47 protein-coding genes (1 of these 47 running past the window's edge) are annotated in these 52,465 nt (G+C 68.2%); 27 read left to right on the forward strand and 20 right to left on the reverse strand.

Translation table 11 applies throughout. From position 1 onward, the window contains the following. Positions 1–656 carry the 3' portion of an amino acid aminotransferase gene (locus DN412_RS11395; RefSeq protein WP_115015137.1) on the forward strand. The gene continues 541 nt to the left of window position 1, outside the view, so only the last 656 of its 1,197 coding nucleotides appear in the window; the start codon falls outside the window, past its left edge; its stop codon occupies positions 654–656. A gap of 311 nt (positions 657–967) precedes the next feature. Continuing rightward, positions 968–2,227 (forward strand): polyhydroxyalkanoate depolymerase, encoded by a 1,260-nt coding sequence (locus tag DN412_RS11400; protein ID WP_078195808.1) that lies wholly within the window; start codon positions 968–970, stop codon positions 2,225–2,227. Positions 2,228–2,279: 52 nt separating this feature from the next. Here the strand turns inward: DN412_RS11400 and DN412_RS11405 are convergent, their stop codons facing one another. Further along, the gene (locus DN412_RS11405; protein ID WP_078195807.1) at positions 2,280–2,915 is read right to left on the reverse strand and encodes a TetR/AcrR family transcriptional regulator; all 636 of its coding nucleotides are present in this window, start codon (positions 2,913–2,915) and stop codon (positions 2,280–2,282) included. A 296-nt stretch (positions 2,916–3,211) separates the two neighbouring features. On the opposite strand from DN412_RS11405, the gene rsxB reads away from it, so the two are divergent. Together rsxB and nth are read left to right on the forward strand one after the other, a co-directional pair. Next, the gene (gene rsxB / locus DN412_RS11410) at positions 3,212–4,033 is read left to right on the forward strand and encodes an electron transport complex subunit RsxB (RefSeq protein ID WP_115015245.1); all 822 of its coding nucleotides are present in this window, start codon (positions 3,212–3,214) and stop codon (positions 4,031–4,033) included. After that, positions 4,030–4,674: an endonuclease III gene (gene nth, locus DN412_RS11415; RefSeq protein WP_115015139.1), complete on the forward strand. Its 645-nt coding sequence runs from the start codon at positions 4,030–4,032 to the stop codon at positions 4,672–4,674. The genes rsxB and nth overlap by 4 nt, the downstream gene beginning before the upstream one ends. Before the next feature lie 25 nt (positions 4,675–4,699). On the opposite strand, the gene DN412_RS11420 is transcribed toward nth, so the two are convergent. Beyond that, a complete protein-coding gene (locus tag DN412_RS11420) occupies positions 4,700–5,326 on the reverse strand; it encodes a TetR/AcrR family transcriptional regulator (RefSeq protein ID WP_115015143.1) in 627 nt (208 codons plus the stop codon). 88 nt (positions 5,327–5,414) lie between these two features. Between DN412_RS11420 and DN412_RS11425 the strand changes: the two genes are divergently transcribed. The 3 genes from DN412_RS11425 to DN412_RS11435 are packed head-to-tail and all read left to right on the forward strand — an operon-like array spanning position 5,415 to position 8,710. Beyond that, complete coding sequence (locus DN412_RS11425) at positions 5,415–6,989, forward strand: flavin-containing monooxygenase (RefSeq protein ID WP_115015146.1); 1,575 nt, start codon at positions 5,415–5,417, stop codon at positions 6,987–6,989. Further along, the gene (locus DN412_RS11430; protein ID WP_115015147.1) at positions 6,986–7,969 is read left to right on the forward strand and encodes an alpha/beta fold hydrolase; all 984 of its coding nucleotides are present in this window, start codon (positions 6,986–6,988) and stop codon (positions 7,967–7,969) included. The genes DN412_RS11425 and DN412_RS11430 overlap by 4 nt, the downstream gene beginning before the upstream one ends. 15 nt (positions 7,970–7,984) lie before the next feature. Then, complete coding sequence (locus tag DN412_RS11435) at positions 7,985–8,710, forward strand: Coq4 family protein (RefSeq protein WP_115015150.1); 726 nt, start codon at positions 7,985–7,987, stop codon at positions 8,708–8,710. Positions 8,711–8,786: 76 nt separating this feature from the next. On the opposite strand, the gene DN412_RS11440 is transcribed toward DN412_RS11435, so the two are convergent. Both DN412_RS11440 and DN412_RS11445 read right to left on the reverse strand, forming a co-directional pair. Then, entirely contained in the window at positions 8,787–9,374 is a 588-nt protein-coding gene (locus tag DN412_RS11440; protein WP_115015153.1) for a malonic semialdehyde reductase, read from the reverse strand. Positions 9,375–9,462: 88 nt separating this feature from the next. After that, the gene (locus DN412_RS11445) at positions 9,463–10,401 is read right to left on the reverse strand and encodes a DMT family transporter (RefSeq protein ID WP_115015157.1); all 939 of its coding nucleotides are present in this window, start codon (positions 10,399–10,401) and stop codon (positions 9,463–9,465) included. Positions 10,402–10,492: 91 nt separating this feature from the next. Between DN412_RS11445 and DN412_RS11450 the strand changes: the two genes are divergently transcribed. Further along, the gene (locus DN412_RS11450) at positions 10,493–10,924 is read left to right on the forward strand and encodes a DUF1841 family protein (RefSeq protein WP_078195798.1); all 432 of its coding nucleotides are present in this window, start codon (positions 10,493–10,495) and stop codon (positions 10,922–10,924) included. A 133-nt stretch (positions 10,925–11,057) separates the two neighbouring features. Beyond that, positions 11,058–12,368, forward strand: coding sequence for a phospholipase A (locus DN412_RS11455; protein WP_115015160.1), 1,311 nt, complete (start codon positions 11,058–11,060; stop codon positions 12,366–12,368). Positions 12,369–12,393: 25 nt separating this feature from the next. Here DN412_RS11455 and DN412_RS11460 read toward each other — a convergent pair whose 3' ends face one another. Further along, a complete protein-coding gene (locus DN412_RS11460) occupies positions 12,394–12,825 on the reverse strand; it encodes a thioredoxin family protein (protein ID WP_115015164.1) in 432 nt (143 codons plus the stop codon). A 103-nt stretch (positions 12,826–12,928) separates the two neighbouring features. Continuing rightward, complete coding sequence (gene grpE, locus DN412_RS11465; protein WP_115015166.1) at positions 12,929–13,498, reverse strand: nucleotide exchange factor GrpE; 570 nt, start codon at positions 13,496–13,498, stop codon at positions 12,929–12,931. Between the two features lie 274 nt (positions 13,499–13,772). Here grpE and DN412_RS43765 point away from each other — a divergent pair, with 274 nt between their 5' ends. Then, positions 13,773–13,946: a hypothetical protein gene (locus DN412_RS43765; protein ID WP_167471084.1), complete on the forward strand. Its 174-nt coding sequence runs from the start codon at positions 13,773–13,775 to the stop codon at positions 13,944–13,946. Positions 13,947–14,024: 78 nt separating this feature from the next. Here DN412_RS43765 and DN412_RS11475 read toward each other — a convergent pair whose 3' ends face one another. From DN412_RS11475 to hrcA, 3 genes are all read right to left on the reverse strand, one after another. Next, positions 14,025–14,420 carry an RNA-binding S4 domain-containing protein gene (locus DN412_RS11475; RefSeq protein ID WP_115015172.1) on the reverse strand — a complete coding sequence of 132 codons (396 nt, stop codon included), beginning with the start codon at positions 14,418–14,420 and terminating at the stop codon, positions 14,025–14,027. Next, positions 14,417–15,532 (reverse strand): ferrochelatase, encoded by a 1,116-nt coding sequence (hemH, locus tag DN412_RS11480; protein WP_115015174.1) that lies wholly within the window; start codon positions 15,530–15,532, stop codon positions 14,417–14,419. The genes DN412_RS11475 and hemH overlap by 4 nt, the downstream gene beginning before the upstream one ends. Before the next feature lie 118 nt (positions 15,533–15,650). Then, on the reverse strand, positions 15,651–16,685 hold the full coding sequence (gene hrcA / locus DN412_RS11485) for a heat-inducible transcriptional repressor HrcA (protein ID WP_115015176.1): 1,035 nt from the start codon (positions 16,683–16,685) through the stop codon (positions 15,651–15,653). Between the two features lie 102 nt (positions 16,686–16,787). Between hrcA and DN412_RS11490 the strand changes: the two genes are divergently transcribed. From DN412_RS11490 to mprA, 4 genes are all read left to right on the forward strand, one after another. Further along, positions 16,788–17,705 carry an NAD kinase gene (locus tag DN412_RS11490; protein WP_115015178.1) on the forward strand — a complete coding sequence of 306 codons (918 nt, stop codon included), beginning with the start codon at positions 16,788–16,790 and terminating at the stop codon, positions 17,703–17,705. A gap of 55 nt (positions 17,706–17,760) precedes the next feature. Then, positions 17,761–19,512: a DNA repair protein RecN gene (gene recN / locus DN412_RS11495; protein WP_078195791.1), complete on the forward strand. Its 1,752-nt coding sequence runs from the start codon at positions 17,761–17,763 to the stop codon at positions 19,510–19,512. A 59-nt stretch (positions 19,513–19,571) separates the two neighbouring features. Continuing rightward, on the forward strand, positions 19,572–20,024 hold the full coding sequence (locus tag DN412_RS11500) for a hypothetical protein (protein ID WP_115015181.1): 453 nt from the start codon (positions 19,572–19,574) through the stop codon (positions 20,022–20,024). Between the two features lie 149 nt (positions 20,025–20,173). After that, positions 20,174–21,811, forward strand: coding sequence for an MprA protease, GlyGly-CTERM protein-sorting domain-containing form (gene mprA / locus DN412_RS11505; RefSeq protein ID WP_115015182.1), 1,638 nt, complete (start codon positions 20,174–20,176; stop codon positions 21,809–21,811). Positions 21,812–21,828: 17 nt separating this feature from the next. On the opposite strand, the gene rrtA is transcribed toward mprA, so the two are convergent. Then, a complete protein-coding gene (rrtA, locus tag DN412_RS11510; RefSeq protein WP_115015185.1) occupies positions 21,829–22,476 on the reverse strand; it encodes a rhombosortase in 648 nt (215 codons plus the stop codon). After that, a complete protein-coding gene (glnE, locus tag DN412_RS11515; RefSeq protein WP_482764215.1) occupies positions 22,466–25,336 on the reverse strand; it encodes a bifunctional [glutamate--ammonia ligase]-adenylyl-L-tyrosine phosphorylase/[glutamate--ammonia-ligase] adenylyltransferase in 2,871 nt (956 codons plus the stop codon). The genes rrtA and glnE overlap by 11 nt, the downstream gene beginning before the upstream one ends. A gap of 305 nt (positions 25,337–25,641) precedes the next feature. Here glnE and DN412_RS11520 point away from each other — a divergent pair, with 305 nt between their 5' ends. The 3 genes from DN412_RS11520 (at position 25,642) to tldD (ending at position 32,350) form a co-directional block, all read left to right on the forward strand. Then, positions 25,642–29,940: a YhdP family protein gene (locus DN412_RS11520; RefSeq protein WP_115015190.1), complete on the forward strand. Its 4,299-nt coding sequence runs from the start codon at positions 25,642–25,644 to the stop codon at positions 29,938–29,940. A gap of 16 nt (positions 29,941–29,956) precedes the next feature. Next, positions 29,957–30,790 carry a carbon-nitrogen hydrolase family protein gene (locus tag DN412_RS11525; protein ID WP_115015192.1) on the forward strand — a complete coding sequence of 278 codons (834 nt, stop codon included), beginning with the start codon at positions 29,957–29,959 and terminating at the stop codon, positions 30,788–30,790. Between the two features lie 99 nt (positions 30,791–30,889). Continuing rightward, complete coding sequence (gene tldD / locus DN412_RS11530; protein ID WP_115015194.1) at positions 30,890–32,350, forward strand: metalloprotease TldD; 1,461 nt, start codon at positions 30,890–30,892, stop codon at positions 32,348–32,350. A gap of 65 nt (positions 32,351–32,415) precedes the next feature. On the opposite strand, the gene DN412_RS11535 is transcribed toward tldD, so the two are convergent. Next, the gene (locus DN412_RS11535) at positions 32,416–33,471 is read right to left on the reverse strand and encodes a class I SAM-dependent methyltransferase (protein WP_115015196.1); all 1,056 of its coding nucleotides are present in this window, start codon (positions 33,469–33,471) and stop codon (positions 32,416–32,418) included. Between the two features lie 512 nt (positions 33,472–33,983). On the opposite strand from DN412_RS11535, the gene aroG reads away from it, so the two are divergent. Then, on the forward strand, positions 33,984–35,063 hold the full coding sequence (aroG, locus tag DN412_RS11540; RefSeq protein ID WP_078195782.1) for a 3-deoxy-7-phosphoheptulonate synthase AroG: 1,080 nt from the start codon (positions 33,984–33,986) through the stop codon (positions 35,061–35,063). A gap of 88 nt (positions 35,064–35,151) precedes the next feature. On the opposite strand, the gene DN412_RS11545 is transcribed toward aroG, so the two are convergent. Then, positions 35,152–35,550, reverse strand: a complete 399-nt coding sequence (locus tag DN412_RS11545) for a c-type cytochrome (RefSeq protein ID WP_078195781.1) — start codon at positions 35,548–35,550, stop codon at positions 35,152–35,154. A gap of 10 nt (positions 35,551–35,560) precedes the next feature. After that, positions 35,561–35,908, reverse strand: a complete 348-nt coding sequence (locus DN412_RS11550) for a c-type cytochrome (protein WP_026201109.1) — start codon at positions 35,906–35,908, stop codon at positions 35,561–35,563. A gap of 538 nt (positions 35,909–36,446) precedes the next feature. Here DN412_RS11550 and DN412_RS11555 point away from each other — a divergent pair. From DN412_RS11555 to DN412_RS11565, 3 genes are read left to right on the forward strand one after another with little or no spacing between them, the layout of a single operon-like run. Beyond that, a complete protein-coding gene (locus DN412_RS11555) occupies positions 36,447–37,337 on the forward strand; it encodes an AAA family ATPase (protein WP_115015198.1) in 891 nt (296 codons plus the stop codon). Between the two features lie 13 nt (positions 37,338–37,350). Beyond that, a complete protein-coding gene (locus DN412_RS11560; protein ID WP_115015200.1) occupies positions 37,351–37,944 on the forward strand; it encodes a GNAT family N-acetyltransferase in 594 nt (197 codons plus the stop codon). Between the two features lie 28 nt (positions 37,945–37,972). Beyond that, positions 37,973–39,148 (forward strand): vWA domain-containing protein, encoded by a 1,176-nt coding sequence (locus DN412_RS11565; RefSeq protein WP_013956076.1) that lies wholly within the window; start codon positions 37,973–37,975, stop codon positions 39,146–39,148. A gap of 103 nt (positions 39,149–39,251) precedes the next feature. On the opposite strand, the gene DN412_RS11570 is transcribed toward DN412_RS11565, so the two are convergent. The 3 genes from DN412_RS11570 to mdlC are packed head-to-tail and all read right to left on the reverse strand — an operon-like array spanning position 39,252 to position 43,406. Next, positions 39,252–40,241, reverse strand: coding sequence for a Bug family tripartite tricarboxylate transporter substrate binding protein (locus DN412_RS11570; protein ID WP_115015202.1), 990 nt, complete (start codon positions 40,239–40,241; stop codon positions 39,252–39,254). A 59-nt stretch (positions 40,242–40,300) separates the two neighbouring features. Further along, positions 40,301–41,752, reverse strand: a complete 1,452-nt coding sequence (locus DN412_RS11575) for an aldehyde dehydrogenase (RefSeq protein WP_115015204.1) — start codon at positions 41,750–41,752, stop codon at positions 40,301–40,303. 49 nt (positions 41,753–41,801) lie between these two features. Further along, positions 41,802–43,406 carry a benzoylformate decarboxylase gene (mdlC, locus tag DN412_RS11580; protein ID WP_115015206.1) on the reverse strand — a complete coding sequence of 535 codons (1,605 nt, stop codon included), beginning with the start codon at positions 43,404–43,406 and terminating at the stop codon, positions 41,802–41,804. 109 nt (positions 43,407–43,515) lie between these two features. Between mdlC and DN412_RS11585 the strand changes: the two genes are divergently transcribed. Next, positions 43,516–44,424: a LysR family transcriptional regulator gene (locus DN412_RS11585; protein WP_115015208.1), complete on the forward strand. Its 909-nt coding sequence runs from the start codon at positions 43,516–43,518 to the stop codon at positions 44,422–44,424. 15 nt (positions 44,425–44,439) lie between these two features. Here the strand turns inward: DN412_RS11585 and DN412_RS11590 are convergent, their stop codons facing one another. Beyond that, positions 44,440–45,348, reverse strand: coding sequence for a LysR substrate-binding domain-containing protein (locus DN412_RS11590; RefSeq protein ID WP_115015211.1), 909 nt, complete (start codon positions 45,346–45,348; stop codon positions 44,440–44,442). A 124-nt stretch (positions 45,349–45,472) separates the two neighbouring features. Here DN412_RS11590 and DN412_RS11595 point away from each other — a divergent pair, with 124 nt between their 5' ends. The 3 genes from DN412_RS11595 (at position 45,473) to DN412_RS11605 (ending at position 48,391) form a co-directional block, all read left to right on the forward strand. Then, entirely contained in the window at positions 45,473–46,459 is a 987-nt protein-coding gene (locus DN412_RS11595) for a tripartite tricarboxylate transporter substrate binding protein BugE (RefSeq protein ID WP_115015214.1), read from the forward strand. Between the two features lie 12 nt (positions 46,460–46,471). After that, positions 46,472–47,359 (forward strand): N-formylglutamate amidohydrolase, encoded by an 888-nt coding sequence (locus tag DN412_RS11600; RefSeq protein ID WP_115015216.1) that lies wholly within the window; start codon positions 46,472–46,474, stop codon positions 47,357–47,359. A gap of 249 nt (positions 47,360–47,608) precedes the next feature. After that, positions 47,609–48,391 (forward strand): BspC domain-containing protein, encoded by a 783-nt coding sequence (locus DN412_RS11605; RefSeq protein WP_368013936.1) that lies wholly within the window; start codon positions 47,609–47,611, stop codon positions 48,389–48,391. A gap of 63 nt (positions 48,392–48,454) precedes the next feature. Here DN412_RS11605 and DN412_RS11610 read toward each other — a convergent pair whose 3' ends face one another. Together DN412_RS11610 and yaaA are read right to left on the reverse strand one after the other, a co-directional pair. Beyond that, entirely contained in the window at positions 48,455–49,597 is a 1,143-nt protein-coding gene (locus tag DN412_RS11610) for a M14 family metallopeptidase (RefSeq protein WP_115015220.1), read from the reverse strand. 26 nt (positions 49,598–49,623) lie between these two features. Then, positions 49,624–50,409: a peroxide stress protein YaaA gene (gene yaaA / locus DN412_RS11615; protein ID WP_115015251.1), complete on the reverse strand. Its 786-nt coding sequence runs from the start codon at positions 50,407–50,409 to the stop codon at positions 49,624–49,626. 49 nt (positions 50,410–50,458) lie between these two features. Here yaaA and DN412_RS11620 point away from each other — a divergent pair, with 49 nt between their 5' ends. Both DN412_RS11620 and DN412_RS11625 read left to right on the forward strand, forming a co-directional pair. Continuing rightward, the gene (locus DN412_RS11620) at positions 50,459–50,998 is read left to right on the forward strand and encodes a PIN domain-containing protein (protein ID WP_115015224.1); all 540 of its coding nucleotides are present in this window, start codon (positions 50,459–50,461) and stop codon (positions 50,996–50,998) included. A gap of 83 nt (positions 50,999–51,081) precedes the next feature. Continuing rightward, positions 51,082–52,254 (forward strand): pyridoxal phosphate-dependent aminotransferase, encoded by a 1,173-nt coding sequence (locus DN412_RS11625; protein WP_115015229.1) that lies wholly within the window; start codon positions 51,082–51,084, stop codon positions 52,252–52,254. The last annotated feature ends 211 nt before the right edge of the window (positions 52,255–52,465 follow it).

Here is a 52,465-nt window from a genome sequence, read left to right on the forward strand (position 1 = left end):
CGTGCTGCCACAACCCGACCGGCGTCGACCTGTCGCCCGAGCAGTGGAAGCAAGTGGTGGAACTGGTCAAGGAACGCAACCTGATCCCGTTCCTGGACATGGCCTACCAGGGCTTTGCCGACGGCATCGACGCGGACGGCGCCGCCGTGCGCCTGTTCGCCGATTCGGGCCTGCCCTTCTTCGTGTCGAGCTCGTTCTCGAAGAGCTTCTCGCTGTACGGCGAGCGCGTGGGCGCGCTGTCGATCGTCACCACCGGCAAGGAAGAAGCGCAACGCGTGATGTCGCAGGTCAAGCGCGTGATCCGCACCAACTACTCCAACCCGCCGACGCACGGCGGCACCGTGGTCGCCACCGTGCTGAACAGCCCGGAACTGCGCGCCATGTGGGAAGAAGAGCTGGCCGAAATGCGCGACCGCATCAAGCTGATGCGCCACGCGCTGGTGGACAAGCTGGCCGCCAAGGGCGTGCCGGGCGACTTCTCCTTCGTCAAGGCCCAGCGCGGCATGTTCTCGTACTCGGGCCTGACCTCGGCCCAGGTGGACCGCCTGCGCAACGAGCACGGCATCTATGCCGTCGGCACCGGCCGCATCTGCGTGGCCGCGCTGAACAGCCGCAATATCGACGCCGTGGTCGATGCCATCGCAGCTGTGATGTAAAAGGCCCTTGACCTCGCTATCTCGTCACAGGTGACGGCTGGCGCAAGCGTCACAAAGCAATGCACAAAAAGCGGCTTCGGCCGCTTTTTGCATTTGTTTACGATTTGTCAGCCAATGTCATCAAGAAATCAGCCATTAACCCTATTGTTTTCCGCACCTGAGGATGTACTTTACGGTATATGCTGCGGAGCAAGATCGTTAGCACGGTCGTTCGATTACAGGCATAATTGTCGACACGATTCACGGTGTATTGTCAGTACATTAGTACTTGGTGGTACGTATTTCCAAGCAAGACCCAGGCAGACAACGGCATGCTCTACCAATTGCATGAGTTCCAGCGCTCAATCCTGCACCCGCTGACCGCGTGGGCCCAGGCGACCGCGAAGACATTCACCAACCCCCTCAGCCCGCTCTCGCTGGTTCCCGGCGCACCCCGCCTGGCTGCCGGCTACGAGTTGCTGTACCGACTCGGCAAGGAATACGAGAAACCGGCGTTCGACATCAGGTCGGTGCGCTCCAACGGGCGCGACATCCCCATCGTCGAGCAGACCGTGCTGGAAAAGCCCTTCTGCAAGCTGGTGCGCTTCAAGCGCTATGCCGACGATCCGGAGACCATCAAGCTGCTCAAGGATGAGCCGGTGGTGCTGGTGGCCGCGCCGCTGTCGGGCCACCATGCCACGCTGCTGCGCGACACGGTGCGCACGCTGCTGCAGGACCACAAGGTCTACGTGACCGACTGGATCGACGCGCGCATGGTGCCGATCGAGGACGGCGAGTTCCACCTGTCCGACTACATCTACTACATCCAGGAATTCATCCGCCATATCGGCGCCGAGAACCTGCATGTGATCTCGGTGTGCCAGCCCACGGTACCGGTGCTGGCCGCGATCTCGCTGATGGCTTCGGCCGGCGAAAAGACGCCGCGCACCATGACCATGATGGGCGGCCCGATCGACGCGCGCAAGAGCCCTACCGCGGTCAACTCGCTGGCGATCAACAAGTCCTACGAGTGGTTCGAGAACAACGTCATCTACACCGTGCCGGCCAACTACCCCGGCCACGGCCGCCGCGTCTACCCGGGCTTTTTGCAGCATGCCGGTTTCGTGGCGATGAACCCGGACCGGCACCTTTCCTCGCACTATGACTACTACCTGAGCCTGGTCGAAGGCGATGCCGACGACGCCGAGGCCCACGTGCGCTTCTACGACGAATACAACGCGGTGCTGGACATGGCCGCCGAGTACTACCTGGACACCATCCGCGAGGTGTTCCAGGAATTCCGCCTGGCCAACGGCACCTGGGCCATCGACGGCAAGCCGGTGCGTCCGCAGGACATCAAGAGCACCGCGCTGATGACCATCGAGGGCGAGCTGGACGATATCTCGGGCGCGGGCCAGACCGCCGCGGCGCACGACCTGTGCGCCGGCATCCCGAAAAACCGCAAGCAGCACCTGAACGCGGAGCGTTGCGGCCACTACGGGATCTTCTCGGGCCGGCGCTGGCGCGACGACATCTACCCGCAGTTGCGCGACTTCATCCGCAAGTACCACCCGGCCTCGGCTACCAAGTAAAAAAATCGCCCGCAACTGCGGGCGATTCTTCTTGCGGCGTCGTGCCGGAAACTCAGGGCTTCTTCAGGTAGCTCAGCAGCATTTCGGTGTGCAGCTCGGCAAAGCGCTCATGCTCCTGCTGCGACGCCACGTCGCGCCCGATCACGGCGCTGATGGTGTAGCGGTTGGACAGCACGTAGTAGCCCAGCGCGGAGATCGTCAGGTAGAACTGCGGCACGTCGATATTGTCGCGGAACACGCCCTGCTGCTGGCCGCGCCGGATCACGTCGGCGAGCACGTCGACCACCGGGTTGATCAGTTGCTGCAGGTGGGCGGACTTCTTCAGGTGCCGGGCCTCGTGCAGGTTCTCGCTGTTGACCAGGCGGATAAACTCAGGGTGCTCGTAGTACCAGTCCCAGACAAAGCGGGCCAGCGTGCGCACGCCCTCGACCGGGTCTTCGTCGACCAGGTGCAACTGCTCCTCGTCGGCACGGAAATTCGCGTATTGCTTTTCAAGTACTGCCAGGAAGAGGCCTTCCTTGCTGCCGTAGTAGTAATACAGCATGCGTTCATTGGTTTCCGCGCGTCGGGCAATCTGGTCGACGCGGGCGCCGGCCAGACCCCCCTTGGCGAATTCCTCGGTAGCCGCAGCGAGGATGCGTCGGCGCGTCCCTTCCGGGTCGCGTTTGGTCTTAGGCTCAGTTGACATGGGGTGTGGTCGATCGTTGCGCGGATTATGGCACAGGCCGGAATGCGGCAATCCGGCCGTGCGACGCGCATCATCGCCGTTTCTGTCCGCCGGCGAAATCGGGGATAATCCTTGCGGCGGAAGGCTCGCAGGGGTCCGCAGAGACCCCGGTGCCGCAGGGGTCTCCGGCATATTGTCCGCCGCCGGGTGCGGCTGTTATGTCGCCAACCCCTCACAGCACCCCGCAAATTTCATGCTTTGCCCGTTCCGGTCCGGCTTTGGCCGCGGTTTTGTCCCCTGATTTCCTGTCCGTCGTCGTGAATCCCGCCGTCAAGTCCCTAGCCGACCGCATCGAGGCACTGCTGCCGCAAACCCAGTGCACCAAATGCGGTTTCAACGGTTGCCGCCCCTACGCCGAAGCCATGGCCAGCGGCGAAGCCGCCTGCAACCGCTGCCCGCCCGGCGGCGAGGAAGGGATCGTGCGCCTGGCCGCGGTACTGGGCACCGAGCCGCTGCCGCTCGATCCGGAACGCGGCATCGAGCAGCCGCGCGCGGTGGCCCGCATCGACGAGAGCCTGTGCATCGGCTGCACGCTCTGCATCCAGGCGTGCCCGGTCGATGCCATCGCCGGCGCCGCCAAGCAGATGCATACCGTGATCCCGGCGCTGTGCACCGGCTGCGACCTGTGCGTGGCGCCCTGCCCGGTCGACTGCATCGACATGGTCCCGGTCACGGGCGCGCGCACCGGCTGGGCCGCGTGGTCGCAGGCGCAGGCCGATGCCGCGCACGCGCGCTACCTGGCGCGCAATGCGCGGCTGGTGCGTGAGCGCGAGGAAAACGACGCGCGCCTGGCCGCCAAGGCCGCCGCCAAGCTGGCCGCGGTGCAGGCCGAAGCGCCGGAGAACGACGCCGAGCGCGCCGCGCAGGAACGCAAGCGCGCCATCATCCAGGCCGCGATCGAACGTGCCCGGCAGAAGCAGCAGGCCGCGCAGCCGCGCAATACGGAAAACGTGTCGGCCGCGGTGCAGGCCCAGATCGACGCCGCCGAAGCGCGGCGCGCGCGTGCGGGCCTGACGTCGCCAGCATCCGACCAGAAAGCCGGCCAGAACCCCGATACCGACCCAGCAGAAAAACAATGAACGCCGCCAAGTGCCGTGCCATCTTCGAAACGCTGCGCGAAGTCAATCCGGCCCCGACCACTGAACTGGAATACAGCTCGCCGTTCGAGCTGCTGATCGCCGTGCTGCTGTCGGCGCAGGCCACCGACGCGGGCGTGAACAAGGCCACGCGCCGGCTGTTCCCGGTTGCGCATACCCCGCAGCAGATGCTGGACCTGGGCGAAGCCGGCCTGAGCGAATACATCAAAACCATCGGCCTGTACAAGACCAAGGCCAGGCATGTGATGGAGACCTGCCGCATCCTGGTCGAGCGCCACGGCGGCAAGGTGCCGCCCGACCGCGAGGCGCTGGAAGCGCTGCCAGGCGTAGGCCGCAAGACCGCCAACGTGGTGCTCAACACGGCGTTCGGCGAGCCCACCATCGCGGTCGATACGCATATCTTCCGGGTCTCGAACCGCACCGGGCTGGCGCCGGGCAAGAACGTGCAGATCGTCGAGCAGAAGCTGCTCAAGTGCGTGCCGCACGAATTCCTGCACGATGCCCACCACTGGCTGATCCTGCACGGCCGCTATGTTTGCAAGGCGCGCAAGCCCGAATGCTGGCATTGCGCGATCGAGCCGCTGTGCGAGTTCAGGGAAAAAACGCCCGCGCCGCAACTGTAACCCCGGGGCGCGGCAGGCGGCCGCCTTAGTCCGGCTCGCGCGCCAGCACCATCGCCAGCTGTAGCGCAGTACGCGCGACCACCTCGACATCCGGGGTGTAGCCGTGGCGGATCCAGCGCACGGCGATGTGGACCACCCCGCCCGCCACGCCGGCCGTCAGCAACGGGTCGAGCCGGCGCGCCGGCGGCAGCAGGGCTTGCGCCAGCAGCCCGCCGAATGCATCCAGCGAATCCGCCAGCGCCCCGTCGACGTGCTTGCTGACGCCGCGAATTTCCACCAGGAACACCCGCGCCGAACGCGGCTCGCGCTGCAGCGCGCCGAAATAGGCACGCAACATGGCCAGCGCCCGTTGCTGGCCGTCGCCTCCAGCCCCCTCGCCCGCCAGCGCCAGCGTGTGCAGCAGCCGGTGGGTCACCGTTTGAAACGATGCCAGCAGCAAGGCCTCGCTGTTGGCGAACGACTCATAGAAATACCGTTCGGTCAGGCCCGCGGCCTCGCACACGGCCTTGACGGTGGCGTTCTGGTAGCCGCGCTCACCATAGACCTGCACGGCCGCGGTAATCAGTTGCGCACGGCGTTGGGCACGTCGTTCCTCGGCTTCGGCGCCACGGTATCGGCGCGCAGGGGTGAGCTCGGTCGTCATGGGCGCCATTATGACATTCCCTATTGTCAGATTACTTGCCGGATGGCTTCTGACAATCTATGTTGTCAGAAGCACCACTCGTCCGGATGCCCCTGCCATGACCGCCCCCAGTTCCGATGACGCCGTCCTTGATGTCCTGATCGTAGGCGCCGGCCTGTCCGGCATCGGCGCCGCGCGCCAGTTGCAAACGCGCTGTCCCGGCAAGCGCTACGCCATCCTGGAGGCCCGCGAGGCCATGGGCGGCACCTGGGACCTGTTCCGCTACCCGGGCATCCGCTCGGATTCGGACATGTACACCCTGGGCTACCGCTTCAAGCCCTGGCGCGGCGCCAAGGCCATCGCCGACGGGCCGTCGATTCGTGCCTACATCCGCGAAACCGCCGAGGAAGCCGGCATCACGTCACATATCCGCTTCGGCCATCGTGTCGTCAGCGCGGCATGGGACAGCGCGCAAGCCTGCTGGACGGTCGAAGCCGAGCGCACCGCGGACCGCAGCCGGCTGCGCCTGCGCTCGCGCCTTCTCTATGTGTGCGCGGGCTATTACAGCTATGCGCAGGGCCACCGGCCCGAATTCGCAGGCGAAGCGCAGTTCCGCGGCCGCATGGTGCATCCGCAGTTCTGGGACGAATCGCTCGACTACACCGGCAAGCGCGTGGTGGTGATCGGCAGCGGCGCCACGGCGGTCACGCTGGTGCCGGCCATGGCGAAAAGCGCGGCCCACGTGACGATGCTGCAGCGCTCCCCCACCTATATCGTGACGCGCCCCGGCGAAGACGCGATTGCCCACAAGCTGCGCCGCGTGCTGCCGGAGCGGCTGGCCTACGCCGCCACGCGCTGGAAAAACGTGCTGCTGGGCATGATGTTCTTCCAGCTGGCGCGGCGCCGGCCGGATCGCGTCAAACAGCGTCTGATCGGCATGGCCGCAGCGCAACTGGCGCCGGGCTTTGACGTCGGCACCCACTTCACGCCCCGCTACAGGCCGTGGGACCAGCGCCTGTGCCTGGTGCCCGACGGCGACCTGTTCCGCGCGATCTGCGACGAGCGCGCCGCGGTGGTGACCGATACCATCGATCGCTTCACCGCAGACGGCATCGTGCTGGCCAGCGGCAAGACCCTGGCCGCGGATATCGTGGTGGTGGCCACCGGCCTGAAGCTGAACATGCTGGGCGACATTGCGGTGACGGTGGACGGCCAGCCGCGCCGCCCCGCCGAATGCCTGGCCTACAAGGGGATGATGCTGAGCGACTTGCCCAACCTGGTGCTGGCCTTCGGCTACACCAATGCGTCGTGGACGCTCAAGGCCGACCTCACCGCCGAGTACGTCTGCCGACTGCTGCGCTACATGGACCGCCATGGGCACCGCATGGCCGTGCCGTGCGCCCCCGCTGGCGTGCAGCCGACCCCGTTCCTGGATTTCACCTCCGGTTACGTGCAGCGTGCCGCCGGCGTGCTGCCGCGGCAAGGCGACCGCAAGCCATGGCGCGTGCATCAGAACTACCTGAAGGACCTGCTCACGATCCGGCACGGGCGCATCGCCGACGGCGTGCTGCGCTTCGACGTCCCGCCGCCCGCTCCTCATTCGCACCGGGTGCATGATGCAAAGCGGGTCAGCCAGGACACCACGGCCAACGACACGGTGCCGGCCGTTGCCGCCGGCGAGGTGCAATCATGAACATCCTCCTGACCGCCATCGCCGCACTGATCGGGCTGTGCCTGGTGCTGGGCGCGTTGCTATACCTGTTCACCTGGCGTACCGCCCGGCGCATCGAAGCGGCCATGGCGCCCCCCGGCCGCTTTGTCGAGGTGCCCGGTGCGCGCCTGCACGTGGTGGAGCGCGGCCAGGGTCCCGCGGTGCTGCTGGTGCATGGCCTGTCGGGCCAGCTCGAAAACTTTGGCTACGGCATGATCGGGCCGCTTGCCGAGAACTTCCGCGTGATCGCCGTCGACCGCCCCGGCGCGGGCCATTCCACGCGCACGCCCGGCAGCGCCGCCGACCTGCCGGCGCAGGCCGATGCCCTCGCCGCGCTGTGCGACAAGCTTGGCCTGGAGCGGCCGCTGGTGGTGGGCCATTCGCTGGGTGGCGCGATTGCGCTGGCGCTGGCCATCCGCCATCCCGAGCGCGTGGGCGGGCTGGCGCTGATCGCCCCTCTCACGCACCCGCCCAAGGCGATCTCGCCGGTGTTCAAGGCCATGACGGTGCCGAGCGCGTGGCAGCGCCGGCTGATGGCGTGGACGCTGGTGGTGCCGATGTCGATACGGCACCGCGCGGAAGTCATGGATATCGTGTTCGGCCCGGATCCGGTGCCGGATGACTTCCCGACGCGCGGCGGCGGCCTGCTGGCGCTGCGGCCGCGCCACTTCCTGGCAGCGTCCGAAGACCTGATCGGCGCCGCGCAGAGCCTGCCGGCCATGCTGCGCCACTACGGCACGCTACGCGTGCCGGTCAGCGTGCTTTTCGGCCGCGACGACCGCATCCTGGACGTTGCCGAGCATGGCGAAGCGCTCGTGGCCAAGGTACCGGGCGCGACGCTGACATTGGTCAGCGGCGGGCATATGCTGCCGGTGACCGCGATCGATACCAGCGTCGATTTCGTGCGCAGAGCCGCCGCGCGGCTGCACGTGTCGGCATCGGAGCAGGCACAGCTCGCCTGACCAGGGAGACCGCCCATGACCACCACGACCGGTTCCAACCCCTACAAGCAGGATGTCTTCACCGCGTTCAAGGCTGTTCGCAAGCTGCTGGCGAACGGCAATGACACGGAGCAGGTGTTCCGCATCATGCGCGCGCTCAACGGGCCGTCGATGCCCCGCAACTTCAGCCGCCTGCTGAGCACGCCCGACGGCCGGCGCATGGTCTACCAGCGCATCGAACTGGCCGAGCGCCTGTCGGATCCGGCATACATCGCCAGGTTCGCGCCGGGCACGGTCGGCGCGGCCTATCGCGCGTTCCTGGAAAAGACCGGCTACAGCGCTGACGGGCTGGCCAAGGTCTCGAACCTGGACCAGGAACCGGTGGTCGAGGACGCCTACATGTGGTTCGGCCGGCGTACGCGCGACATCCACGACATCTGGCATGTGCTCACCGGCTACCGGGCCGACGAAAGCCTTGGCGAAGCCGCACTGGTGGCATTCAGCTATGCGCAGACCGGCGGCAAGGGCTGGGCATTCATCGCCATCGCGGCGTCGCTGAAGAGCCTGCGCGTGAGCGGCAGCCTGGCCTTTGCGCGGGCCGTGCTGGAAGGCTATCGGCTGGGCCGCCGAGCGCAGTGGCTGTTGGGCGAGGATTACGAGAAGCTGCTGCACGAACCGATCGACGCGGCCCGTGCGCGGCTTGGCATTGCCGAGCCCCAACGCTACCTGGCCTGCAATCCCGCGCAGGAGTGGACGGCCTGAGGCCGCCGCGCGCCAAACAAAAAAGCGACCCATGGCGGGTCGCTTTTTACCTTGGCGCCGATGGCGCGCCGCGCGTTCAGACGATGCGGCAGGCTTCGTCGAACGACAGGCGCGGGCCGCGCGGGAACAGCTTGTCGGCCACGCCGTAGCCCAGGTTGCACAGGAAGTTGACCTTCCACTTGCCATCCGCGAAGAAGGCCGCGTTGACCTTGTCGGCATCGAAGCCGCCCATCGGGCCGCAGTCCAGGCCCAGCGCGCGTGCCGCCAGGATGAAGTAGCCGCCTTGCAGCGAGCTGTTCATGAGCGCGTCACGGGCGATCTTCTCGTCGTTGCCGGCGTACCAGGAGCGGGCGTCGGCGTGCGGGAACAGCTTGGGCAGCTGGTCGTGGAAGGCAGTGTCGAAGGCGATGATGGCAGTCACCGGCGCCGAGCGGGTCTTGTCGACGTTGCCGGCCGACACGCAGTCCACCAGGCGCGCCTTCTCGGCAGCGCTCTTGACGAACACGATGCGCGCCGGGCTGCTGTTGGCGGCGGTCGGGCCGAACTTCATCGCTTCATAGATCTGGTGCAGCACGGCGTCGTCCACGTGGCGGTCCTGCCACACGTTGTGCGTGCGGGCTTCGGTGAACAGCTGCGCCAGCGCGGCGTTGTCGATCTGGGACATGCGCTTCTTTCCTGTACGAGATATGAGGGAAGGCGCGATTGTACCCAACACTTTGTGCACGCCACGACAGCGCCTTTGAGCAAGCTGTTCAATTACCTTGCACATCGGCGCGGGCCGGCGCCGGCGCACTGCCCCGACCGGTCAGCCACAGCACGCCGGCCAGGATCAGCCCGCCGCCGACGGCCTGCGCCGCGCCGATATGCTCGCCCAGCAGCAGCGCGGCCAGCAACACGGTGACCACCGGCTCCAGCGTGGACAGCATCGACGCCTGCGCCGCGCCCAGCCGCTGCAGGCCGGCGAAGAAGGTCAGGATCGCCAGCACCGTCGACAGCAGCGCAATGCCCGCCAGCGCCAGCCAGCCGCCGACATGGGCCGGGAACTGCGGCGGCGCGCCAGCGCCCATGCGCAGCAGGCCGACGGCGCCGTAGACCAGTGCCGCCGCGGTGCAGATCACCGTGGTGGTCGCGATCGGGTTGACGCCGGCGGTCACGCGCGTGCCGACGATGATATAGACCGAATAGATCACCGCCGCCGCCAGCCCCAGCGCAATCCCCAGCGGCGAGCCCTCGCCGCCGCCGACGGTCAGCCCCGCGCCCACCGAACACAGCACCAGCGCGACCACCGCGGCAGTGGTCAGCCGCTCCTTGAGGAAGACTGCCGCCAGGATCGTCACGAACAGCGGATAGAGGTACAGCAGCAGGGCCACCAGGCTGGCCTGCGCATGGTTGAGCGCGCTGAAGAAGCAGAACGACTGGCCGACATAGCCGATGCCGCCCATCGCCGCCAGCGCCAGCACGCGGCGCCATGGCGGCAAGGCGATGCCGCGCGTGCGCATCACCCAGGCCAGCGCCACGGTGGCCAGCGCGAAGCGCACCAGCAGCAGTCCGTAGACATCCGCGCCGGCCGCGTAGGCAAAGCGCGCGAAGATCGCCATGGCGCCAAAGGCGCTGGCCGAGAGCGCGATCAGCAGCACGCCGGCCAGTTTGTCGCGGGCGTGGGCCGTGGCGGTCGAGGGGGAAGCGGTCATCGGGCAGGCGGGAAGTCGGCGATCCCGCATTCTACTTGGCGGGCAGGAGCGGCCAGCGTGGGCCGCGGCGCTCGTTTACAATGTCGCCACCATGTTCAATCCCTCACGAGAAGAAGTCCGCCGGTTCTTCTGCGATGCCTGGCAGAAGCAGATCACAGGTGGCGTGCTGACCCCGCTGGAAGCCATCGCCGTCGACTGGATCGGCGAGCATCCCGAGTACCACGACCTGCTGCGCGACGCCGAAGGCGCGCTGGCGCAGGACTACACCCCCGAGCAAGGCCAGACCAACCCCTTCCTGCACCTGTCGATGCACCTGTCGATTTCCGAGCAGGTCTCGGTCGACCAGCCGCGCGGCATCCGCCAGGCCTATGAGGCACTGGCGCGCCGGCTGGACTCGCCACACGAAGCGCAGCACCAGGTGATGGAATGCCTTGGTGAAATGCTGTGGCAGGCACAGCGCACCGGGCAGCCGCCCGACGGCGACCACTACATCGACTGCATCAGGCGCCGCGCCAACCGCTAAGTCCGGTGCGCGTCGCGCGCCAAGGGCAGCGTACAATTCGTCACAACCCTCCGACGGGTGCGTGGTAGGCTTTGTGGGTCCGTATTTTCCCCAGCCGCGTTGCCGTCACATGGCGGCGCGGTGCCCGCAAGCCATGTCCCGTACTGCCCTTCCCCGCCGGAGCCGCCTGGCGCCGGCCGGTGGTGCCATTGCTCCGCTGTGCCTCGCGCTGATGCTGGCCTGGCCCCTGGCCGGCCAAGCCGGCGTGGCGCTGCTGCAGCCACCGCGCGTGATCGACGGCAACCAGCCGCTGACGCTGACCCTGGTGGTCTCGGCCGACGACGCCACCCGCCGCTACCGCATCCCCGACACGCTGGAGGTGACCGCCTCGGGCGACCTGCAGGCACCGGTGCGGCTGGTGCTGTGGCGCGAGGTCTCGGGCCCGGCGGTGGTCAACCTGCGCCGTGGCGAGCACCGCGCCATCCGCTACACGGTGGCGCTGCCGCCGGCCCTGCGCGGCCAGGTGCGGCTGGATGCCACCGGCATCGATGCCGCGCCGGTCCTGGTAACGCTGAACCGCCTGCCGCAGCCCGGTGAGGCCACCACGGCTGCGCCGCCGGTCGCCGGCAAGGCACCGGCTGCGAACGGCACTGCGCCGGCCGCCGACGCCACCGAGACGGCGGCCGCCGCCGTGCCGGTGAGCCCCGTCACCACCGCAGGCGCCACGGCGCCCGCACCGGCCGACCTGCGCGACAGCGCCCGGCTGTCGTTCCACGACCCGATGTACTTCATGGTCGGCGCGCATGACGGCGCCAACGCCAAGTTCCAGCTGAGTTTCAAGTACCGCCTGTTCGAAGGCGAGGATCCGGCGTCGAAAAGCCTGTTCGACAACCTGTACGTGGGCTATACGCAGTTCTCGCTGTGGGACCTGTCCGAGCAGTCCAAGCCGTTCCGCGACACCAACTACCGGCCCAGCCTGTTCTATTACCTGTCGGATACCGGGGTGAAAAACAATGTCATCAGCCGGCTGTCGCTGGCGACCGGCCTGGAGCATGAATCCAATGGCCGCGCCGGCGACGATTCGCGCAGCATCAATACGGTCTTCGTCAAGCCGACCTTCTACTTCGGCGACCAGAACGACTGGCACTGGCGCGTCGCGCCCAAGCTCTACGCTTATGTGGAAAAGGGCGAAAACCCCGACATCGCCCACTATCGGGGCTTCATGGACCTGGGCATTGCCTATGGGCGCCCGGACTCATGGGAATTCTCGGCCACGCTGCGCAAGGGCACGCGCAAGTGGTACGGCAGCGTCGACGCGCAGCTGACCTACCCGTTGGAGCGCCTGATCCCGGGCACCGCCGGCTACCTGATGGCGGGCTATTTCGTCGGCTATGGCGAGAGCCTGCTCGACTACAACCACAAGCTGCCCTGGCAGTTCCGCATCGGCTACGCGCTATCGCGCTGAGGCTGCCTGCCAGGCTGCCCGGTCTCTAGCCCGCCAGCGGCTTGCCGCTGGCCTTCAGGCGCGCGTTTGCCACCGCCGCGGCAAACTGGCCGTGGCCATGCCAGCCGGTGGCGCGGCCCAGCTTCTTGCCGTTCTGGAAGAACATGAACACGGGAATACCGTGCAGGCCGAAGCGCCGCCCCAGCTCGGGGTGCGCATAGACGTTGGCGTGCAGCCAGTGCAGCGCCAGCGCCCGCACCGGTTCGGGGCTGGCCAGCATGGCCTTCTTGGCCATCTCACAGTTGAAGCAGTCCACGCCCCAGAAGAACACGCACACCAGCGCGTCGCCGGCCTCGGCAATGGCGGCGTCGATGGTGGTGTCATCGACCTCGCGCATGGCGAACGCGTCGAAGGCGCGGTGGTCGAGATGGGCGTCCCGGGACGGATCGGCCACGCCGGCCGGCGGTTCGGTGCTCATGCTTCGCTCCAAAAGACGAACGCCCGGGCCAGAGGCACCGGGCGTCAGGTCAGAAGCCGGGGCGGCACGCCGCCGCGTCCCGGCCGCTAGTCCTGGTGCCGGTTTACTTCGGGGCCGCCACCGTCACCAGCGCCGGCCGCAGCACGCGGTCGGCAATGGTGTAGCCACGCTGAAGCACGGTCACCACGGTGTTAGGCTCCTGCTCCGCCGGCACCATCGAGATGGCCTGGTGGCGGTGCGGGTCGAATTTCTCGCCCACCGGGTTCAGCTCAACGATCTTGCCGCGCTCGAAGGCGGCCGCCAGTTGGCGTGCGGTCAGTTCGACGCCTTCGCGCAGCTTGGCGATATCGCCCGAGCCGTCGGCCAGCGCGGCTTTCAGGCTGTCCATGACCGGCAGCAGGTTGTCGGCGAAGTTCTCGATGGCGAACTTGTGCGCCTTGGCGACATCGTCCTGCGCCCGGCGGCGGATGTTCTCGCCTTCGGCAACGGCGCGCATATACAGGTCGTAGTGCTCGCGCGCCTTGGCTTCCAGGGCGGCCAGCTGGGCCGCCACATCGTCCACGGCAGCGGTTTCCGGCGCACCGGTCTCCTGGCTCGCATTGGCGGCATTGGCCGCCTCGTCGCCCGCGGGCGTCGGCGTCTGGGTGGATGGCGTCTGCTTCTGTTCTTCCATGTCGATCCGTATCAATACATTGTCGCGGCCCGCCGAGGCGCGGCCGCGGGTGGTAAATCGGCGTGTTTCACGTGCAAGTGGTGGCACGGCGCCGGTTTTCAAGAGTGGCGCCGGCGAGACGCGGAAATACACGGTTACAAAGCGTGGCCATATGCAATCGAGGCCTTATTGCTTTGCTGCATCGCACTCACTAAGATTCTTAGTAAGAAAAATGACAAAAATGCCGGGAGCCCTGGAGATGGTTCATTTTTGTGCCTCTTCCGAAAGGTTGGTCATGCATAAGCTGCCAGTCGTGACGCTCTGCCTCTTGACCGCATTGGCGGTCATGACCGTCTTTATCTGCCTTTCCGGCGCATTCACCCCGCGCGATACGGAGTATGGCAGCGGAAAGGCGGTGTTCAAGCACTACATCGTCCCTATCGTCAGCCAGGAAGTCACGCAGGAATAAGCGTCGACCTGAGTTCACCCGAGTTCATTACGGCTGCGCGGCGGCGCCGGCGTTCTCCGGCCCCGCCGCGTTGTCGTTTCAGCCCTTCAGGTGATCGATGCGGCGCCGGTCGCGCTTGGTCGGGCGCCCCTGGATCTGTGCCGATGGCTCGGGCTCCAGGCGCCGGCGCTCGGCATCGGCCAGCCGGCGGGACTGGCTTTCGGCACTTTCCTGGTACAGCGTCTGTGCCACCGGCGCCGGGCCGCGCGCCGGGGCAATGCCCTTCACCACCAGTTCCCAGCGCTGCTGGTGCGCCTCAAGCACGACCTTGTCGCCGGGCTTCACCTCGCGCGAGTTCTTGCACGGCTGGCCGTTGACGGTCACCTTGCTGCGCTCGACCGCTTCGGCGGCCAGCGAGCGCGTCTTGAAGAAGCGCGCGCACCACAGCCATTTGTCGATGCGCTGGCGCGCATTCGGCTCGAAATCCACGTTCATGCCGCCGCCCCCCGCGTCTGCGCGCGCGTGCGCCGCGCTTCCAGTTCATGCGGATGCGGCGTGGCCAGCGGCCAGCCCTGCAGGTGCTGCAGCGCGATCTCCGCCATCGCCGCGACCCACGGCGCGGCATCGTTCAGGCACGGAATGAAGTGGAAGTCCTTGCCGCCCGCGACCTTGAATTCAGTCTGCCCTTCCATGGCGATCTCTTCCAGTGTCTCGATGCAGTCGGCCGGGAAGCCCGGGCAGAACACGTCGACGCGCCCCGCGCCGACCTTGCCCAGTTCCGCCAGCGTTGGCGCGGTATAGGGCTGCAGCCATTCCGCCTTGCCGAAACGAGACTGAAACGTCACCTGATACTGCCCGGGATGCAGGCCCAGCGCCTCGCCCAGCAGGCGGCCGGTCTTCAGGCACTCGCAGTGGTAGGGGTCGCCCAGCTCCAGCGTGCGCCGCGGCACGCCGTGGAACGACAGGATCAGCTTGTCGCCGCGGGTAAAGTCCGGCATGCCGTGCTGCGTCCAGTAGGCGCCGACCTGCTGGCGCAGCGCCGAGATATAGGCCGGGTGGTCGTGGAAATGCTTGACCAGCCGCAGCTCGGGCTGGTTGCGCCACTGGCCCAGCACGCGAAACACTTCGTCGAAGGCCGTGGCCGTGGTGGTGCCCGAGTACTGAGGGTACATCGGCAGCACCAGCACCTGCTCGCAGCCCTGCCGGCGCAGCGCCTCCAGCACCGAGGCGATCGACGGGTTGCCATAGCGCATCGCGCACGCAACCGTCACTTCGTGGCCGTGCTGGTGCATCAGCCGCTGCAGCGCGTGGGCCTGGCGCTCGCTGTAGACCAGCAGCGGCGAGCCCGTCATATGGGCTTCGCGCAGCCAGATCGATTCGTACTTCAGCGCCGAGGCGCGCGAGCGCAGCGGCAGGATCACCCCGTGCAGCAGCGGCAGCCAGGCCGCGCGCGGGATCTCGACCACACGCGGGTCGGACAGGAATTCCTTCAGGTAGCGCCCCACCGCCTTGGGCGTGGGGGCGTCCGGGGTACCCAGGTTGACCAGCAGGAGCGCCGTGCGCGGCGCCTGGCCGTGCTGGTAGGCCGGTTCGGGGGAAAACGTCATGTCGCTTCCGGGTTGGCACGGTGCCGGGATGGCACCGTTATGGCGCACCGGCGATTGCCGCGCTCGGTAGGAATGGAGCCAGGGACGGAGCCGCTTGTCAGACCAGCTAGTCTTCTCACTAGTTCTGGCTCAGGGCGCTGGACAGCAGCCGCGCTGTAATGTCGACGATAGGAATCACACGCTCATACGCCATGCGCGTCGGGCCGATCACGCCAAGCGTGCCGACGATCTGCCCGTCGACCTCGTACGGGGCGGTGATGACCGCCATGTCCTCGATCGGCACCAGCCGGCTCTCGCCGCCGATAAAGATCTGCACGCCCTGCGCATGGCTGGACACGTCCAGCAGCTGCAGCAGGCTGGTCTTGTGCTCGAACACGTCGAAGAGGCGCCGCAGCTTGTCCATGCTGGAGGCCAGGTCGTCCACTTCCAGCAGCTTGCGCTCGCCGCTGATAAAGACGTGGTCGTCGTCCTCGTCCTCGGCGACGCTGCCCGCCTCGACCGCGGCCTGCATCAGCTGCGACATGTCGCGGCGCAGGTCCTGCAGCTCGACCCGCAGGTGGCTGCGCACCGTGTCAAAGCTCATGCCGGCATAGTGCGAGTTGAAGAAGTTGGCCGCCTCGATCAGCTGGGCCGGCGTGTACGACAGTTCGGTCTGGATGATGCGGTTCTGCACATCGCCCTCGGGGCTGACAATGATCAGCAGGATGCGCTTGTCCGACAGCCGCATGAATTCGATCTGCCGGAACGCCTGCGCGCGGCGCGGCGTCATCACCACCCCGGCAAAGTGCGAGAGGTTGGACAGCGTGCGCGCGGCCGCCGTGATCATGCGCTGCGGCCCCAGTTGCTGGCCGCCAAGCTGGTCCTGGATCTGGCCGGTCAGCTCGGCCAGATCGGCGTTGCGCTCGAGTGGCTTGGCCGTCAGCATCGAATCGACGAACAGCCGGTAGCCGCGCGGTGTCGGGATCCGGCCGGCCGAGGTGTGCGGGCTGGAAATGAAACCCATTTCCTCCAGATCAGACATCACATTGCGGATCGTCGCCGGCGACAGGTCCAGCCCCGAGTACTTCGACAGGGTGCGGGAACCGACCGGCTGACCTTCGGCGATATAGCGCTCGATCAGGGTCTTGAGCAGCGTTTTGGAACGTTCATCCATGATGCCCCGATTTTACGCAAGTTTTGGACCTTCTGGCGCCCGGCCTGGGTGGCCTGCCGGCGCATGCTGACAACCGTCATGGCGGTATGGTCTAATCCCCGCATGTCCGCCCCCCCCAAAGCCAACGCCGTGCGCACTCCGTTCAAGACCGTCGCCCTGGTGGGCCGGTACTCCACCGCCGGCATCGAAGGGCCGCTGGAGGAGATCGCCTCCTATATCCTGCGTAACGGCCAGGATGTCGTGTTCGAGCGCGAGACCGCGCTGGCCACCGGGCTGACCGGCTACCCGGCCCTGTCCGCCGACGAGATCGGCCGGCAGGCCGACGTGGCCGTGGTGCTGGGCGGCGACGGCACGCTGCTGGGCATCGCCCGCCAGCTCGCCGGCCATAACGTGCCATTGATCGGCGTCAACCACGGGCGGCTGGGCTTCATGACCGATATTTCGCTCGACGACGCGCATACGGTGCTGCCCGACATGCTCGACGGCCGCTACGAGGCCGAGACCCGTCTGCTGCTGGAATCGCGCGTAGTACGCGACGACATGGACATTTTTTCAGCGCTGGCGCTGAACGACGTGGTGGTGAACCGCTCGGGCATCTCCGGCATGGTCGAGCTGGCGGTGTCGGTGGACGGCAACTTCATGTACAACCAGAGGTCCGACGGCCTGATCGTGTCGACCGCCACCGGCTCGACCGCCTATGCACTGTCCGCCGGCGGCCCGATCCTGCATCCTACGCTATCGGGCGTGGTGCTGGTGCCGATCGCCCCGCACGCGCTGTCGAACCGGCCGATCGTGCTGCCGCACGATGCCGAGGTCACGATCGAAGTCGCCAGCGCGCGCGATGCCAGCGTCAACTTCGACATGCAGTCGCTGACCTCGCTGCTGCCGGGCGACCGCATCGTGGTGCGGCGCTCGGACAAGACCATCAACCTGCTGCACCCGGTCGGCTATAACTACTACGCCACGCTGCGCAAGAAGCTGCACTGGCACGAGTATCCGTCCGAAGACAACCGCCTCTGAGCCGCCCCTCAAGACTCAGCCCGAACCCATCGGACCGACTACCTCCCACGCCACGATGCTGCGCAGCCTGTCCATCCGTGATTTCGTCATCGTCGATACGCTCGACCTGGACTTCACCTCCGGCTTTACCGTCTTCACCGGCGAGACCGGCGCCGGCAAGTCGATCCTGATCGATGCCCTGGCACTGGTGCTGGGCGAGCGCGCCGACGCCGGCGTGGTGCGCGAAGGCGCCCCGCGCGCCAGCGTCAGCGCCACCTTCTCGACCCACCCCGCGCTGGACGCCTGGCTGGCCGAACGCGAGCTCAACAGCGAAGAAGACGGCGGCGTGCCGACCGTGCTGCTGCGCCGGACGGTCGACGCCGGCGGCCGCAGCAAGGCCTTCATCAACGGCGCCGCCGCGACCCTGGCACAGCTGCGCGAAGTCGGCGACCAGCTGGTCGACATCCACGGCCAGCACGCGCACCAGCTGCTGCTGCGTCCCGATGCACAGCGGCTGCTGTTCGACGCCCATGCGGGCCTCACGCAACAGGCCGGCGCCGTGGCCGAGGCCTGGCGCGCGTGGCGCGCCTGCGTGCGCCAGCGCGAGGCGGTGGAACACCAGTCGCGCGAAATGCAGCTCGAGCGCGAGCGTCTCGAATGGCAGGTCGGCGAGCTCGACAAGCTCAACCCGCAGCCGGGCGAGTGGGAAGAGATCCAGTCCGAATACAACCGGCTGTCGCACGCCGCCGGCCTGATCGACGGCAGCCGTGCCGCGCTCGAGGCGCTGTCCGAGGCCGACGGCTCGGTGCTGTCGGCGCTGAATACCATCGTGCACAAGCTGCAGCAGCTGGTCGATGTCGACCCCGCGCTGCGCGATGTGCTGGCCGCGCTCGAGCCCGCCCAGGTGCAGGCCGAGGAAGCCGCGCACTCGCTCACGCGCTATGTCGACCGTCTCGAACTCGACCCCGAGCGGCTGCAGGCAGTGGAAGAACGCATGCAGGCGCTGCACGCCACCGCGCGCAAGTACCGCCTACCGCCCGGGCAGTTGCCCGACGAGCTGATCGCGCGCCGCCAGCAGCTGGACGACCTGCAGGCCGCGCAGGACCTGAACAAGGTGATGGCGCGCGAGGCCGCGGCCAAGGCCGCCTACCTGACGCTGGCGCAGCATCTCAGCCACGCCCGCAATACGGCCGCGCAGGCGCTGTCCGCCGCGGTCACCGACGCCATGCAGGGCCTGTCGATGGCCGGCGGCAGCTTTGTCGCCGCGCTCAATCCGCTCGACGAAGGCCAGAGCTACGGGCTCGAGCAGGTCGAGTTCCTGGTGGCCGGCCACGCCGGCGTGAGCGCGCGGCCGCTGGCCCGGGTGGCCTCCGGCGGCGAACTGGCGCGCATCAGCCTGGCGATCTCGGTGATCACCAGCGAAGCCTCGCCCACGCCCACGCTGATCTTCGACGAGGTCGATACCGGCATCGGCGGCGCGGTCGCCGAGGTGGTCGGCCGGCGCCTGCAGGAACTGGGCCGCGCGCGCCAGGTGCTGTGCGTGACCCACCTGCCGCAAGTGGCGGCGCAGGCGGACACGCACCTGCTGGTCAGCAAGGAAACCACCGCCGAGGGCGACGGCTCGGTGACGCGCTCGCGCATCCGGGTGCTGGACCCCGCCGGCCGCGTGGTCGAAACCGCGCGCATGCTGGGCGGCGCCACCGTCACCGCCACGACGCTGCAACATGCGCAGGAGATGCTCTCGCAAGGCATGGCCGACAATCCGGGCAGCCAGCCAGCCCGCGCGGGCAAGGACGCCAGGCGCAGCCGCCGCGCCGCCGCCGGCTGAGCGGTCCGGCGCTTTGTGCGCCAACGCGCGCCAACCCATACACTGACAGGAGCTTCACCATGACCCGCCAAGCGCTGCCAACCGGCCTCCGGTCCCGCCCGCGCGCCTCGCTGCGCGCCGTGCTGGCCATCGCCACCGCCGCATCGGCCGCACTGCTGGCGCTGTCCGCCTGCCAGGCCCAGCCCAAGGCCTCGGCCCCGCCGCCGGGCAGCATCAGCGATGACCGGGCCATCGGCGACATCATGGTCCGCTTCAAGCCGCCCGCGGTGAACCTGTCGGAAGACGCCGGCAAGCTGCTGGCCGAGATCAAGGGCCCGATCCGCTATGTGGTCAAGCGGCCGATGTCCGGCGGCGTGTGGCTGGTCACCGCGATCTCGGCGTCCGCGGACGTCACAATCCAGCAGGCGGTCGAAACCCTGCGTGCCACACCGCGCATCGAAACCGCCGAACCGGACCGGCTGATCAAGCCCAGCCGCAGTATCCCCACCAGCCGCGACATGCCGCAAAGCTGAGGCCAGGGTTGCACCAGTGCGGAAGCCCTGCATAAAGGACGGGGACTAAACCTTCCGTCGTCCTTGCGCAACCCGGCTGAATCGTATTCGCTACATAAGAAGCCCCGCGCTGCCCGAGCCAGAGCGCGCCACGTCCCAGGGAGGAGTACATGCCGCAATCCGCGCAGTCTGTTACCTGTCGTAGCTTCGTGGCCCGCCGCTGGCGGGTAATCGTCCTGGCCGCGGCCGCTGTGTGTGGCGCGGCACCGACCAGTACGGCACTCGCTGCCGGCGCGCATGCCGCACCCGCCTACACTGGCCACATCATCGTGCGCTGGCGCGATGGCACCACATCTGCCGTCGATGGCAACGGCACCGGCAAGACACCCGCCGCGACGGATGCGCTCAAGCAGCTGAGCGAACGCACCGGCATCGCCGTCACGGCGCGCCGGGCCATGGGCGGCAACCTGCAGCTGGTGCAAGTGCCCGACGATGTGGCGGCCGACCCGGAAGCGGCCGCGGCCCGGCTGCGCCAGGACCCGCGCATCGCCGATGCCGTGCCCGACCGCTGGCTGAAGCTGCACGACACCCTGCCCAACGATCCCGAGTTCCAGGTCAACCAGCCCTACCTGATGGGCACGGGCACCGCGGTGGGCGGCGTCAACCTGCCGCACGCGTGGGACCGCAGCCGCGGCAGCAGCAGCGTGGTGATCGCGGTGGTGGATACCGGCGTCCTGCCGCACCCCGACCTGGCTGGACGGCTGCTGCCCGGCTACGACTTCATCAGCAACACCACCGTTTCCAACGATGGCGACGGCCGCGACAGCGACCCGACCGACGCCGGCGACAACGTCCCGGTCGGCTTCACCTGCCCCGGCAGCTCCACACCCACGCAGACGGCCACCACCAACAGCTGGCATGGCACGCGCGTGACAGGCGTGCTGGGCGCACTGACCAATAACGGGCGGGACATCGCCGGCGTCGACTGGAATGCGCGCATCCTGCCAGTGCGCGTCTCGGGGCGCTGCGGCGCGCTGCTGTCCGATACTGTCGACGGCATGCGCTGGGCTGGCGGCCTGTCGGTGCCGAACGTGCCGGACAACCCGACGCCGGCACGCGTGGTCAATATCAGCCTGGGTGGTGGCACCTGCAGCAGCATCGAACAGCAGGCCGTCAACGACCTGAATGCGCTCGGCGTGGTGGTGGTGGCCGCGGCGGGCAACAACCGCGGCGCGGTGGAAGCGCCGGCCGACTGCAGCGGCGTGATCGCGGTCACCGCGCATGTCAATGACGGCGAGAATGCCAGCTATGCCGATGTTGGTCCGCAAGTCACGCTCAGCGCACCGGGCGGAGGGTGTGGCAACTCGCGGCTTGTCAATGGCCAGTGCACGGTCACGCCCTCGGTCATTCGCACCCTGAACAACGATGGCAAGACTTCCCTTGGCAACTATGTCGTGACCTCATCCGCGGGCACCAGCTTCGCCGCACCGATGGTCTCGGGCGTGGTGTCGATGATGTTCGCGGTCAATGGCTCGCTGACCCCGGCCCAGGTCACTGCAGCGCTGAAGGCTTCGGCGCGCCCGCATCCTTCAGGCACCTATTGCACCACCAATCCGGGTGTTTGCGGCGCCGGGCTGCTCGATGCCGATGGCGCACTGGTGGCTGCGGCGGCCACGCCAGCGGCGCAGGCCGCGCCTGCGCCAGCCTCGAACGGCGGCGGCGGTGGCGGTGGCGCGGTGCCGCCCTGGACCGCGCTGCTGCTGGCACTTGCCGGCCTGCTCGCCTTCGCGCTGCGGCGTCGCGTGTAGCAGCAAGCCGGGGCGGCTCAGGCGGCAGCGCCGTCGCTGCGCGCCGGCCGCCGCGCCAGCCACCACTCCTGCAACACCCAGCACAGCAGGCCGGCCACGGCGCCGGCCGCATGCGCGGCGCGCACCACGCCAAAGCCCCAGGCCGGACTGAACACCACCGGCGCCAGCCACGACTGTTCCACCCAGACCTTGGCCAGCACGCCCAGGCAAAGCAGCACGCCGGTGGCGCGCGCCAGGCCCGGCGCCCGCAACAGCCCCAACGCGCCCCACAGGGCCAGCCCGTGCAAGGCGCCCGAGAGTCCGCCATACCAGGCGATCGCCGGCACGCGCAGCAGCACCACCTGCACCGCGATGCCGCAGGCGACCAGCACCAGCAACAGGCTGCGCGCGCGCGCCACGCGCGCGGAGATGGCCAACACGCCGGTGGCGGCCAGCATATCGGCCAGCCAGTGGTGCGCGTCCAGGTGCACCCACATGGCCGTGGCCAGGCGCCACCACTGCCCGTCCAGGCGCACCGCATCGCGCAGATACAGGCCGTGCGCGTGCCACCATGGAATAAAGGTGAAGCAGGCCGACAGCGCCCACACCAGCGCGATCGCCGCCAGCAGCCCCGGCCACGACGCCCCGGCGGGTGCCGATGGGCCTGCCGCCGCGTCAGTCCTCACCGAACACGGCCTGCCACAGCGCGCGTACCTGCACGGTCTGCGCGGCCACCGACGCCGGCACCACGCGCGCGTGGGCCTGGCCGTCGAGCCGCAGCTGGTGCTGGCGCGCGCGGAACAGCCGGTAGGCATCGCCCACCGCCAGTGCCAGCGCGGCATCGATCAGGCCCAGCTCGCCGGCTTCGCGCAGCAGTGCAATATTGCCGGCGTTGCGCGTCAGCTGCGGATGCGCGCGGCTGTGCAGCAGCACCAGGTACTGCACCGTGAATTCGATATCGACCATGCCGCCGCGATCGTGCTTCAGGTCGAACAGGTCGGTCGGATTGGGATGGCCTTCGGCGACCTTGTGGCGCATCTGCACGATCTCGCCGCGCAGCACGGCGGCATCGCGCTCCTGGCACAGCACCTCGTCGCGCAGCGCCTCGAAGCGGTCGCCGATGGCGGCGTCGCCCGCGCAGAAGCGCGCGCGCGTCAGCGCCTGGTGCTCCCAAACCCATGCGGTGTTGTCGCCCTCGCGCAGCTGGTAGCGGCGGAACGCATCGAAGCTGGTCACCAGCAGGCCGGCCGCGCCATTGGGGCGCAGCCGCGTGTCGACGTCGAACAGCGCGCCGGCCGCGGTATGGCTGGTGAGCCAGGTGATCAGGCGGCGCGCATAGGCGGCGTAGACATCGGGCGCGCGCTCATGGTCGTCGTCATACAGGAAGATGATGTCAAGGTCCGAGGCATAGCCCAGCTCCTTGCCGCCGAGCCGGCCGTAGGCGATCACCGCGAAGCGCGGGGTCTCGAGGTGGCGCGTGGCCAGCTGGCGCCAGACCGTTTCCAGCGTGGCCTCGAGCATGGCATCGGCCAGGTCCGACAGGCGGTCGGCCACCTGCTCCACCGTCAGCATGCCCTGCAGGTCCTGCAGCAGCACGCGGAAGGTCTCGACATGGTGCTCGCGCCGCAGGATATCCATCTGCTGCTCGATCTGGCCTTCGGCGGCCAGCAGCCGCTCATGCAGCCGCTTGCGGAAGGCGGCCCAGTCCGGCGCGCCGGCCAGCGCGTCGCTGTCGAGCAGTTCATCCAGCAGTTGCGGATGGCGTGTCAGGTAGGCCGCGGCCCAGCGCGAGGCATGCAGCGTCTGCGCGACGCGGTCCATCGCCTGCGGGTATTCGGACAGCAACGACAGGTAGGAGGCGCGGCGGCTGATCGCCTCGAGGAAGTCGATAAAGCGCGTGATGGTGCTGTCGGCATCGTCCTGGCGCGCGGCCAGGTCCAGCGCGCGGTTCACCAGCTGGTCGAAGCGCGCGCGGCTGGATTCGGACAGCGCGCGATAGCGCAGCGACGAGGCGATCGCGCGCAGCCGGTCCAGCAGCCCGGTGCAGTCGGTGAAGCCGGCGGCCTGCAGCCGCTCGCACGGCGCGGCGCACTCGCCTTCGCGGTCGGCCTCGTCCTCCTGCGGGTTGTCCTGCGCGCGCGCGGCGTTGTCGTCCATCACGATGTCCGGCCACAGGGCCTCGCACGGCCCGGCATCCGGACTAGAGAAGGTGGCTTCGAACTGCTGCGCGACCGGGTCCTGCAGCGCCGCCAGCCGTGCCAGCAGCTCGGGCCAGTCGGCGCAGCCCATCATCCGGGCCGCCGCCAGCTGCTCGTCGGTCGTGGTCGGCAGGTGGTGGGTCTGGGCGTCGTCGCGGTATTGCAGCCGGTGTTCGAGCTGACGCAGGAAGCGGTAGGCATCGCCCAGCTGCTCGGCCTGGCCGGCAGGCAGCAGGCCGCGCTCGACCGCCACGGCCAGCACTTCCAGCGTTGGCCGTATCCGCAGCGCGGGGTCCTGGCCGCCGCGGATCAGCTGGAACACCTGCGCCATGAATTCGATCTCGCGGATGCCGCCGCGACCCAGCTTGATATTGAACGAGCGCTGGTTGACACCGTGGCCGGCCAGCCCGCCGCTGCGCTTGGCGGCCTCGCTGCGGATCTGCGCGTGCAGCGAGCGGATCGCGGCGATCACGCCGTAGTCCAGGTAGCGCCGGAACACGAACGGCGTGGTCAGCCGCGCCAGCAGGCTGGCGGTGCGCTGCGCATGCGCCGTGCCGAGCGCCGACACCACGCGGCCCTTGATCCAGGCATAGCGCTCCCACTCCCGTCCCTGCACCACCAGGTATTCCTCCAGCATGCCCAGGCTGCACGCCAGCGGGCCGGCGTCGCCATTGGGGCGCAGCCGCATGTCGACGCGGAACACGTAGCCGTCGGCGGTCACGTCGGCCAGCAGGTTGATCAGCCGGCGGCCGAGGCGGATGAAGTACTCGTGGTTGGACAGGCTGCGCGAACCGCCCTGGGTGTCGCCGTCCTCGTCGTAGAGGAAGATCAGGTCGATATCGGACGAGACATTGAGTTCGCGCCCGCCCAACTTGCCCATGCCCACCACCACCAGCTCCTGCACCTCGCCGCTGAGCGCGCCGACCGGGCGGCCGAAGGTGGTGGCCAGGTCATCGCCCAGCATCGCCAGGCCGTGCTGGATCGCCAGTTCGGCCAGGTCGGTCATGGCGCCGGTGACCTCGCCCAGGGTGGCCAGGCCGCGCAGGTCGCGCTCGATCACCGCGCACATGACCTCGGCGCGCAGCCGGCGCAGGGCGCGCTTGGCGGACTCCTCGGCATCGGCCGAGGGTTCGTGCAGCGCCTGCAGCCGGGCCTGCATCCAGTCGCGCGTGAGCGGCTGCGCGACCGCGGCGGCGAGGATGGCGGGCAGGTCGGGCCGGGCCTGCAGCACGCGGCGCGCGTAGTGCGAGTACGCAGCCGAGTACAATACGTGGCCGCCTGCCTGGGCACCCTCGTCATCCGGCCGCAGACCCTGCGCCGCAGTGATGGCAAAGGCGCCGGCGGCCATGCCGCCAGGGCCCTGCCCGGGCTGCGAACTCGCCGGATCGGGCCGATTGGCCGGATCCTGGGTGGCGCGCGCGCCACGTTGGTCAGCAGCGTCGCCAGCGGCGGAACTCGTCGGATCAGAGGCAGTCATTCCAGTATTTGAAATGCGAGAAAAGGTGCGGCCAGAGGTTCGCCCGATGCCAGCGCCCCGCTGCACGCGCAGCGGGCGCGCCATCGTCTACTGCGGTGCGCGCAGCTTGCGCATTCTTGTTTCAGCCGGCCGGACACCAGATTGGAGAGCGGCTAGTATTGTCGGATAATCTGCGCATGTCCAGCCGCGCCCCACAACCCGCTGACGGTTCTCCCCCCAATGGCGGCGCGGGTGGGCACGAGGCCGCCTCCACGGTGCCTGCCTCGCCCCCCATGAGCCCCCAGGGTATCGACGTCACCGGCGCCCCGCGCAAGCCTTCCGCCGGCGCGCGCGCGGGTGCGCTCGCCCGCGCCTGCGCCCGCGCCATGGTCGCGGCCGTGCGCCACCCCTTCTGGCGCGGCCTTGGGCGCGCCCTGGTGCGCCTGGCGCTGGTGCTGGCCGCGCTGGGGCTGGTGGCGGGCCTGCTGATCCGCTTTGTGCTGTGGCCGCAGGCCTCCACCGCGCGCCAGTGGCTGGAAGAGCGCGGCTCGGTGGCGCTGTCGGCCAAGGTCAGCATCGGCTCGCTCGATACTTACTGGGACGGCTGGCACCCCGCGTTCCGCGCCCGCGGCCTGCGCGCCGTGGATGCCCGGCAGCGCACGCTGGTTTCGGCCGCCACGCTCGACGGCAAGCTGGCGTGGCGTTCGCTGTTCAGCATGGACCTGCAGTTTGTCAGCCTGAGCGCAACCGGCACCGACATCCTGGTGCGCCGCACGCCCGAGGGCCAGTTGCTGGTCGGCGGCATGGTGGTCGATTCGACCGGCGGCCAGCAGGACGACGACCGCTTCCTGGGCTGGCTGATGTCGCAGGGGCGCGTGGCGCTGTCGGACGGCAAGCTGCGCTGGCTGGACGAGAAGGCGCGTCTGCCCCAGCTCGACATCGGCGAGATCCGCCTCGACACCCGCCGCGCGGGCGCGCGCCATACGCTCAGGCTGGAAGCGAGCTCGCCGGCACTGGGGCCGCGCCCGCTGGTGGTGCAGTCCGACTTCCGCAACGACTACCTGCACAGCACCGGCAACTGGCGCTACTGGACCGGCCAGGCCAGTTGGGACCTCAGCCAGCTGCAGCTGCCTGTGTTGCAGCGCTACCTGGTGATGTTCGAGCGCGTCGCCAGCGGCACTTTCAGCACCGACGGCAGCATCGAGTTCCGCCAGGGGCGCATCGTGCGCAGCCAGACGCGGCTGCGCGCCAGCGGCGTCGACCTGATGCTGGCCGGCGCCGCCGCGCCGCTGCGGCTGGCCAATGCGCAGGCCTTCCTGCTGCACCGGACCGAGCGCGACGGCAGCAACCTGCTGACCGTCGACACGCTGCTCTGGCAACCCCTGCAAACCCGGCAGCCCGCCCAGCCAGCCGACGGCGACGTGCCCGCCGCCGACAGCACCTGGCGCGAAGGCATGCGCAAGGTCACCATCGGCTGGGCCAATGCCAAAGATGGCAGCCTGCGCAAGTTCACGCTGAAGGCCCCGTCGCTGGACCTGAACACGGTGCGCGCGCTGGCCACTTCGATGCCGCTGGACACCGCCGTGCTGCGCCGCCTGCGCGCGCTGCAGCCGGCCGGCCACCTCGACAACCTCAACGTCACCTGGAGCCGCGAGCGCGCCGGCATGCTCGAGCGCGGCGGCGGCAAGCCGCTCTACCGCATCCAGGGCACGCTGCGCAATGTCTCCGTCAACGGCGAGCCCGCAGTGCCGGCGCTGGACGCCGACGGCCACCCGCGGCTGGGCACGCCCGGCTTCTCGCACCTGTCGGGCACCTTCGCCTTCGACGACCAGCAGGGCAATGCGCGCTTCGAGGGGAACGACGCCGCGCTGGTGCTGCCCGGGCTGTTCGAGGACCCGCGCCTGCCGTTCGACCAGATCGGCGGCGATGTGCGCTGGCAGCACAGCGGCGGCAAGCTCGCAGTCACGCTGGACGGCATCCGCTTTGCCAATGCCGACGCAGCCGGTTCGGTGCGCGGCACCTGGCGCGAAGGCGGCGACGGCACCTCCGGCATCGCCGACCTGGCCGGCGACATGACGCGCGCCAGGGTGGCGCGCGTGCCGCGCTACCTGCCGCTGAGCATCCCGGCCGCCACCCGGCATTACCTGGACGGCGCGCTCGCGGGCGGCGAGGCGGCCGGTGTCAGCTTCGTGCTGCGCGGCGATCTGGCGCACTTCCCCTTCCACGCGCCGCATGAAAAGGCGGGCGAGTTCCGGGTCGAAGTGCCGATCGAACATGTCAGCTACCAGATCGCCCCGCATGAGACCGCGACCGGCACCACGGGCGGCGCGCTGCCCTGGCCGGTGTTCACCGATATTGCCGGACGGGTGGTGTTCGACCGCGGCGGCATGACCTTTCTGGCGCGCCGGGCCACGGTCCAGGATATTGCCGGCGTTACGCTGCAGGATGTCAGCGGCCGCATCGACGACCTCAGCCCGCGCGGCAAGCTGGTGATCGACGGCAGCGCCAGCGGGCCGGTGCAGGGCTTCCTGCGCTATATCGGCGCCTCGCCGGTGCGCGAATGGACCGCGCACGTGGCCGACGCGGCCCAGGCACGCGGCAACGGCGAGCTGAAGCTGAAGCTCGACATGCCGCTGGAACACGCCGACGCGACCAAGGTGGATGGCCGCTTCCGCTTTCCCGGCAACGATGTCGTGCTCAACCCGCAACTGCCGCAACTGGGCAACGCCAACGGCGCCATCACCTTCAACGAGCGCGGCTTCGGGCTGGAGAACATGCGCGCCCGCTTCCTCGGCGGCGAGGTCCGTCTGGGCGGCGGCACCCAGCCGGACGGCGCCACGCGCGTGACCGCCAGCGGCCAGGCCTCGGCCGCCGGGCTGCGCGAGGCCACCGCAAACTCGGCGCTGGCACAGCTGGCCGGGCGGCTCGAAGGCAGCACCGGCTACAACGCGGTGATCAGCACGCGCGAGCACCAGCTGCAGGTGCAGCTCAGCTCCGAACTCAGCGGCATGGCCATCAACCTGCCCGCGCCGCTGGCCAAGGCCGCGGCACACGACCTGCCGCTGCGCGTGGACCTGCGCCCCGCCGGCAACCAGGCCCGCACCGGCACCAACGAACTGGTGGTGCAACTGGGCAATGCGCTGAACGCGCGCTACCTGCTGCGCCGCGAGGGCGGCAGCAATGGCATCGAGGTGCTTGCCGGTGGCATCGGCGTGCAGCAGGCGGCGCCGCTGCCGGCAGCCGGCGTCAGCGCTGCGGCCACCTTCGACGAGCTCGATGTCGATGCCTGGCGCGCGGCTTTCGCCAACAGTGATGCCGCCAGCGCCGGCGATGCGCCCTCCCCGTTCACGCCCGGCCGCATCGCGCTGCGCGCGCACACGCTGCACGGCATGGGCCGCACGCTGGACGAGGTCACCCTGGACGCCAGCCGCGAAGCCGACGGCTGGAACGCAAAGGTCGACTCGCGCCAGGTGGCCGGCGCGATGCAATGGCGTCCGGCCGGGCCGTCGGCCACCGGTTCGCTGCGGCTGCGGCTGGCGCGCCTGAACGTGCCTGATGCCAACGACGAGCACAACGTGGTGGACGCGCTCGCGGGCAGCATCGACGAGCTGCCCGCGATCGACCTGGTGGCCGACCAGTTCATGCTGCGCGGGCACGACTTCGGCAAGCTCGAGGTCAAGGCCCATACCGGCACCAGCGGCGCCGACCCGGTCTGGACACTGGACAAGCTGCAGATCGAGCAGCCCGGCGCGACCCTGACCGGCAGCGGCAGCTGGCGCGTGCCGCGCCGCCTGCGCGCCGAGGGCAATGCCGAGCGCCGCACGCTGCTGTCGTTCGCCATCGACGTGCGCGACGCCGGTGCCACGCTGGACCGGCTCGGGCTCGCGCACACGCTGAGCGACGGCAAGGGCAAGCTGGAAGGCCGCGTGGCCTGGCGCGGCTCGCCACTGTCGATCGACTACCCGACGCTGTCGGGCAAGCTGTCGCTGGACCTGGAAAACGGCCAGATCCTGAGCGTGGAGCCTGGCGCCGCGCGGCTGCTCGGCGTGCTCAGCCTGCAGGGCCTGCTGCGCTTTGCCACGCTGGACTTCCGCACCCTGTCGGGCCGCGGGCTGCTGTTCGACCGCATTACCGGCACCGGCGCCATCGAGAACGGCGTGGGCACGATCCAGGACTTCAATCTCAAGAGCCCGCAGATCATCGCCAGCATGAGCGGCACCGCCAATCTGCTGCGCGAGACGCAGGACCTGCAAGTGGAGGTGGTGCCGCGCATCAACGCCACCTCCACCTCGATCGCGGCGGCCTTTATCAACCCGGCGCTGGGCATCGGCACGCTCGCCGCCCAGCTGCTGTTCGCCGACGAGTTCTCCAAGATGTTCACCCAGCGCTACCGCATCACCGGCAGCTGGGCCAACCCGCAGGTCGGCAAACTGGAGGACAATAAGGCGCCGGCCCCGACCCTCCAGCACCGCGCGGACCCGGCCTTCCCGCGCTAGGAAAATGCCGCCCCCTATGACCACATCCGCCACGCCCGCCGCCCCGTTCCGCGTTGCCGCTGTCCAGACCGTGACCGGCACCTCGCTCGATGCCAATCTCGCGCGCGCCGATGCGCTGATCGCCGAGGCCGCCGCCGGCGGTGCCCAGCTGGTGCTGCTGCCCGAGTACTTCTGCATGATGGGCCGCTCCGAATCCGACAAGGTGGACGTGCGCGAGCACGACGGCGACGGTCCGGTGCAGCAGTTCCTGGCCGATGCGGCGCGCCGCCACGGCATCTGGCTGGTCGGCGGCACGCTGCCGATGTGGTGCGACGACCCGGCGCGGGTGTACAACACCTCGCTTGCCTTCGACCCGCGCGGCGAGCGTGTGGCGCGCTACGACAAGATCCACCTGTTCGGCTTCACCCGCGGCACCGAAAGCTACGACGAGTCGCGCACCATCCTGGCCGGGCGCACCCCCGTGAGCTTCGATGCGCCGTGCGGCCGCGTGGCGATGTCGGTGTGCTACGACCTGCGCTTTCCGGAGCTGTACCGGGGCCTGGCCGCGGACGGGGGCACCAGCTTGATTCTGATGCCGGCCGCCTTCACCTACACCACGGGGCAGGCGCACTGGGAGATCCTGCTGCGCGCCCGCGCCATCGAAAATCAATGCTATGTGCTGGCAGCGGCACAGGGCGGCAAGCACGAGAATGGCCGGCGCACCTGGGGCCATTCGATGCTGGTCGATCCGTGGGGCGAAGTGCTGGCGATGCTGCCTGATGGCGAAGGCGTGGTCGGCGGCGTCATCGACCCTGCCCGCCTGGAAGAAGTCCGGCAGAACCTGCCGGCATTGCGACACCGGGTGCTGTAGCATGTACGCAAACGCGGGGGCCGCCAACGGCGCCCGCCCAGAAGATTTATTGCCGCGCCGGCCGCAAGCCGGCGCGTCCCCAGGAAGAAAGGACATCTCATGAACGCCGGCGATCTCGGAATCCGCAACCTGGCCACCGCGCAGCAACTGCTGCTGGCGCCATACGGCCTGGACGAGGCCAAGCTCCAGCGCGTGCTGGCCGATATCTTCACGCACAAGGTCGACTATGCCGACCTGTACTTCCAGTACACCCGCAACGAGGCTTGGAGCCTGGAAGAAGGCATCGTCAAGTCGGGCAGCTTCAGCATCGACCAGGGCGTGGGCGTGCGCGCCGTCTCGGGCGACCGCACCGCCTTCGCCTATTCGGACGACATCAGCCTGGCGGCGCTGTCGCAGGCCGCGGCGGCCACGCGCACCATCGGCCGCGCCGGCAGCGGCCGCGTCAAGGTGGCCGGCGAGCTGGCCACGCACGCCGGGCGCAACCTGTACACGCCCAACGACCCGCTCGATTCCATGAGCGCGGCCGAGAAGGTGGCGCTGCTGGAGCGCGTCGAGCGCATGGCGCGCGCCAAGGACCCGCGCGTGGTGCAGGTGATGGCTGGCCTGGCCGGCGAGTACGACGTGGTGCTGGTGGCGCGCAGCGACGGCGTGATCGCCGCCGACGTGCGCCCGCTGGTGCGGGTCTCGGTTACGGTGATCGCCGAACAGGGCGGGCGCCGCGAGATTGGCTCCTCCGGCGGCGGCGGCCGCTATGCCTACGGCTACTTCACCGACGAGCTGCTGCAGAAGTACGTGGATGAAGCGGTCTCGTCGGCGCTGGTCAACCTGGACGCGCGTCCGGCCCCGGCCGGCGCGATGACCGTGGTGCTGGGCCCGGGCTGGCCCGGCGTGCTGCTGCACGAAGCCGTCGGCCACGGCCTGGAGGGCGACTTCAACCGCAAGGGCTCGTCGGCCTTTGCCGGCCGCATGGGCGAGCGCGTCGCGGCCAAGGGCGTGACCGTGGTCGACGACGGCACGCTGGCCAACCGCCGCGGCTCGCTCAACCTGGACGACGAAGGCAACCCGACCCAGTGCACCACGCTGATCGAGGACGGCATCCTGCGCGGCTATATGCAGGACACGCTGAACGCGCGCCTGATGAAGTTGCCGGTCACCGGCAACGCGCGCCGCGAAAGCTATGCCGCGCTGCCGATGCCGCGCATGACCAACACTTACATGCTCAACGGCGACAAGGACCCGCACGAGATCCTCGCCAGCGTCAAGCGCGGCCTGTATGCGGTCAACTTCGGCGGCGGCCAGGTGGACATCACCAACGGCAAGTTCGTGTTCTCGGCCAGCGAGGCCTACATGATCGAGGACGGCAAGATCACCTACCCGGTCAAGGGCGCGACGCTGGTCGGCAACGGCCCGGAATCGCTCAAGGACGTGACCATGATCGGCAACGACATGCGCCTCGACTCAGGCGTGGGCGTGTGCGGCAAGGAAGGCCAGAGCGTGCCGGTGGGCGTGGGCCAGCCGACGCTGCGCATCGAGAACATGACGGTGGGCGGTACTGCCTGAGCGGTCCGGCAATCACGCAGACGGGACCCCGCGGGGTCCCGTTTTTCATTGTGTCGCGGACACGCTTACGGCCGCGCCTCGTACACCAGGTTGAACGGCGTCTGCGCCGCGCGGCGGAAACTGCGGAAGCCGGCCCGCTCCGCCACCCCGCGCAGGCGCGCCTCGCCCGCCTGCGCGCCCAGGCACAAGCCGACTTCCTGCGAGCGCGACGCCGGCGTGCAAATGAAGGTGGACGCGGAATAGAACACCCGGCCCACCGGATTCAGGTTCTGCTCCAGCGTGTCATTGGCGAACGGCTCCACGATCATCCACGCGCCATCGGCGCGCAGGGTCTCGCGCACGTGGCGCGCCGCGCCGACCGGATCGCCCATGTCGTGCAGGCAGTCGAACACCGCCACCAGGTCATAGTCCTTGCCGCCGTAGTCCTTGGCGCTGGCCACTTCGAAACGCACGCGCTCGGCCACGCCGGCGCGGCGCGCGGCTTCGGCGGCATGGTGCACCGAAGGTTCGTGGTAGTCGAAACCGATAAAGCGCGACGCCGGATACGCCTGCGCCATGATGATGGTCGAGGCCCCATGGCCGCAGCCTACGTCCGCCACCGTCGCCCCCGCCTTGAGCCGCGCCTCCATGCCGTCCAGCGCGGGAATCCATTCCGAGACCAGGTGCGCCGAGTAGCCGGGCCGGAAGAAGCGCTCGGTGCCATGGAACAACGCGGGATCGTGCTCGTGCCAGCCCAGCCCGCGGCCGTTGCGGAAGATATCGATCATCTTCGGGATGGCGCGGAACTGTGCCACCGCGATCTGGAACGCGCCGGGGATGAATGCCGGGCTGCCCTCCTGCGCCAGCGCATAGGCCTGCTCCTCGTTCAGGCTGAACTGCGCGGACGCAGGGTCATAGTCGACATAGCCGCTGGCCGCCTGGGCCGACAGCCATTCGCGCAGATAGCGTTCGTCGGTATGGGTTTTTGCCGCCAGCACTTCGGCGGTCATTGCCTTTTCGGCCAAGGCCTTGTACAGGCCGAGTTCATCGCCGACGACCACGGTCGCGGCATGCATCACCGCGCCGATATCGTTGACGAATTTTTCCATGAAGGCATTCAGCCTCGCTTCATCGACGCTCATGATGCACCTCCCCGTGCGCACTGCTCCCCGGTTCCAATATAGCCCCCGGTCATGGCGGGGAAAGCCGAAAAGCAACGGCGGGACAAGGCTTGCGCGGCATCACTGCAAGCCGCCCGCGATCGGTGCGCCAGCGCGCCGCATGGCCTCATCGACACTTGCCAACCCCGGCAAAAGGCGCTATAAAGATGCTTCGTCGCGCGACAAGCAACCGATGCACGGCGAAAATTGACCGACCGGCGCGCAATTTCCTGCCTTTCTGCCACGCAGTGCAGCATAAATTCAGCGCCCACGAAGAAAATCGATTCAAGCTGACCCAAGCCAACGCCTTTTTCCGCCATGTCCGCTAAGTTTTACTTTTACTTTTTTAGCGATCTCACACCGCTGGCGGATAGGGAGGGACGGCTGTAAGCAGCGCCCCGAATACAAAAAAGACCGCCAGCGACCCTGGCGGTTTTTTTATACCTGTTTGTTACCCCACACCCTCACGACCTCACAAGAATTCTGGAGCCATCATGCTGAAGAACACCGACGACCTGCGCATTCGCGAACTCAAGGAACTGCTGCCGCCCGCGCACCTGATCCGCGAGTTCGGCTGCTCCGAACAGGCTTCGGACGTGATCTACGGCGCGCGCCAGGCCATGCACCGCATCCTGCACGGCATGGATGACCGCCTGATCGTCATCATCGGCCCGTGCTCGATCCACGATACCCGCGCCGCGCTGGAATACGCCAAGCTGCTCAAGGTGCAGCGCGAGCGCTTCGCCGGCGAGCTGGAAGTGGTGATGCGCGTGTACTTCGAGAAGCCGCGCACCACGGTGGGCTGGAAGGGGCTGATCAACGATCCGCACATGGACGGCAGCTTCAAGATCAACGATGGCCTGCGCACCGCGCGCGAGCTGCTGCTGAACATCAGCGAGATGGGCGTGCCCACCGGCACCGAGTACCTCGACATGATCAGCCCGCAATACATCGCCGACCTGGTAAGCTGGGGCGCGATCGGCGCCCGCACCACCGAGTCGCAGGTGCACCGCGAGCTGGCTTCGGGACTGTCGTGCCCGGTGGGGTTCAAGAACGGCACCGACGGCAACGTCAAGATCGCGGTCGACGCGATCAAGGCCGCGTCGCAGCCGCACCATTTCCTGTCGGTGACCAAGGGCGGCCACTCGGCGATCGTGTCGACCTCGGGCAACGAGGACTGCCACGTGATCCTGCGCGGCGGCAAGGCGCCCAACTACGACGCGGCCAGCGTGCAGGAAGCATGCGACGCCATCTCCAAGGCCGGCCTGGCCTCGCGCCTGATGATCGATGCCTCGCACGCCAACAGCAGCAAGAAGCATGAGAACCAGATCCCGGTGTGCGAGGACATCGGCCGCCAGATCGCCGGCGGCGACCAGCGCATCATCGGCGTGATGGTCGAATCGCACCTGGTGGCTGGCCGCCAGGACCATGTGCAGGGCCAGCCGATCGAGGAACTGACCTATGGCCAGTCCGTGACCGATGCCTGCATCGGCTGGGACGACTCGATCAAGGTGCTCGAGGGCCTGGCCGAATCGGTGCGCCAGCGCCGGCTGGTGTCGGGCAGCGGCAACTGATGCCGCCGCGGGGCCCCGGCCCCGCTGCCGCAAGGCGACAAAAAAGCCGCTTCCGGGAAGCGGCTTTCTCTTATTGGCGCGAACGCTTTTACTTCTTCAGGATCAGGTCGCCCGGCAGCGATTCGATATAGGCAGCGATGTCCTTCAGCTCCTTGCGGGTGAAGGGGCGCGGCTTGCCGTCCTTGTCGGTCACGGCCGGGTTGGCGTTGACCTGGCCGGCCATGATGGCGTTGGACCGACCCACCAGGGCGTTGCCCGACACCTGGTACGAGGCCAGCGCGTGGTACAGGTAGTCGGCGTGCTGGCCGGCCAGCTTGGGATAATCCGGCGAGATCGGGGCGTTCAGGCCCGCGCCGTGACATGCCACGCAGTTGCCCTTTTCCACCAGCGTCTTGCCGTTGGCAAGGTCGGCGGCCGAGGCCGGCATGGCGGCTGCACCCATCACGAGTGCGCCGAGCGCGAACGAAAGCGTCTTGAGCGTCTTCATGTGGGGTCTCTTACTTGAGGGAATTGTTCTGCGTGCCGGCCTTCTGCTGCGAGTAGTAGGCCGCCACGTTGGCGATGTCCTGCTCGGTCAGCGTCGCGGCGATGCTGCGCATGGTCGGGTGCTTGCGCTCGCCCTTCTGGTAGGCCTTGAGCGCGTTCTCGATGTACTTGGCGCTCTGGCCGCCCAGCAGCGGTACTTCATAGACTTCGGGGAAGGACGCACGGTAGCCCGGAATGCCGTGGCATCCGATGCACATTGCAACCTTGTCCTTGGCAGCGTCTCCATTGCCCTTGACTTCCTGTGCCTGCGCGGCCGTTGCAGCCGCACCCAGCACCACCATCGTGAGGAGCTTTTTCATTGTCTTTGCGGATTGGAAGTTAAACCGTGTGACCTGCCCTGCCGGGCGGAGACGGTTTCAGAATGCTTCTGGGGGAATACCTGGGCAGCCAGTCGGATCGCCGAGGTGCAACCCGCCAGACATGTCGCATCCGGTCTGTTGCCGTGATGTGGAACACCATTCTGGAACCACCTCTCGCAATCGCCGCGACCCGGAAGGGCCGCTGGGACTTCTGAACGCGGACTGCCGGATACTGGAGAACTGGACGTGGGGGCGCGTCAAACCGCCGCATTGTACCGCAGCCGGCACCTGCCAGTCCAGCAACCGCACCCGGGCCCCAGCGGCCTGTCAGCGCGCCCCAACACGAACCGCAAAGGTCTTTTATACTGGCCGATCCCGGGAATCTGCACGACCGTTCGCGGACGCTGCCGCCAGCAGCGCGCGGGCGCCCTGCACCGGCCCCTGTTTCCATAATGAAAGCGCGCATGACAGCGCGAAGAGACCGCGCCAAGCACGCCAACCCGGCCCTCGATCCAGGGCCGTCACCTCAGGTTGCCTCATGCCAAACACCGCCAACGCTTCCGCCCAAACTTCCACCGCCCAGCAGGCCCGTTTCGAGGGCAGCGACCAGTACGTTGCCACCGACGACCTCAAGCTGGCCGTCAATGCCGCGCGCACGCTGCAGCGCCCGCTGCTGATCAAGGGCGAGCCCGGCACCGGCAAGACCATGCTGGCCGAGGAAGTCGCCGCCGCGCTGGGCATGCCGCTGCTGCAGTGGCATATCAAGTCGACCACCAAGGCGCAGCAGGGCCTGTACGAGTACGACGCCGTGTCGCGCCTGCGCGACTCGCAGCTGGGCGACGACCGCGTCCACGACATCCGCAACTACATCGTCAAGGGCGTGCTGTGGCAGGCCTTTGACGCCGACGAGCAGGTCGTGCTGCTGATCGACGAGATCGACAAGGCCGATATCGAATTCCCCAACGACCTGCTGCGCGAACTCGACCGCATGGAGTTCTATGTCTACGAGACGCGCGAGCTGGTCAAGGCGAAGCACCGGCCGCTGGTGATCATCACCTCGAACAACGAGAAGGAACTGCCCGACGCCTTCCTGCGCCGCTGCTTCTTCCACTACATCAAGTTCCCCGATGCCGAGACGATGCAGCAGATCGTCGACGTGCACTACCCCGGCATCAAGCGCGAGCTGGTGGCGGCCGCGCTGGAATCGTTCTACGAGATGCGCAACCTGCCGGGCCTGAAGAAGAAGCCGTCCACGTCGGAGCTGATCGACTGGCTCAAGCTGCTGATGGCCGAGGACATCCCGCCCGAGGCACTGAAGAGCCCGGACAAGAAGGCCGCGATCCCGCCGCTGCACGGCGCGCTGCTGAAGAACGAGCAGGACGTGCACCTGTTCGAGCGCCTGGTGTTCATGAACCGCGCCAACCGCTGAGGCACTGCCCGCCATGACTGCGTTCGTCAAACCCGTCACGCTGGTGGGCCGGCACGTCACGCTGGAGCCGCTGCGCGCCGAGCATGCCGACGGCTTGCGCACCGCCTGCGCCGACGGCGAGCTGTGGAAGCTCTGGTACACCAGTGTGCCGGCGCCGGATCGGATCGATGCCGAGATCGCGCGGCGCCTGGGCCTGCAGCAACAGGGCTCGATGCTGCCGTTCGCGGTGCGCGACGCCGCGGGCGAGCTGGCGGGCATGACCACCTACATGAATATCGACGCGGCCAACCGGCGCGTGGAGATCGGCTCGACCTGGTATGCCCGCCGCGTCCAGCGCACGCCGCTGAACACGGAATGCAAGCTGATGCTGCTGGGCCATGCCTTCGACCATCTCGACTGCATCGCCGTGGAATTCCGCACGCACTGGATGAACCAGCAGAGCCGTGCCGCCATCGCGCGCCTGGGCGCCAAGGAGGACGGCGTGCTGCGCAACCACCAGCGCATGCCGGACGGCTCGTTGCGCGACACCGTGGTGTTCTCGATCATCGCCAGCGAATGGCCGGCGGTGCGGCAACACCTGCAATTCCAGCTCGACCGTCCGCGCTGACGCGGACGCCGACTGAAAGCGAGGCATCATGCTGATCGATTTCTTCTTCTCGCTGCGCCACGCCAAGCTACCGGTCTCGGTCAAGGAATACCTGACCATGCTGGAAGCGCTCAAGGCGCAGGTCATCTCGCCGTCGATCGACGAGTTCTACTACCTGTCGCGCATGACGCTGGTCAAGGACGAGAAGCACTTCGACAAGTTCGACCAGACCTTCGCCGCCTACTTCAAGGGGGTCGAGAGCCTGGTCGACTGGAAGTCCGACATCCCGCTCGACTGGCTGCAGAAAACGCTGGAGCGCGAACTCTCGCCCGAGGAAAAAGCCAAGATCGAGGCCATGGGCGGCCTCGACAAGCTGATGGAGCGCCTCAAGCAACTGCTCGAGGAGCAGAAGGAAAAGCACGAGGGCGGCAACAAGTGGATCGGCACGGGCGGCACCTCGCCCTTCGGCCACGGCGGCTACAACCCCGAGGGCATCCGCATCGGCGGCCCGTCCAAGGGCAACCGCACCGCCATCAAGGTGTGGGAGGCGCGCGCCTACAAGGACTATGACGACCAGGTCGAACTGGGCACGCGCAACATCAAGGTCGCGCTGCGCCGCCTGCGCCGCTTCGCCCGCGAAGGCGCCGACACCGAACTGGACCTGGACGACACCATCCACTCCACCGCGGCCAACGCAGGCCTGCTCGACATCAAGCTGCGGCCCGAGCGCCACAACAAGGTCAAGGTGCTGATGCTGATGGACGTGGGCGGCTCCATGGACGACCACATCAAGCGCGTGGAAGAGCTGTTCTCGGCTACCAAGACCGAGTTCAAGCACCTGGAGTACTACTACTTCCACAACTGCCTGTACGACTACGTGTGGAAGAACAACCGCCGCCGCCACGCCGAGAAGCTGGCCACGTGGGACCTGCTGCACAAGTACACGCCCGACTACAAGATCATCTTCGTCGGCGACGCCACCATGAGCCCGTACGAGATCCTGCAACCGGGCGGCTCGGTCGAGTACAACAACACCGAGGCCGGCGCGGTGTGGCTGAACCGGATGACCGAGCAGTTCCCGCACTTCGTCTGGCTCAATCCGGAGCCCGAAGGGCTATGGCAGTACCGGCAGTCGATCACGGTGATCAACCAGTTGATGAAGGGACGGATGTACCCGGTGACGCTGGCCGGGCTGGAGCAGGCGATGAAGGTGTTGTCGAAGTAAGGCTGATCGCTGTCAACGCCTGCCGGTTTGCTCCCCTCGCCCGCTTGCGGGAGAGGGAGCACCCCAGCGGCAATCCGAATCCCCTGGCTGCCCTCTTCTCTCCTCAGTCCACCGTAATCCCCGCCTGCCTGATGAACTTGCCGTAGCGCGCGCGATCCGCGTTCTGCCGCTCGGCAAACGCCTGGATGCTCAGCGGCGCCACCGCACCACCCAGCTTGTTGACGTTCTCCAGCAGCTGCGCACCAGCCAGCGTGCGGTTGATCTCGCGGTTCATGCGTTCGACGATGCCCGGCGGCGTGCCCGCGGGTGCATAGACGCCGAAGGTCGAGTCACCATCCACATCCTGCAGGCCGGCTTCGGCCAGGGTCGGCACGTCCGGGTATTGCGCCGCGCGCTTCGTGCTGGCCACCGCCAGCAATCTGAGCTTGCCGCTGGCCACGTGCTGCAGGCCGGGGCCCGGATCGAACATGAACTGCACCTGCCCTGCCAGCAGGTCGCTCAATGCCGGCGCGGCACCCTTGTAAGGCACGTGCACGGCGTCGAGCTTGCCGGCGCGCTTGAACATCTCGGCAGCGATATGCGGCGTGCTGCCGTTGCCGGCCGAGCCGTAGCTGAGCTTGCCCGGATGCTCGCGCACATAAGCGATGAACTCATCCAGCGTCTTCGCCGGCACCGACGGATGCACCAGCAGGTAGACCCGCACCAGCGCCACCGACGCGACCGGGGTCAGGTCCTTGAGCGGGTCGTACGGCATCTTCTTGTAGAGGAAGGGATCGATGGCCACCGCGCCGCCCGAGGTCAGCAGGAAGGTATAGCCATCGGCAGGCGCCTTGGCCACGACGTCGCCGCCGACGATGCCGTTGGCGCCGGGGCGGTTGTCGATCACCACCGGACGCTTCAGCGCCTCGGACAATCCGGGCGAGATGCCGCGCGCCAGCGTATCCGCGGCGCCGCCGGCCGGGAAGTTGACGACCAGGCGGATCGGCTTGTCCGGCCACGCCTGCGCGCCGGCCGGCGCGTTCACTGCGGCCAGCAGGCCCAGCGCGCACAGTGCGGCGCAAGCGGGGCGCGCGATACGGTGAGGGAATCGCATGATGGTTGTCTCCTGTCTTATGTTTTGGTACTGCCGGCCTGGGCGCTCTGCGGCGCCGCTCAGAACGGATAATGCCGCGGCGTGGTCTGCACCGTGATCCAGCGCAGTTCGGTGAAGGCATCGATGCCGGCCTTGCCGCCGAAGCGGCCATAGCCGCTCGCCTTGACGCCGCCGAACGGCATCTGCGCCTCGTCGTGCACGGTCGGGCCGTTGACGTGGCAGATGCCGGATTCGATGCGGCTCGCCACCCGCATCGCGCGCGCGACATCGCCGCCGAACACGGCCGCCGACAGCCCGTAGGCCGAATCGTTGGCGCAGGCGATGGCCGCCTCCACGCCCTGCACGCGCACCACGGCCTTGACCGGCCCGAACGATTCCTCGCGATAGATCTCCATGTCCGGCGTCACGTGATCCAGCACCGTGGCCCGCATCAGCGTATCCGTGGCCTTGCCGCCGCAGACCAGCCGCGCGCCCTTGGCCAGGGCATCGTCGATCATCGCGTTGCAGCGCTCGACCGTGCTCATGTCGACCACCGAGCCCAGCACCGCCGGGCCGGTGCGCGGATCCGCCAGCGGCAAGGCGCCGGCGCGCGCGGCAAAGCGTGCCACGAAGGCGTCCGCGATGCGGGCATCCACCACGATGCGCTCGGTGGACATGCAGATCTGGCCCGAGTTGGCGAAGGCGCCGAAGATGGCGCCATCCACCGCGGCGTCCAGGTCCGCATCGTCGAGCACCACCAGCGGCGCCTTGCCGCCGAGTTCCAGGACCGCGGGCTTCAGGTAGCGCGCGCAGGTCTGCGCGATCAACCGGCCCACGCGGGTTGAGCCGGTGAAGTTGATGCGGCGCACGGCCGGGTGGGCGATGATGGCCTCGACCACCGCGGCGGCATCGGCCGGGGCGTTGGTGACGAAATTGACCACGCCCGCCGGAAAGCCCGCTTCGGCCAGAGCATCGACGATCAGGCCATGCGTGGCCGGGCAGATCTCCGAACCCTTCAGGATGACCGTGTTGCCGCATGCCAGCGCCGTGGCCACGGCGCGCACGCCCAGGATCACCGGCGCATTCCACGGCGCGATGCCCAGCACCACGCCCGCGCCCTGCCGCACCGCCATAGCCAGGCTGCCGGGCACATCGGAGGGGATCACCTCACCGTTGATCTGCGTGGTCAGCGCCGCCGCCTCCTGCAGCATGCCGACGGCAAGATGCACATTGAAGCCGGCCCACATTGCCGACGCACCGGTCTCTGCCGCCATCGCGGCGGTGAGCGCATCGGCCTTGCCCTCGAGTGCCTGCGCGGCGCGCATCAGCAACGCGCGCCGTTCACCCGGACCGGTGTCGCGCCAGGCCGGGAAGGCGCGCGCGGCGGCGTAGGCCGCGGCCAGCGCATCGGCGGTAGTGGCTGCCGGTGCCCGCGTGGCCACGCTGTGGTCAAGCGGGTTGCGGCGCTCGAAGGTGGCACCGCTGGCGGCCTGCGTGCGCTCGCCGTTGATCAGCATCGTGATGCTTTGCATCCTGGAATCTCCTGGAAGGGGTACTTCGTCTGTCGTCTGGCGCCGCGGCTCAGGCCACCTCGATCTCCACCACGGTCGGCACACGCATGCGCAGAGCCGTCGCCAGCGTTTCGCGCAATGCAGACGCGTCGCTCACCCGCGCCGCCTCGCAACCGTGCCCGAGCGCGATCGACACGAAATCGAGGTCGGGCAAGGCCGTGCCGACCAGCGGATCGCCGCTGCCAAAGCCGAAGGTCGGCGCAAACTCCTGCAGGGCGGCGTAGCGCCGGTTATTGAGCACGATGAATGTGATCGGCAGGCCCAGTTGCGCGGCGCTCCACAGCGCCTGGATCGAATACATGCTGGAGCCGTCGCCGACCAGGCCGATCACCTTGCGCCCCGACTTGCCCAGCGCGACGCCCACTGCCGCGGGCAGGCCATAGCCAAGCCCGCCGCTGCACATCGTATAGAAGGTCTCGCTGCGCAGGATGGGCAGGTAGCGATGCATCACCGGGCGCGCGCTGGGCGCTTCCTCGACCACGATGGAATCTGGGTCGCGCAGTTCCGCCAGCGTCTGCAGGACATAGGCGACGCTCAGCGGCGCGCCGGGCTCGGCGCGCGGTGCCGGCACGCGCGGGCGCGGGGCTTCGCGCCGCGGCGGCGCCGGGCGCGCCAGCAGGTCGGCCACGCCCTGGCGGATGCTGCCGACTGCGGCCGTGCCCACTGGCGCCCACGCGGCGATATTCGGATCGTCGATCAGCTGCACCACCTGCGCCCCGGGCGGCGCATGGGGGCCAAACCCCTCGACGTGATAGGTGAAGGCCGCCGCGCCCAGCGCGAACACCAGGTCGTGGCCCGTCAGCAGCCCGACTATTTTCTCGCGCATCGCCGGCAGGAAGCCGGCAAACAGCGGATGGTCTTCCGGAAAGCCGCAGCGTCCCGACATCGGCGCCACCCACACCGCCGCCTGGTGCCGTTCCGCCAGGCGCACCACATCGTCCCAGGCGCCATCGCGGTCCACCGCCGCGCCCACGACGAACGCCGGCCGGCGGCTGGCATCGAGGGCGGCGCCAATCTGCGCCAGCAGGTCGGGCTGTACGCGGCTCTCGGTGCTGACCGTGCGCGGCAGCACCGGCTCGCACGGCCGGGCCCAGTCATCGGCGGGAACCGAGATCAGCACCGGCCCGCGCGGCGGCTGCATGGCGATGTAGTAGCCGCGCGCAATTGCCAGCGGCACGTCTTCGGCCCGAGCCGGCTCGCAACTCCATTTCACATAGGGCTTGGGCAGTTCGGTGGCCTGGGCTGAAAACAGGAAGGGCTCGAACGGCAGGATCGAGCGCGCCTGCTGCCCGGCCGTGATCACCATCGGGGTGCGGTTCTTGTGGGCCGTGAAAATGCTGCCCATGGCATGGCCGACGCCGGCCGCCGAATGCAGGTTGACGAAGGCCGCATTGCGGGTGGCCTGGGCATAGCCGTCGGCCATGCCCACCACCACGGATTCCTGCAGACCGAGGATGTAGCGGAAGTCGTCGGGGAAATCGAGGAACAGCGGCAGCTCGGTGGAGCCGGGATTGCCGAAGATGGTGGTCATGCCGAACGCGCGCAGCAGGTCCAGCACAGCGGCGCGCACGTTGATTGGATGGGCGGAAGCGGCAGGCGAGGCGGAACTGGCCATGGTCGTGGAGGCTCCAGTGCGGAATCAGAGACAAAGCTTGCCGACCAGTATGGTCAAACCAGCCTTGCCCTGAAATTGCCGTTTCGGGGCAAAGTCATTACGATTCGGCATGACCCTCGATCTGCGCCAGCTTCTTGCCTTCCTTGCGGTGTGCGAACACGGTAGCCTGGGCCGCGCCGCCGCACAGCTGAACGTGACCCAGCCGGCGCTGAGCCGCACCATCCAGCGGCTGGAAGCCCAGCTGGATGCGCCCCTGTTCGAACGCTATGCCACCGGCATGGTACTGACCGCCTACGGCGAGGCCCTGCTGCCGCACGCCAACCTCTTGCGCCACGAAGCCGAGCACGCCACCGAGGCCGTGCGCGCGCTGCGCGGGCTGGCGGCCGGCACCATCCGCGTGGGCGCTGTTGCCAGCGTGGCCAGCGTGGTGCTGCCGGAGGCAATCGAGGGGGTGCTCGCGCGCTGGCCCGGGCTGCGCGTGCGCATCGTAGAGGGTGTGGGCGATTTCCTGGCCGATGCGCTGCTGCGGCGCGAGATCGACCTGGCCATCGGCATTGCCCTGCCCGAGAACGAGGAAATCTGCGCCGTGGCGGATGTGGGCTGGAGCGACAGCAGCTTCGTGGTCGCCGCCGCCGGGCATCCGCTGATGGGCCGGCCGGCGCTGCGGCTGGCGGATACGGCTGGCTGCCGCTGGGTCATGCCGCCGCGCGGCACGGCGCCATTCGACGAACTGCAGCGGCTGTTTGCGCGGGCCGGGCTGCCGCCGCCGGAGATCGTCGCCGAAACCCGCTCGATCATTGCGCTCAAGGCGCTGGTGGCGCGCGCGGGCTTCCTCAGCTGGATGGCCGCGCCGATGTATGAGGCCGAGCAAAAGGCCGGCATGATCCTGCCGCTGCCCATCGAAGGCGCGCATGCGCCGCGCCGGCTGGCGGTCTACCGGCGCCGGCAAGGCATCCTGCCGGCGCCGGCCGCGAGGCTGCTGGAACAATTGCGGCAGCTGACGTCGAGCGATGGCTGAACCGCGGCCAGCGCCTCAGTCCGGCCGCGCCAGGTCGGCCCCTTCCATCACCCACGTGCGGAACGTGCGCAGCGCCGGCAGGTGCTGCTTCTGCTCGGGGTAGCACAGGTAATAGCCCTTCCTGGCCAGCACCTGGGCCGGATGCGCCACCACCAGCGCGCCGGTGGCCAGTTCTTCCTCGATCAGGCAGCGCGGGATCAGCGCGATGCCCAGCCCCGACAGCGCCGCCTGGGTCAGCAGCGAAAACTGGTCGAAGCGCGCCCCGCTCCAGGCCTCGCGGGTCGGCACGCCCAGCGTGGCGAACCAGTCGGGCCAGGCTTCGGGCACGCTGGTGTGGTGCAGCAGCGGATAGCGCAGCAACGCGGCGGACGTGGGGGCGACGCCGCCGAGCTCGGACGCCAGCAGGCCCGGGCGGCACACCGGCAAGACCTCGCGCCCGGTCATGTAGTCGGCCAGGCTGCCGGGCCAGACGCCGTCGCCGAAGCGAATGGCGGCGTCCAGGTCCGGCTCGGAAAAATCGTAGCCCTGTGCATGCGGAACGAATTCCAGCGTGACCTCCGGGTGACGGGCGAAAAACTGCGGCAGGCGCGGGATCAGCCACTTGGCACCCAGCGTCGGCATGCTGGCGATATGCAGCACGCCACCCCGCCCCTGCCGCGCCATCAGTTCCACCGTGGCGGCCTCGAGTTCGTTCAGGCTGGGGCCGATGCGCTCCAGGTAGCGTTCGCCGGCGGTGGTCAGCATCAGGCGCTGGCGCACGCGCTGGAACAAGTCCACGCCCAGGTAGGCCTCCAGGCTGCGCACCTGCTTGCTGACCGCGCCTTGCGTGACATGGAGCTCGCGCGCGGCTACGGTAAAGCTGTTATGACGCGCCGCCGCCTCGAAGGCCTGCAACTCGGTCAGCGACGGACATAGGCGTCGCATAAATCACCTCTACTTCACGACCAAATGGAATGAGCTAAGGATTTTATTTCGTTTGCGGCGACTTTGCCCGGACGCGCAGAATCGCGAAATCCACTTTATTCCTCCCCTCGCCCTGGATCCCCCCATGCAACGTCGCCATCTTCTCCGCGTCCTGGCCGCCGCTTCGGCCGCCGCCGCTGCCGGCATCTCCTTCAGCGCCGCCGCCCAGTCGGGCTACCCGACCAAGCCGATCACGCTGGTCGTACCCTTCCCCGCCGGCGGCACCACCGACATCGTCGCGCGCATCGTCGCCGACAAGCTCGGCCAGCAACTGGGCCAGCCCGTGGTGGTGGACAACCGCGGCGGCGCCGGCGGCAGCATCGGCACCGCCTTCCTGTCCAAGGCCGCGCCGGACGGCTACACGCTGGGCATCGCCACGGCCTCGACCCATGGCATCAATCCGGCGGTCTACCCGCACCTGTCCTACGATGCAACCAAGGACTTCACCACCATCACCAACCTGGCCTCCGTGCCCAACGTGATGAGCATCAACCCGGCGGTCAAGGCCACCGACATGAAGTCCTTCATCGCGCTGGCGCACGCGCAGCCCAACAAGCTGGCCTATGGCTCGGCGGGCAACGGCAGCGTCTCGCACATGATGGGGGAACTGTTCAAGATGAGCAGCAAGACCGAACTGCTGCACGTGCCGTACAAGGGCGTGGGCCCGGCGCTGAACGACGCGCTGGCCGGCCAGGTGCAGGTGCTGTTCGACAACCTGCCGTCGTCGCTGCCGTTTATCGAGAGCGGCAAGCTGCGTGCGCTCGCCGTGGCGGCGCCCAAGCGCGTGGCCGCGCTGCCCAATGTGCCGACCTTCGCCGAACTGGGCCTGGGCGAAGTCAACGACGCCGCCTGGTTCGGCCTGATCGGGCCGGCCAACCTGCCAGCGGATATCCAGACCAGGCTCAACGCCGCCGCGCTAAAGGTGCTGGCGCTGCCGGAAGTGAAGGCGAAGCTGGACAAGCTGGGCGCCACCCCGGTGGGCGATACCCCGGCGCACTTTGCCGCCCAGATCAAGAGCGAAGTGGCCAAGAACAAGCGCGTGGCCGCCGCCGCCAAGATCTCGCTCGACTGATTCCAGATCACCATGACCGACACCGACCGAACCACCGCGGACAGTCCGTTCCACCTGTACCAGCCCGAGGGCGAGCCCGCGGCGCTGTTCCTGGACTCGCCGCACAGCGCGACGACCTACCCGACGGACTACCGCCCCGACCCTGCCCTGCCGCTGCCGCTGCTGCGCCAGGCCGAAGACACCTTTGTCGACGAGCTCTACGCCGGCGCCCCGGCGCGCGGCATCCCGCTGCTGTGCGCGGGCTTTCCGCGCAGCTACCTGGACGCCAACCGCGCGCTGGAGGAAATCGACGAAGCCCTGCTCGACGCGCCCTGGCCCGGCGCGAAGCAGGAAACCTCCAAGACCCGGCTGGGCAAGGGCCTGGTCTGGCGCGTGCTGGACACCGGCGAGGCCATCTACGACCGCAAGCTGAGCGTGGAAGAAGTGCAGGCGCGCATCAACCGCTGCTACCTGCCCTACTACGCGCAACTGCAGAAGCTGGCCGACCGCGCCGTCGCCAGCCATGGCAGCGCCTGGCATATCAACTGCCATTCGATGCCGAGCCACGCCGCGCCGTTCGCCACCGAGTTCCCGGGCCTGGAGCATCCGGACTTCGTGGTGGGCGACCGCGACGGCACCACCTGCGACAAGCGCTTCACCGACCGGGTCGAGGGCGTGCTCAAGGAGATGGGCTACGACGTCTGGCGCAATCACCCCTACAAGGGGGTGGAGATCGTGCGCGTGGTGGGCCAGCCCCAGGCCGGCTGCCACAGCCTGCAGCTGGAGGTCAACCGCAAGCTTTATATGGACGAACTTGGCCTCACGCATACCGCGGGCTTCGCCAGGCTGCGGCATGACCTGAACATGCTGCTCGACGAACTGCTGCGCTTTACGCGCGCGATGCCGTCGCGCATCGCCTGAAGCAGGCCGCTCTCGTTCGCGGGTTCACCGCAGTTGCGCGGCTCGGACGATTCCCGCTAGCGCAAGGATCACTTCCTGCACGAGCGCATGGGTTGGAAGAATGGGTAACAAGATTTAGGAACTTTGTCAGATAGGTTTCCTCTATCATGGCAATCCTTCGCGAACCCATCCTGCCTGTCGGCGCCATGGAGTCCCATGGGGGCCCATGCGCTGGCAGGCAAATCCAAGCACGCACACACCGCTCACACCGTGATCCGACGAATCTCCGAACTGCTCGGCAGCCGGCTCCGCATGGTGGCTGCCGCAGTGGCCGGTGCGATCGCGCTGGCAGGCTGCGCCAACCTGCCGGCCGACGAAGCCGGCGCCACCGCCAGCCCGGCCCCGGCACCCGCCGCAGCGCCCGCCCGCCCCGCCCCCGCACCGGCTGCTTCCACTGCGACACCCACCAAGACCATCACCCTGCCCGACCGTGGCCGCGTCAGCCTGTCCGAGTACCGCGCGCGCATGCGCGAACAGCTGATGAAGACCGAGAACGCCACCAGCGACGTGGCGGACTGCGCCGCCCACGCCAGCTGGGTGGTGCCGCGCTCGGCCACCTACGATGCCTTGAAGATCCCCACCGGCGCCCTTGCCGCGGGACAGGCCACGACCGAACCCTGGAGCGGGCGCTTCTCGCCCGGCAAGCAGGCCGTGCCGGTCAGTTCGGTGGTCACCTTCGCCGCGACCGCGCGCAAGCGCCGCGGTGATGATGACTGGCAGCCGGTGAAGGTGCGCTGCGGTTATGACGACGGCATGATGCTGGCGTATGAGTTGCAGGACAGCAGCGGCGCCACCATCAGCGAACCGGCTGCCGCGCCGGCCGTGCCCACCACCACGCACACTTCGGCCAGCAAGAGCCGCAAGGGGGCCAAGGGGAAGAGCACGACTTCGAAGTCGGGCAAGGCGTCGGCATCCAAGTCGTCGAAGTCAACGACCGCCAAGTCCACGTCCGGCTCTGCCAAGACGTCCAGCAAGACCAAGAAGCAGCAATAGGCGCACGGCAACCGCGCCGTTCCGGCCCACCCGGTTTCATCCGGGCGGGCCGTTTGCGTTGGCTCAGCCCAGGTAGTCCAGGATCGCCTGCACCATCGCCGTCCCCAGCAGCGCGCTGCGCGCGCCGTTCCAGCCAACCGCCGGATCCGGCAGGTCGGCATTGTCCTTGAACGGCATCTCCAGCGTCAGCGCCAGGCAGCCGAAGGTATGACCGATGTACTTGGACGCCAGCTTGAGCGCGTCGGCGTTGTACTTGCTGGCCGCGTAGCCGTGCACATCCTGGAAGTCCGGCGAGGCCCGCTTGAAGGCCTCGATAAAGCGCTGCTGCTCGCGCCGGCGCGCCTCGGTAAAGCCCGGCAGCATCTCGCTGCCGGCGACGAAGTTATACGGCAGGCCCTCGTCGCCATGGATGTCGAAGAACATGTCGCAACCAGTGGCCTCGATGGCGCGGCGCACGTGGTAGACCTCGGGGCTGGTATCCGCGCTCGGCGTCATCCACTCGCGGTTCAGGTTGGCGCCGGCGGCGTTGGTGCGCAGGTTGCCGCGCGCCGAGCCGTCCGGGTTCATGTTGGGCACGATATGGAAGACCGCGCGTTCCAGCAGCTTGCGCGCGACCGGGTCGCCCGCCCACATGCCGGTGCCGGTCAGGCGCTGCAGCACGCCCTCGACAAACCACTCGGCCATGCTCTCGCCCGGGTGCTGGCGCGCGATCATCCAGATGGTCTTTTTGCCGGGGCCGGGCTGGCCCAGCGTGACGCGGGTCATGTCGCGCCCGTCCACGGTGCTGCCCAGGTGCGACAGCCGCGCCAGCGGCGAGCGCTGGCAGGTGGCCAGCAGCGACAGGTGGCGCTCGTCCGGATACGGCTCGAAATACGCAAACCAGATGCTGTCGTGCTCGGGCGTGCATTCCACCGTCATCACCTGGCCGTCGAAGCGCGTCGGCACGCGGAACCAGTTGGCGCGGTCGTAGGAAGCCACCGCGCGGTAGTCGCGCCAGCCATCGGGATAGGTGCAGTCGCCCGCGTTCAGGAAGTGCATGCGGCACGCCTGCCCCGCCGCGCCCTGCAGGCGGAAATGGAACCACTGGCGGAAGTCGGCGTGCGAGTCGGCGCGGATGCGCAGGCGGATATCGTCGGCGCGGTCGAGCGCCTCGACCTCGATGGCGCCGGAGTCGAAGTGCGAAGAGATATGCATGGCGGCAGGCATGGCTGGCGGTCTCGTGGCGATGGGTTTCAGTCTTCCAGGCGGCGGCGGAACACCCAGCGGGTGGCATCCGAGGCCGCCTTGTCGAAGGCGTAGCCGTCTTCGGCAAAGCGCTTGAGCTTCTCCGGCTCGGTCACGCGATGCGTCACCGCGTAGCGCGCCATGGTGCCGCGCGCGCGCTTGGCATGGAACGAAATGATCTTGTAGCGGCCGCCCTTCCAGTCCTCGAACACCGGCGTGACGATGCGCGCCGCCAGCACCTTGGGCCGCACCACCTTGAAATACTCTTCCGAGGCCAGGTTCACCAGCACCGGCGCGCCTTCCTGCTTCAGCGCGGCCATGTCGGCGTTGATGGTCTGCGTGACATCGTCGCCCCAGAACGCGTACAGGTCCTTGCCGGCGACGTTGTCGAGCCGCGTGCCCATCTCCAGCCGGTAGGGCTGCATCCAATCCAGCGGGCGCAGCACGCCATACAGGCCGGACAGGATGCGGATGTGCTTCTGCGCAAAGCCAAGGTCGTCGGCCGACAGCGACTTCGCATCCAGGCCGTCGTAGACGTCGCCGTTGAAGGCCAGCACCGCCTGCTTGCTGTTGGCCGCCGTGAACTCGGGCGACCAGTCGGCATAGCGCGTCACGTTGAGCACCGCGAGCTTGTCGGAGATGTCCATCAGCGCACCCACATCCTGCGGCGCCAGCTTGCGCAGGCGCTCGATCAGCGTGGCGGAACGGTCGATAAAGCGCGGCAGCGTATGGGTCTTGATGCGCGGGGGAGTCTCGTAGTCCAGCGACTTGGCGGGAGACAAAACGATGAGCATGGCAAAATCGCGGCAGTAGCCAAGTACAAACAAGCCAAGATTGTAGCGAATGCGCCTCGACACCACCGGAACCACCTCATCGGCAAGCCCCGCCGCCAGCCCCGCCGGCATCACATCTGCGCCGCGCGTGGTGCTGGACTCCAATATCTGGGTAGACCTTCTGGTCTTCCGCGACCCGCATGTGGAGCCGATCCGTGAGGCGCTGGAGGCGGGCACCATCGCCCCGGTGATCCGCGCCGACTGCCGCGAGGAACTGCGCCGGGTGCTGGCCTATCCGCAATTTGCCCGCTTTGACGTCGATATCGACGCCGCGCTGGCCACCGTCGACCGCCTCGCCAGCCTGGAGGCCGCGCCGCCGCAGGCCGACTACGACACCATCCGCCTGCCGCGCTGCAAGGACACCGACGACCAGAAGTTCGTGGAACTGGCCCACTTTGCCCGCGCCGCGTGCCTGGTCTCGAAGGACAAGGCCGTGCTCAAGCTGCGCACCCGCCTGCGCCGCAGCAGCGGCGTCGAGGTGATGACGCCGCCGGCGTTTGGCGCCTGGCTGGCTGCGCTTGGCACCGCCTCGGCCGCCGATCCGCTTTAGAATGGCGGCTCCCGGCACCGCCTCCGCGGTGGTGCCGCACGCCTGACTGCATTCCGTCCCCACCGCATCGACACGTTCGCACCATGTCCGCAGACACCACTCTCGCCCCGCTGACCCCGCCTCCCTCGCGCCTGCCCGGCGTCGGCACCACCATCTTTACCGTGATGTCCGCGCTGGCTGCCGAGAAGAACGCGGTCAACCTGGGCCAGGGCTTCCCGGATTTCGACTGCGACCCGAAGATTGTCGACGCGGTGACCGGCGCCATGCGCGCCGGCCACAACCAATACCCGCCGATGGCGGGCGTGCCGCGCCTGCGCCAGGCCATCGCCGGCAAGATCGCCAGCCTGTACGGGCACCAGTACAGCTGGGACACCGAGATCACCGTCACCGCCGGTGCCACCCAGGGCATCCTGACCGCGATCCTGTGCGCGGTGCATCCGGGCGACGAGGTGATCGTGCTGGAGCCGTGCTACGACAGCTACCTGCCCGCGATCGAACTGGCCGGCGCCACCGCCGTGCCGGTCACGCTGGAAGCGCCCGAGTTCCGCGTGCCCTTTGACAAGCTCGCCGCCGCGATCACGCCGCGCACGCGCATGATCCTCATCAACACGCCGCACAACCCCACCGGCACGATCTGGCGCGCGGCCGACATGGACCAGCTGGCGCAGATCCTGGCCGGCACCGACATCCTGCTGCTGTCGGACGAGGTCTACGAGCACATGGTCTACGACGGCCAGCCGCACGCCTCGGTGTCGCGCCATCCGGAACTGGCGCGCCGCAGCTTCGTGATCTCCAGCTTCGGCAAGACCTATCATGTGACCGGCTGGAAAGTCGGCTACGTGGCCGCACCGGCCGCGCTGATGGCAGAGTTCCGCAAGGTGCACCAGTTCAACGTGTTCACGGTGAACACGCCGGTGCAGCACGGCCTGGCCGACTACATGGCCGATCCCGCGCCCTACCTGCAGCTGCCGGCGTTCTACCAGGCCAAGCGCGACTTCTTCCGCGCCGGGCTGGCCAACAGCCGCTTCAAGCTGCTGCCGTCGGACGGCACCTACTTCCAGTGCGTCGACTACTCCGCCATCTCCGACCTGAGCGAAGCCGACTTCGCCATGTGGCTGACGCGCGAGATCGGCGTGGCCGCGATCCCGGTCTCGGCCTTCTACACTCAGCCGCGTGAATCGGGCGTGGTGCGCTTCTGCTTTGCCAAGAAAGCAGAGACGCTGGCACTGGCGCTGGAGCGGCTGGGCAAGCTGTGATGAAAAGAGAAACGCCCACGAAATATTCGTAGGCGTTTTTTCATTCTGCAGAGCATCACAAGCTGCCGGTTCGCTCCCCTCTCCCGCTTGCGCTTGCCTTTACCCACAACTTCCGGCGGCTTACTCGTTTTTCTGGAAGATCCGATACATTTCGGTGATTTCGTGCAAAACGAGGAAGCCGCGCCAGAGGACAGTAGCACCGGGGGGATCG

Source organism: Cupriavidus lacunae (assembly GCF_003353055.1).
GTDB lineage: Bacteria > Pseudomonadota > Gammaproteobacteria > Burkholderiales > Burkholderiaceae > Cupriavidus > Cupriavidus lacunae.

Coding starts and splice junctions, on each gene's coding strand:
- DN412_RS11400 (WP_078195808.1), top strand. CDS start 968: ATGCTCTACCAATTGCATGAGTTCCAGCGCTCAATCCTGCACCCGCTG.
- DN412_RS11405 (WP_078195807.1), bottom strand. CDS start 2,915: ATGTCAACTGAGCCTAAGACCAAACGCGACCCGGAAGGGACGCGCCGA.
- nth (WP_115015139.1), top strand. CDS start 4,030: ATGAACGCCGCCAAGTGCCGTGCCATCTTCGAAACGCTGCGCGAAGTC.
- DN412_RS11420 (WP_115015143.1), bottom strand. CDS start 5,326: ATGGCGCCCATGACGACCGAGCTCACCCCTGCGCGCCGATACCGTGGC.
- DN412_RS11425 (WP_115015146.1), top strand. CDS start 5,415: ATGACCGCCCCCAGTTCCGATGACGCCGTCCTTGATGTCCTGATCGTA.
- DN412_RS11430 (WP_115015147.1), top strand. CDS start 6,986: ATGAACATCCTCCTGACCGCCATCGCCGCACTGATCGGGCTGTGCCTG.
- DN412_RS11435 (WP_115015150.1), top strand. CDS start 7,985: ATGACCACCACGACCGGTTCCAACCCCTACAAGCAGGATGTCTTCACC.
- DN412_RS11440 (WP_115015153.1), bottom strand. CDS start 9,374: ATGTCCCAGATCGACAACGCCGCGCTGGCGCAGCTGTTCACCGAAGCC.
- DN412_RS11445 (WP_115015157.1), bottom strand. CDS start 10,401: ATGACCGCTTCCCCCTCGACCGCCACGGCCCACGCCCGCGACAAACTG.
- DN412_RS11450 (WP_078195798.1), top strand. CDS start 10,493: ATGTTCAATCCCTCACGAGAAGAAGTCCGCCGGTTCTTCTGCGATGCC.
- DN412_RS11455 (WP_115015160.1), top strand. CDS start 11,058: ATGTCCCGTACTGCCCTTCCCCGCCGGAGCCGCCTGGCGCCGGCCGGT.
- DN412_RS11460 (WP_115015164.1), bottom strand. CDS start 12,825: ATGAGCACCGAACCGCCGGCCGGCGTGGCCGATCCGTCCCGGGACGCC.
- grpE (WP_115015166.1), bottom strand. CDS start 13,498: ATGGAAGAACAGAAGCAGACGCCATCCACCCAGACGCCGACGCCCGCG.
- DN412_RS43765 (WP_167471084.1), top strand. CDS start 13,773: ATGCATAAGCTGCCAGTCGTGACGCTCTGCCTCTTGACCGCATTGGCG.
- DN412_RS11475 (WP_115015172.1), bottom strand. CDS start 14,420: ATGAACGTGGATTTCGAGCCGAATGCGCGCCAGCGCATCGACAAATGG.
- hemH (WP_115015174.1), bottom strand. CDS start 15,532: ATGACGTTTTCCCCCGAACCGGCCTACCAGCACGGCCAGGCGCCGCGC.
- hrcA (WP_115015176.1), bottom strand. CDS start 16,685: ATGGATGAACGTTCCAAAACGCTGCTCAAGACCCTGATCGAGCGCTAT.
- DN412_RS11490 (WP_115015178.1), top strand. CDS start 16,788: ATGTCCGCCCCCCCCAAAGCCAACGCCGTGCGCACTCCGTTCAAGACC.
- recN (WP_078195791.1), top strand. CDS start 17,761: ATGCTGCGCAGCCTGTCCATCCGTGATTTCGTCATCGTCGATACGCTC.
- DN412_RS11500 (WP_115015181.1), top strand. CDS start 19,572: ATGACCCGCCAAGCGCTGCCAACCGGCCTCCGGTCCCGCCCGCGCGCC.
- mprA (WP_115015182.1), top strand. CDS start 20,174: ATGCCGCAATCCGCGCAGTCTGTTACCTGTCGTAGCTTCGTGGCCCGC.
- glnE (WP_482764215.1), bottom strand. CDS start 25,336: ATGGCCGCCGGCGCCTTTGCCATCACTGCGGCGCAGGGTCTGCGGCCG.
- DN412_RS11520 (WP_115015190.1), top strand. CDS start 25,642: ATGTCCAGCCGCGCCCCACAACCCGCTGACGGTTCTCCCCCCAATGGC.
- DN412_RS11525 (WP_115015192.1), top strand. CDS start 29,957: ATGACCACATCCGCCACGCCCGCCGCCCCGTTCCGCGTTGCCGCTGTC.
- tldD (WP_115015194.1), top strand. CDS start 30,890: ATGAACGCCGGCGATCTCGGAATCCGCAACCTGGCCACCGCGCAGCAA.
- DN412_RS11535 (WP_115015196.1), bottom strand. CDS start 33,471: ATGAGCGTCGATGAAGCGAGGCTGAATGCCTTCATGGAAAAATTCGTC.
- aroG (WP_078195782.1), top strand. CDS start 33,984: ATGCTGAAGAACACCGACGACCTGCGCATTCGCGAACTCAAGGAACTG.
- DN412_RS11545 (WP_078195781.1), bottom strand. CDS start 35,550: ATGAAGACGCTCAAGACGCTTTCGTTCGCGCTCGGCGCACTCGTGATG.
- DN412_RS11550 (WP_026201109.1), bottom strand. CDS start 35,908: ATGAAAAAGCTCCTCACGATGGTGGTGCTGGGTGCGGCTGCAACGGCC.
- DN412_RS11555 (WP_115015198.1), top strand. CDS start 36,447: ATGCCAAACACCGCCAACGCTTCCGCCCAAACTTCCACCGCCCAGCAG.
- DN412_RS11560 (WP_115015200.1), top strand. CDS start 37,351: ATGACTGCGTTCGTCAAACCCGTCACGCTGGTGGGCCGGCACGTCACG.
- DN412_RS11565 (WP_013956076.1), top strand. CDS start 37,973: ATGCTGATCGATTTCTTCTTCTCGCTGCGCCACGCCAAGCTACCGGTC.
- DN412_RS11570 (WP_115015202.1), bottom strand. CDS start 40,241: ATGCGATTCCCTCACCGTATCGCGCGCCCCGCTTGCGCCGCACTGTGC.
- DN412_RS11575 (WP_115015204.1), bottom strand. CDS start 41,752: ATGCAAAGCATCACGATGCTGATCAACGGCGAGCGCACGCAGGCCGCC.
- mdlC (WP_115015206.1), bottom strand. CDS start 43,406: ATGGCCAGTTCCGCCTCGCCTGCCGCTTCCGCCCATCCAATCAACGTG.
- DN412_RS11585 (WP_115015208.1), top strand. CDS start 43,516: ATGACCCTCGATCTGCGCCAGCTTCTTGCCTTCCTTGCGGTGTGCGAA.
- DN412_RS11590 (WP_115015211.1), bottom strand. CDS start 45,348: ATGCGACGCCTATGTCCGTCGCTGACCGAGTTGCAGGCCTTCGAGGCG.
- DN412_RS11595 (WP_115015214.1), top strand. CDS start 45,473: ATGCAACGTCGCCATCTTCTCCGCGTCCTGGCCGCCGCTTCGGCCGCC.
- DN412_RS11600 (WP_115015216.1), top strand. CDS start 46,472: ATGACCGACACCGACCGAACCACCGCGGACAGTCCGTTCCACCTGTAC.
- DN412_RS11610 (WP_115015220.1), bottom strand. CDS start 49,597: ATGCCTGCCGCCATGCATATCTCTTCGCACTTCGACTCCGGCGCCATC.
- yaaA (WP_115015251.1), bottom strand. CDS start 50,409: ATGCTCATCGTTTTGTCTCCCGCCAAGTCGCTGGACTACGAGACTCCC.
- DN412_RS11620 (WP_115015224.1), top strand. CDS start 50,459: ATGCGCCTCGACACCACCGGAACCACCTCATCGGCAAGCCCCGCCGCC.
- DN412_RS11625 (WP_115015229.1), top strand. CDS start 51,082: ATGTCCGCAGACACCACTCTCGCCCCGCTGACCCCGCCTCCCTCGCGC.